This is a genomic window from Oculatella sp. FACHB-28 (assembly GCF_014696015.1).
GTDB lineage: Bacteria > Cyanobacteriota > Cyanobacteriia > Elainellales > Elainellaceae > JAAUTN01.
Window position 1 is genome coordinate 57,672 of the sequence record NZ_JACJPJ010000036.1, and the last position, 57,671, is coordinate 115,342.

47 protein-coding genes and 2 pseudogenes (2 of these 49 cut by a window edge) are annotated in these 57,671 nt (G+C 48.3%); 29 read left to right on the top strand and 20 right to left on the bottom strand.

Going from position 1 to position 57,671, the window contains the following annotated elements; translation table 11 throughout:
• A protein-coding gene (locus tag H6F88_RS04175; RefSeq protein ID WP_190641492.1) for an NAD(P)-dependent oxidoreductase crosses the window boundary here: on the top strand, positions 1 to 149 show its end. It extends 805 nt beyond the left edge of the window; 149 of the gene's 954 nt are visible here — the last part of the coding sequence; its start codon lies off the left edge, out of view; its stop codon occupies positions 147 to 149.
• Between the two features lie 229 nt (positions 150 to 378).
• Here the strand turns inward: H6F88_RS04175 and H6F88_RS04180 are convergent, their stop codons facing one another.
• The gene (locus tag H6F88_RS04180) at positions 379 to 537 is read right to left on the bottom strand and encodes a hypothetical protein (RefSeq protein WP_190641493.1); all 159 of its coding nucleotides are present in this window, start codon (positions 535 to 537) and stop codon (positions 379 to 381) included.
• Positions 538 to 853: 316 nt separating this feature from the next.
• Positions 854 to 1,621, bottom strand: a complete 768-nt coding sequence (locus H6F88_RS04185) for an RNA methyltransferase (protein WP_190641494.1) — start codon at positions 1,619 to 1,621, stop codon at positions 854 to 856.
• A gap of 87 nt (positions 1,622 to 1,708) precedes the next feature.
• On the opposite strand from H6F88_RS04185, the gene H6F88_RS04190 reads away from it, so the two are divergent.
• The 3 genes from H6F88_RS04190 to H6F88_RS04200 all read left to right on the top strand — a co-directional run bounded on the left by H6F88_RS04190 (position 1,709) and on the right by H6F88_RS04200 (position 4,150).
• Positions 1,709 to 1,861 (top strand): DUF2256 domain-containing protein, encoded by a 153-nt coding sequence (locus H6F88_RS04190; protein WP_190641495.1) that lies wholly within the window; start codon positions 1,709 to 1,711, stop codon positions 1,859 to 1,861.
• 104 nt (positions 1,862 to 1,965) lie between these two features.
• A complete protein-coding gene (locus H6F88_RS04195; RefSeq protein WP_190641496.1) occupies positions 1,966 to 2,919 on the top strand; it encodes an isoaspartyl peptidase/L-asparaginase in 954 nt (317 codons plus the stop codon).
• Positions 2,920 to 2,956: 37 nt separating this feature from the next.
• Entirely contained in the window at positions 2,957 to 4,150 is a 1,194-nt protein-coding gene (locus tag H6F88_RS04200; protein ID WP_190641497.1) for an ABC transporter permease, read from the top strand.
• On the opposite strand, the gene H6F88_RS04205 is transcribed toward H6F88_RS04200, so the two are convergent.
• Complete coding sequence (locus H6F88_RS04205) at positions 4,147 to 6,846, bottom strand: EAL domain-containing protein (protein WP_190641498.1); 2,700 nt, start codon at positions 6,844 to 6,846, stop codon at positions 4,147 to 4,149. The genes H6F88_RS04200 and H6F88_RS04205 overlap by 4 nt on opposite strands.
• A gap of 262 nt (positions 6,847 to 7,108) precedes the next feature.
• On the opposite strand from H6F88_RS04205, the gene H6F88_RS04210 reads away from it, so the two are divergent.
• The 4 genes from H6F88_RS04210 (at position 7,109) to H6F88_RS04225 (ending at position 11,717) form a co-directional block, all read left to right on the top strand.
• Positions 7,109 to 8,815 carry an ABC-F family ATP-binding cassette domain-containing protein gene (locus H6F88_RS04210; protein WP_190641499.1) on the top strand — a complete coding sequence of 569 codons (1,707 nt, stop codon included), beginning with the start codon at positions 7,109 to 7,111 and terminating at the stop codon, positions 8,813 to 8,815.
• 131 nt (positions 8,816 to 8,946) lie between these two features.
• Complete coding sequence (gene gpmI / locus H6F88_RS04215) at positions 8,947 to 10,545, top strand: 2,3-bisphosphoglycerate-independent phosphoglycerate mutase (RefSeq protein WP_190641500.1); 1,599 nt, start codon at positions 8,947 to 8,949, stop codon at positions 10,543 to 10,545.
• Positions 10,546 to 10,647: 102 nt separating this feature from the next.
• Positions 10,648 to 10,887, top strand: coding sequence for a preprotein translocase subunit SecG (secG, locus tag H6F88_RS04220; RefSeq protein WP_190641501.1), 240 nt, complete (start codon positions 10,648 to 10,650; stop codon positions 10,885 to 10,887).
• Positions 10,866 to 11,717, top strand: coding sequence for a peptidase (locus H6F88_RS04225; RefSeq protein ID WP_190641502.1), 852 nt, complete (start codon positions 10,866 to 10,868; stop codon positions 11,715 to 11,717). Before secG ends, H6F88_RS04225 begins: the two co-directional genes overlap by 22 nt.
• Here H6F88_RS04225 and H6F88_RS04230 read toward each other — a convergent pair.
• Positions 11,714 to 12,643 carry a prohibitin family protein gene (locus H6F88_RS04230; RefSeq protein ID WP_190641503.1) on the bottom strand — a complete coding sequence of 310 codons (930 nt, stop codon included), beginning with the start codon at positions 12,641 to 12,643 and terminating at the stop codon, positions 11,714 to 11,716. The two genes, H6F88_RS04225 and H6F88_RS04230, sit on opposite strands and share 4 nt — an antisense overlap.
• A 214-nt stretch (positions 12,644 to 12,857) precedes the next feature.
• On the bottom strand, positions 12,858 to 13,493 hold the full coding sequence (locus tag H6F88_RS04235; RefSeq protein WP_190641504.1) for a Uma2 family endonuclease: 636 nt from the start codon (positions 13,491 to 13,493) through the stop codon (positions 12,858 to 12,860).
• 120 nt (positions 13,494 to 13,613) lie between these two features.
• Between H6F88_RS04235 and ilvA the strand changes: the two genes are divergently transcribed.
• Positions 13,614 to 15,122 (top strand): threonine ammonia-lyase, biosynthetic, encoded by a 1,509-nt coding sequence (ilvA, locus tag H6F88_RS04240; RefSeq protein WP_190641505.1) that lies wholly within the window; start codon positions 13,614 to 13,616, stop codon positions 15,120 to 15,122.
• Positions 15,123 to 15,246: 124 nt separating this feature from the next.
• On the opposite strand, the gene H6F88_RS04245 is transcribed toward ilvA, so the two are convergent.
• A complete protein-coding gene (locus H6F88_RS04245) occupies positions 15,247 to 16,857 on the bottom strand; it encodes a WG repeat-containing protein (protein ID WP_190641506.1) in 1,611 nt (536 codons plus the stop codon).
• Between the two features lie 106 nt (positions 16,858 to 16,963).
• Here H6F88_RS04245 and H6F88_RS04250 point away from each other — a divergent pair, with 106 nt between their 5' ends.
• Together H6F88_RS04250 and H6F88_RS04255 are read left to right on the top strand one after the other, a co-directional pair.
• Positions 16,964 to 17,611, top strand: a complete 648-nt coding sequence (locus H6F88_RS04250) for a hypothetical protein (protein WP_206756424.1) — start codon at positions 16,964 to 16,966, stop codon at positions 17,609 to 17,611.
• 276 nt (positions 17,612 to 17,887) lie between these two features.
• Positions 17,888 to 19,984, top strand: coding sequence for a CHASE4 domain-containing protein (locus H6F88_RS04255; RefSeq protein ID WP_190641508.1), 2,097 nt, complete (start codon positions 17,888 to 17,890; stop codon positions 19,982 to 19,984).
• Positions 19,985 to 20,023: 39 nt separating this feature from the next.
• Here the strand turns inward: H6F88_RS04255 and H6F88_RS04260 are convergent, their stop codons facing one another.
• Both H6F88_RS04260 and H6F88_RS04265 read right to left on the bottom strand, forming a co-directional pair.
• Positions 20,024 to 20,287, bottom strand: coding sequence for a hypothetical protein (locus H6F88_RS04260; RefSeq protein ID WP_190641509.1), 264 nt, complete (start codon positions 20,285 to 20,287; stop codon positions 20,024 to 20,026).
• 25 nt (positions 20,288 to 20,312) lie between these two features.
• Entirely contained in the window at positions 20,313 to 20,768 is a 456-nt protein-coding gene (locus tag H6F88_RS04265) for a metallophosphoesterase family protein (protein ID WP_190641510.1), read from the bottom strand.
• A 427-nt stretch (positions 20,769 to 21,195) separates the two neighbouring features.
• Between H6F88_RS04265 and H6F88_RS34295 the strand changes: the two are divergent.
• The 9 genes and pseudogenes from H6F88_RS34295 to H6F88_RS04310 all read left to right on the top strand — a co-directional run bounded on the left by H6F88_RS34295 (position 21,196) and on the right by H6F88_RS04310 (position 31,560).
• Positions 21,196 to 23,512, top strand: a pseudogene (locus H6F88_RS34295) (NACHT domain-containing NTPase).
• Between the two features lies 1 nt (position 23,513).
• On the top strand, positions 23,514 to 24,278 hold the full coding sequence (locus H6F88_RS04275) for a sterol desaturase family protein (protein WP_190641511.1): 765 nt from the start codon (positions 23,514 to 23,516) through the stop codon (positions 24,276 to 24,278).
• Positions 24,279 to 24,459: 181 nt separating this feature from the next.
• Positions 24,460 to 24,945 (top strand): annotated as a pseudogene (locus H6F88_RS04280) (allophycocyanin).
• 500 nt (positions 24,946 to 25,445) lie between these two features.
• Positions 25,446 to 25,937: a response regulator gene (locus H6F88_RS04285; protein WP_190641512.1), complete on the top strand. Its 492-nt coding sequence runs from the start codon at positions 25,446 to 25,448 to the stop codon at positions 25,935 to 25,937.
• A gap of 653 nt (positions 25,938 to 26,590) precedes the next feature.
• Positions 26,591 to 28,165: a B12-binding domain-containing radical SAM protein gene (locus H6F88_RS04295; protein ID WP_190641550.1), complete on the top strand. Its 1,575-nt coding sequence runs from the start codon at positions 26,591 to 26,593 to the stop codon at positions 28,163 to 28,165.
• Positions 28,166 to 28,874: 709 nt separating this feature from the next.
• Positions 28,875 to 29,837 (top strand): orange carotenoid protein N-terminal domain-containing protein, encoded by a 963-nt coding sequence (locus H6F88_RS04300; RefSeq protein ID WP_190641514.1) that lies wholly within the window; start codon positions 28,875 to 28,877, stop codon positions 29,835 to 29,837.
• A 223-nt stretch (positions 29,838 to 30,060) separates the two neighbouring features.
• Positions 30,061 to 30,615, top strand: a complete 555-nt coding sequence (locus tag H6F88_RS04305; protein ID WP_190641515.1) for a pentapeptide repeat-containing protein — start codon at positions 30,061 to 30,063, stop codon at positions 30,613 to 30,615.
• Positions 30,616 to 30,856: 241 nt separating this feature from the next.
• On the top strand, positions 30,857 to 30,988 hold the full coding sequence (locus tag H6F88_RS33860; RefSeq protein WP_277881948.1) for a hypothetical protein: 132 nt from the start codon (positions 30,857 to 30,859) through the stop codon (positions 30,986 to 30,988).
• A 374-nt stretch (positions 30,989 to 31,362) separates the two neighbouring features.
• Positions 31,363 to 31,560 carry an NblA/ycf18 family protein gene (locus H6F88_RS04310; RefSeq protein WP_190641516.1) on the top strand — a complete coding sequence of 66 codons (198 nt, stop codon included), beginning with the start codon at positions 31,363 to 31,365 and terminating at the stop codon, positions 31,558 to 31,560.
• A gap of 60 nt (positions 31,561 to 31,620) precedes the next feature.
• On the opposite strand, the gene H6F88_RS04315 is transcribed toward H6F88_RS04310, so the two are convergent.
• Complete coding sequence (locus H6F88_RS04315) at positions 31,621 to 32,004, bottom strand: hypothetical protein (RefSeq protein ID WP_190641517.1); 384 nt, start codon at positions 32,002 to 32,004, stop codon at positions 31,621 to 31,623.
• A 55-nt stretch (positions 32,005 to 32,059) separates the two neighbouring features.
• A complete protein-coding gene (locus tag H6F88_RS04320; protein ID WP_190641518.1) occupies positions 32,060 to 34,282 on the bottom strand; it encodes a heavy metal translocating P-type ATPase in 2,223 nt (740 codons plus the stop codon).
• Positions 34,283 to 34,711: 429 nt separating this feature from the next.
• Here H6F88_RS04320 and H6F88_RS04325 point away from each other — a divergent pair, with 429 nt between their 5' ends.
• Positions 34,712 to 36,625 (top strand): GTPase family protein, encoded by a 1,914-nt coding sequence (locus H6F88_RS04325; protein ID WP_190641519.1) that lies wholly within the window; start codon positions 34,712 to 34,714, stop codon positions 36,623 to 36,625.
• A gap of 209 nt (positions 36,626 to 36,834) precedes the next feature.
• Positions 36,835 to 37,815, top strand: coding sequence for a hypothetical protein (locus H6F88_RS04330; RefSeq protein WP_190641520.1), 981 nt, complete (start codon positions 36,835 to 36,837; stop codon positions 37,813 to 37,815).
• 273 nt (positions 37,816 to 38,088) lie between these two features.
• On the opposite strand, the gene H6F88_RS04335 is transcribed toward H6F88_RS04330, so the two are convergent.
• Together H6F88_RS04335 and H6F88_RS04340 are read right to left on the bottom strand one after the other, a co-directional pair.
• Positions 38,089 to 38,988 carry a sterol desaturase family protein gene (locus H6F88_RS04335; protein WP_190641521.1) on the bottom strand — a complete coding sequence of 300 codons (900 nt, stop codon included), beginning with the start codon at positions 38,986 to 38,988 and terminating at the stop codon, positions 38,089 to 38,091.
• 117 nt (positions 38,989 to 39,105) lie between these two features.
• A complete protein-coding gene (locus tag H6F88_RS04340) occupies positions 39,106 to 40,464 on the bottom strand; it encodes a 50S ribosome-binding GTPase (protein WP_190641522.1) in 1,359 nt (452 codons plus the stop codon).
• 830 nt (positions 40,465 to 41,294) lie between these two features.
• Here H6F88_RS04340 and H6F88_RS04345 point away from each other — a divergent pair.
• Positions 41,295 to 41,921 (top strand): hypothetical protein, encoded by a 627-nt coding sequence (locus tag H6F88_RS04345; RefSeq protein ID WP_190641523.1) that lies wholly within the window; start codon positions 41,295 to 41,297, stop codon positions 41,919 to 41,921.
• A gap of 279 nt (positions 41,922 to 42,200) precedes the next feature.
• Here H6F88_RS04345 and H6F88_RS04350 read toward each other — a convergent pair whose 3' ends face one another.
• From H6F88_RS04350 to H6F88_RS04365, 4 genes are all read right to left on the bottom strand, one after another.
• Positions 42,201 to 43,727: a pentapeptide repeat-containing protein gene (locus tag H6F88_RS04350; protein ID WP_190641524.1), complete on the bottom strand. Its 1,527-nt coding sequence runs from the start codon at positions 43,725 to 43,727 to the stop codon at positions 42,201 to 42,203.
• Between the two features lie 202 nt (positions 43,728 to 43,929).
• Positions 43,930 to 44,334, bottom strand: coding sequence for a hypothetical protein (locus tag H6F88_RS04355; protein WP_190641525.1), 405 nt, complete (start codon positions 44,332 to 44,334; stop codon positions 43,930 to 43,932).
• A gap of 15 nt (positions 44,335 to 44,349) precedes the next feature.
• Positions 44,350 to 44,862, bottom strand: coding sequence for a hypothetical protein (locus tag H6F88_RS04360; protein WP_190641526.1), 513 nt, complete (start codon positions 44,860 to 44,862; stop codon positions 44,350 to 44,352).
• A gap of 14 nt (positions 44,863 to 44,876) precedes the next feature.
• Positions 44,877 to 46,001: a hypothetical protein gene (locus tag H6F88_RS04365; RefSeq protein WP_190641527.1), complete on the bottom strand. Its 1,125-nt coding sequence runs from the start codon at positions 45,999 to 46,001 to the stop codon at positions 44,877 to 44,879.
• 660 nt (positions 46,002 to 46,661) lie between these two features.
• Here H6F88_RS04365 and H6F88_RS04370 point away from each other — a divergent pair.
• From H6F88_RS04370 to H6F88_RS34300, 3 genes are all read left to right on the top strand, one after another.
• A complete protein-coding gene (locus H6F88_RS04370; protein ID WP_190641528.1) occupies positions 46,662 to 48,002 on the top strand; it encodes a pentapeptide repeat-containing protein in 1,341 nt (446 codons plus the stop codon).
• A 123-nt stretch (positions 48,003 to 48,125) separates the two neighbouring features.
• Positions 48,126 to 49,205, top strand: a complete 1,080-nt coding sequence (gene ald / locus H6F88_RS04375; RefSeq protein WP_190641529.1) for an alanine dehydrogenase — start codon at positions 48,126 to 48,128, stop codon at positions 49,203 to 49,205.
• A 60-nt stretch (positions 49,206 to 49,265) separates the two neighbouring features.
• The gene (locus H6F88_RS34300) at positions 49,266 to 49,430 is read left to right on the top strand and encodes a TetR family transcriptional regulator C-terminal domain-containing protein (RefSeq protein WP_190641551.1); all 165 of its coding nucleotides are present in this window, start codon (positions 49,266 to 49,268) and stop codon (positions 49,428 to 49,430) included.
• On the opposite strand, the gene topA is transcribed toward H6F88_RS34300, so the two are convergent.
• Positions 49,423 to 52,230 (bottom strand): type I DNA topoisomerase, encoded by a 2,808-nt coding sequence (gene topA, locus H6F88_RS04385; RefSeq protein WP_190641530.1) that lies wholly within the window; start codon positions 52,228 to 52,230, stop codon positions 49,423 to 49,425. The genes H6F88_RS34300 and topA overlap by 8 nt on opposite strands.
• A gap of 448 nt (positions 52,231 to 52,678) precedes the next feature.
• Here topA and H6F88_RS04390 point away from each other — a divergent pair, with 448 nt between their 5' ends.
• Both H6F88_RS04390 and H6F88_RS04395 read left to right on the top strand, forming a co-directional pair.
• Positions 52,679 to 54,271: an NAD(P)H-quinone oxidoreductase subunit N gene (locus H6F88_RS04390; protein ID WP_190641531.1), complete on the top strand. Its 1,593-nt coding sequence runs from the start codon at positions 52,679 to 52,681 to the stop codon at positions 54,269 to 54,271.
• 333 nt (positions 54,272 to 54,604) lie between these two features.
• Positions 54,605 to 55,207 carry a Uma2 family endonuclease gene (locus H6F88_RS04395; RefSeq protein ID WP_190641532.1) on the top strand — a complete coding sequence of 201 codons (603 nt, stop codon included), beginning with the start codon at positions 54,605 to 54,607 and terminating at the stop codon, positions 55,205 to 55,207.
• Positions 55,208 to 55,259: 52 nt separating this feature from the next.
• Here H6F88_RS04395 and H6F88_RS04400 read toward each other — a convergent pair whose 3' ends face one another.
• A complete protein-coding gene (locus H6F88_RS04400) occupies positions 55,260 to 55,622 on the bottom strand; it encodes a MerR family DNA-binding protein (protein WP_190641533.1) in 363 nt (120 codons plus the stop codon).
• 99 nt (positions 55,623 to 55,721) lie between these two features.
• Here H6F88_RS04400 and H6F88_RS04405 point away from each other — a divergent pair, with 99 nt between their 5' ends.
• A complete protein-coding gene (locus tag H6F88_RS04405) occupies positions 55,722 to 56,528 on the top strand; it encodes an SDR family oxidoreductase (protein WP_190641534.1) in 807 nt (268 codons plus the stop codon).
• A 42-nt stretch (positions 56,529 to 56,570) separates the two neighbouring features.
• Here H6F88_RS04405 and H6F88_RS04410 read toward each other — a convergent pair whose 3' ends face one another.
• A complete protein-coding gene (locus H6F88_RS04410; RefSeq protein ID WP_190641535.1) occupies positions 56,571 to 57,239 on the bottom strand; it encodes a hypothetical protein in 669 nt (222 codons plus the stop codon).
• A 279-nt stretch (positions 57,240 to 57,518) separates the two neighbouring features.
• Positions 57,519 to 57,671, bottom strand: partial view of a saccharopine dehydrogenase-like oxidoreductase gene (locus H6F88_RS04415; protein WP_190641536.1) — the 3' portion only. 870 nt of this gene lie beyond the right edge of the window; the window shows 153 of its 1,023 coding nt (coding positions 871-1,023); its start codon lies off the right edge, out of view — the gene reads right to left on this strand; the stop codon is at positions 57,519 to 57,521.

Genomic DNA, 57,671 nt, shown 5'->3' on the forward strand with positions numbered 1-57,671 from the left:
TTCGGATTCAGATGGAAGCCTGGGATCGGTTTTGCCTCAGCTATCGCCACTTTACCTATGAGAATCCGGTTAGTCCTGCTAGCTACGGTTTACCGACTTACTGTCCAACCATTGCTGATTTGTTGAAGGTTAGTGGTGTTGCTAGGTAGGGCGATCGCCAATTGTAGGGGTAAAGAACTGCGACTTCTTTAAGAAGTCGCAGTTCTACACGCCAATCAACTCTTGATAAGGCTTGGCATAGTGAGGAATTGCAACAAGGCAAGCTCATCAGAGTGCGCGGCTTTCCTAAAGACAAGAAGGTGAAACTGTTCCGGTTACTTGCCCCTTGCGTAAGTCCTGAACTTTGAAAGTTTTTCAGAGTGCTTCGACGCTCACCACCTAATCCTGCTTGTCAATCCGAACTTTGATCTCTTTGGATAGGAGCGTACTCAGTGCATCCGCCAGTTTCTTTTCTGGAGTCACTTCCTTCGGAGGAAACAAGAATGTACAAACATAAGCAACTAACAACAACAAACCCACTACAGCACCAAAATCCATACGATACACCCGCCTCTTCGGTAAATACTGAATCAACTTGTCTAGCGCCAACTGCACTCTGGAACTGAGGAATACAAATGTACGCTAGGGACTAAATCTAGCAAATATTCGTGAGAGAAATATTAAGTTAAGACAAAGTCAATGTAATTTTATTTACATGAGCATACGCAGGTTGGAACGCTCTAAGACCTCTTCTTCCCTAAAATTAAGGAGCTTAAAATGAGACACTTAAGTGCCTTTTGTCTGGCGATCGCTTGATGCTCGTTCTGCTTGCGTAAGTTCTGACTTTGTTGGGTTTCGCTTTGCTTCACCCAACCTACGAATCTTTTTGCCCTAGTGCCCATTCCATTTGTCTGAGAATTCCCCTGAGCATAGTGACTTCTTCGGTTGAGAGGTCTGCTCGGTTAAACAGGCGGCGGAATTTTTCCATGCGGCTGGGGGCTGTGTGTGGGTAGAGGTAGCCGATTTTGAGCAGCAGGGTTTCGAGCTGTTGGTAGTAGCCTTCGAGCAGGTCGAGGGAAGGGGGGGTAGGGGCTGAGGGCTGGGGGCTAGGGGCTGGATGTTTGGAGAAGGTGAGGGCGGTTTGATGAAGTTCGTAGCAGCAGATGGCGACGGCTTGGGCCAAGTTGAGGGAGGGGTAAGTAGGGCTGGAAGGAATGCGGACGAAGCGTTGGGCATAACTTAATTCGACGTTGCTTAAGCCTCGATCTTCGGGGCCAAAAATTAGCGCCGATTCCATTGGGGTTGCGTTAGGATGGTTGGCTTCTAGCAGCCAGGGTAAGCCTACTTTGGGTGAAACGAGGGAGGCTTCAGGGCTGCGATCGCGTGAAGTAGTGGCGATCGCCCGCTGACATCCTTTCAATGCATCCGGTATGTTATCCACTCGCTGCGCCGTTTCCAACAAGTTCGCCGCATGGACTGCCATTAGCCGCGCTTCTTCCCCCAACCAGTCGCAGTGAGGATTTACCAGAACCATTTGGCTAAGCCCCATATTCTTCATCACCCGGGCAATTCCCCCCACATTCAGCGGCCCGGCTGGCTCCACCAGCACAATCCTCACCCCTGCTAATACTTGCTCAACCATCTAGGATATAAAAGTTAGATTTTCAAAGTCACGTCGCTACTCTCACCCTACACCCTAGCCCCCAGTCCCTAGCCTCCAGCCCCTTCTATGCCCCGCTCCAAATCAGACCTGCCCACCAAAATTTGCCCAGTTTGCGATCGCCCCTTCACTTGGCGCAAAAAATGGGAAGATTGCTGGGATGAAGTGAAATATTGCTCCGAGCGCTGCCGTCGTCGCCGCTCAACCGCCAAAGAGAACTAAATTAAGTTTTGAATTTTGGGAGTTGAATTGTGAGTTCAAGTTCCAACTCAAAGCTCAGAACTTAAAACTTAGAACTCAGAACTCAAAACTTCTAAAGGAATTTTATGTCAATCGCAGTGCAGCCCAAAATCATCATTCACGGTGGAGCCGGAAGCTCTCTCAAAAGCAAGGGAGGCGTTGAGTCGGTGCGCCAGTCGCTCCACAAAATTGTTGAAGAAATTTATCGACTGTTACTAGAGGGCATGAGTGCTCCATGTGCGGTTGTGCGGGGTTGTCAGTTGCTAGAAGACAATCCTCGCTTCAATGCAGGAACAGGCTCTGTGCTGCAATCTGACGGGCAGATTCGTATGAGTGCTGCTCTGATGGACGGCTTTAGCCAGCGGTTTAGTGGCGTAATTAACGTTTCGCGGGTCAAAAATCCAATCGAGCTAGCTTTAGCACTGCAGAGCTCGCCCGATCGCGTTCTATCTGACAATGGTGCGGCAAATCTACTGCGAGAGCTTCAGGTCCCTGACCACGATCCCCTCACTGAACTGCGTCTGCTGGAATGGATTCAGGAACGACGGGGTGACTTTAACAAAGAAATGGCTGGAGTCGTTGCCGAACGTGAATTAGTGACTGAAAGCAGTGCAGGACGGGGCACTATTGGCGTGGTTGTGTTAGATCAGCAGGGGCAGCTTGCAGTTGGCACTTCCACAGGCGGTAAGGGATTTGAGCGAATTGGGCGAGTTAGCGACTCTGCCATGCCTGCAGGCAACTACGGTACTTCCCATGCAGCGGTGAGCTGTACGGGCATTGGCGAAGACATCATTGATGAATGCTTAGCTGCCCGAATTGTAGTGCGTGTCACCGATGGGCTAACGCTGCCAGCCGCGTTTGATCGCTCCTTTACAGAGGCTCAGCAAAATCAGCGAGATTTAGGCGCGATTGGTATTGACCAGAGTGGGGCGATCGCCTGGGGCAAAACTAGCGAAGTTTTGCTAGCGGCTTACCACAATGGCACCGAAATCGGTGACACCCTGGAATGGGACGACGGCTCTCTGACTGGCTGTGTCTAACCTATAATCAACATCAACTGTGGCGGGAAGGCAGCGTATGAACTGGTTGCAAAAACTCAGGAAAAACTCACTAGCCCAATTCGGCGCGATTGTGCTGCTGATTTTTTATGTAGTCGTGATAGCGGCAGAATTTGTTGCACCCTACGACCCTTATGCTTCGCAGGTTGACGGCTCTCTCCTGCCACCGACTCAAGTTTACTGGCGTACTCAAGAAGGACAATTTATTGGTCCACACGTTTACCCCACAACGCAGGGACCAGTAGATCTGGAGACGGGCGATCGCCAGCTATTCGTAGACTTTGAGCGCCCTTCCCCCCTACGCCTGTTTGTACAAGGTTCAGAATATCGGATGCTGCAATTGCGGCTGCCGCTGCCGACCCGCTTCTCACTCACGAATCCCAGGTTCGAGGAAGTGCAGCTTTTCCCTGGCATTCCCGGAAACCTGCACCTGTTTGGCGCAGCGGGGGAAGGCACAATTAACCTGCTGGGTACTGATGAACAGGCGCGGGATCAGTTCAGCCGCCTCGTTCATGGCGGTCGCATTAGCCTCAGCATTGGTTTGGTTGGTATCGTTATCTCTTTCCCCTTGGGAATGTTGGTGGGCGGGATCTCTGGCTACTTTGGCGGAGCCACTGACGGCATACTGATGCGTTTCGTAGAAGTGTTGATGACGATCCCGTCGATCTATTTGCTGGTTGCCTTAGCTGCTGTATTGCCTGCTGGACTGACCAGTTCCCAGCGATTCTTGTTGATTGTGCTGATTACCTCGTTTGTCAGTTGGTCCGGGTTGGCGCGGGTGGTTCGCGGTCAGGTGCTTTCTATTAAGGAGCGAGAATTTGTCCAGGCGGCTAAGGCAATGGGCGGGCGACCGCTCTACATCATCATTCGGCACGTCCTACCGCAAACTGCGACCTACATCATCATTTCTGCAACGCTGGCAATTCCCAGTTTCATTGTGGCGGAGGCCGTTCTTAGCTTGATTGGTCTGGGCATTCAGCAGCCCGATCCGTCATGGGGAAATATGTTGTCCTTGGCTACTAATGCCTCAATTTTGGTGCTGCAACCGTGGCTGGTCTGGTCGCCTGCAATTTTAATTGTATTGACCGTGCTGGCGTTTAACCTGCTAGGGGATGGTTTGCGAGACGCGCTTGATCCCCGCAACTTACACGGCACATCAAATATCACCAGTACTGCCTCTGGAGAACTTGCTTCAGCTCCCGGAGATAGCTAGGCGACGTCCTCGTTTAAGCGTTGGGGATCAGTCTCGATCAGAATGCCAGCTTCTTCACTACTCAAAGGTTTCGCAAAAAAATAGCCTTGCCCATATTCGGCTTTCAGGGTTTTAAGTTGTGAAACTTGTTCAGCGGTTTCAATTCCTTCAGCAACCACATTCATGTTTAGGGTGTGAGCCAGCGTGACGATCGCTCGCACAATTTCAGATCCCTCGTCTTCTATGTCATCGGCTCCCATTCTGCCGACAAAGGACTGGTCAATTTTGACCGTATCAATCGGGAACTGATGCAAATAGCTTAGGGACGAATAGCCTGTGCCAAAGTCGTCAATCATCAGTTGCAGCCCCAGCGCCTTAAGCTGCTCCAGTAGAGCCGTTGCGGACTCAGTATTTTCCATAATGGCGCTTTCGGTAATCTCAATTTTCAGGCAGTGAGGTTCTATCTGATATTGCTGAAGTAACTGGCTGATTTGCTGAATCAGTTGGGGTTGGGCAAACTGCTTAGTCGAAAGATTCACGCTAACGGATAACGCTCTGCTGTGAGGAAACTGAAGCTGCCATTCCCGAAGTTGACGACACGCCTCCGCCAAAATCCACTGTCCTAGCGGGATCACCAAACCCGTATCTTCGGCAACCGGGATAAAATCACCGGGAGAAATCCAGCCACGCTCTGGGTGCTGCCAGCGAACCAACGCCTCAAACCCAATGATTTCGGAAGTTTCTAGCGAGACGATGGGCTGATAGCGCAGTTGAAATTCTTGACTGGTCAAACCTACTTGCAGGGTTGAAACGGCCCGTCTCAGGTCAGTCTCTAGCTGCAATAGAGCAACAGCGCGGGCGTGCATTGCTGCATCAAATATCTCGTGGCGAGCCCGCCCTAAAACTTTGGCGCGGTACATAGCGGTGTCTGCATTTCGCAGCAAGTCTTCAGGGCGATCGCCCCCCGATTCACTTAGAGCAATGCCAATGCTGACGGTAGTAAAGACCTCTTGCCCATTCAAATTGAATGGCAGCAAGAATTCTTGATGGATTCGCTCTGCCAGTTGAGTGCTGTCGGTGTGGCTCCTGATGTCTTCCATCAAAATTGTGAACTCGTCTCCTCCTAGCCGAGCGATTGTATCGCCGATGCGAAGGCAAGTTTGCAGACGTTGGGCGATCGCCACCAAAAGCTGATCCCCAACTACATGACCGAGGCTGTCATTGATCACCTTAAACCGATCGACATCTAGAAACAGCACCGCAAATCGGTAGCTCTGGGGGCGTCTAGTTCGCTCAATTGCTTGAGAGAGGCGATCGATAAACAAAGCGCGATTGGGTAGTCCTGTGAGCACGTCATGCAGGGCATCGTGCAAAAGCTGCTCTTCGGCTTGGCGGCGTTTGGTGATGTCAGTCTGCGATCCCGCCATGCGGCAGGCTTTGCCATTCTCATCTCGCACTGCCAGTCCTCGGTTCAGCAACCAGCGGTAGGAGCCGTCTCGATGCCGCATTCGGTACTCGCTCTCAAAGTGAACCGTTGACCCATCTAGATGAGCATTGAGTTGAGTTTTAACGCGATATAGGTCTTCCGAGTGAACTCGGCTGAACCATTCATCTAGAGTGTTGCCAATCTTTCCCTCCTCGTAGCCCAGCATTTCCCGCCAACGGGGAGAAAAGTAAATTTCGTTGGTTCTCAGATTCCAATCCCACAGCCCGTCGTTGGCACCGCGCACTGCCAGAGCGTAACGTTCCTGGCTTTCCCGCAGCGCTTCTTCAACCTTCATTCGGTCAGTAATGTCCAGCCCAACGAAGACGGCTGCCTGATCCTGAAAATATTTTTGGGCAACGACGATGTAATTGCGGATCGAGTCGCCAACTCGGGATGCAATTTCTACCGAGCTTTCCTTCACTGAACTGGCGATAAACTTCTGCACAAACTCGGCAAATCCGGGGCTGGATTCCATAAAACCCAATTCTCTGCCGACAAAATCTTCTGGGCGAACATTAAAAGTGGCCGCCAGGTAACGATTGATCCCTAAGTATTTGCAGTCTGAGCTAAACCAGGAAACGCAGCCAGGGACAGCATCCAGTACCGCCTGAAGCTGATCTTTTGCCTGTTGCAGGTCTGCCTCAGCTCGCTTGCGATCAGTGATGTTTCTGCCAAAAACGGCTACGCCTGTAATTTCCTCAATATTCGTGATAATGGGGTTAAACGAGACTTCAATATATGCAGGGCTGTCGGGCAAATCAACATGTAGCTCAATAGCAAAGCGATCGCCCCTCAGTGCCCGGTCATAGTAGTCTATCCAGATGGCTTTTGCGGCATCGGGCAGGCAACTGATAATATTCATACCCAGGGCTAACTCGACCCCATAAACGATCTGAAACTGTTGCTTAAAGGTGGAGTTGAGCGTGACAATCTGATACTGGCGATCGACTGACCAGACCGCATCCTGCGTATTTTCGATCAGAGCTAGAAGATTTGCTTCTCGTTCCCTTAGCGCTTTTTCTACGGCCGTTTCCCGGATGCCTGATTCCTGAATGCTTGATTCCTGGATGCCTGATTCTTGCACTGCTTCCGGTGCAGATACTTTTGGCTGAATTGCCTTGGTTTCTAACCGTCTAGATGCTGAACTGGACGTTAGGCTGTTAGACGTTTCGCCATTAAAAGGCTGTGGTGCCAAACTATCCTGTATTTCTGCAGCATCTACTGTAACCATGAGAAAGCAATCTCCGAAGCGGTGATTAAAAAATCCGGCAGATGCCTAGGGTACCCATAGCTCCAGGATAGACGGCGACTTATAGGCAGTAGAGTAAACTTCTGGCAAAGATTGAGAGCCAACCCATGAAAGAATGTTAATGCAGTTAATATTTATGAAGCGGAACTTGTGCAATGCCTGACCTGAGCAACTAAGTTCTTGCGTCTGCTAAATTGACCGATCGCCTTTCCCCTTTTGTCCTTCACAGTCTGGAGACTCTACGATGTTGCGCCTGGAACATGTCAGCAAAATTTATCCGACGGGTGAAGTTCTCAAGGATATCAACTGGGAAGTTAAACCCGGCGATCGCATCGGTTTAGTCGGGGTGAATGGCGCAGGCAAATCAACACAGCTCAAAATCATTGCGGGTGAGATGGAGCCCACTTCTGGTCAAATCATTCGCCCCAACAGCCTGCACATTGCCTACCTGACCCAAGAGTTTGAGGTTGATCCTAGCCGCACCGTGCGGGAAGAATTTTGGACGGTGTTTACTGAAGCCAATGCAGCGCAACAGGCGATCGCCCTGGTTCAGCGGCAGATGGAAACCGCCAGCATGGAAGAATTGGATAAGCTGATTCATAAACTAGACCGAGCACAGCGGCAGTTTGAAGGGCTGGATGGTTATGGCTTGGAGGCGCGAATTGAGAAGATTTTGCCAGAGATGGGGTTTGACCCAGAAGATGGCGATCGCCTGGTGAGTGCTTTCAGCGGCGGCTGGCAGATGCGGATGAGTTTGGGCAAAATTTTGCTCCAGGCACCCGACCTACTGCTGCTGGACGAGCCGACGAACCACCTCGACCTGGAAACGATCGAATGGTTAGAGACTTATCTGAGAGGGCTGACTACACCGATGGTGATTGTCTCTCACGACCGCGAATTTCTCGATCGCCTCTGCACCCAGATCGTTGAAACTGAACGGGGCGTTTCCTCCACCTATCTTGGCAATTACACTGCCTACCTCCAACAAAAAGAAGAGGCACAACTGGCGCAACTCAGCGCCTTTGAACGGCAGCAAAAAGAACTGGAGAAACAGCAGACCTTTGTTGATCGGTTTCGGGCTAGTGCGACCCGCAGTACTCAAGCAAAAAGCCGTGAGAAGCAGTTAGAGAAAATTGAGCGAATCGAAGCTCCTACTGGCAGCGTCAGAACCCTTCACTTCCGCTTTCCGCCTGCGCCCCGTAGCGGCCGCGAGGTGGTGATCATCAAAGATCTGGTGCATACCTATGATGAAAAGATTCTATTTTTGGGAGCGGATTTGCTGATTGAACGGGGCGATCGCGTTGCCTTTGTTGGTCCAAATGGAGCAGGTAAGTCTACCCTGCTTCACCTGATGATGGGCATGGAGCAACCCACAGAAGGTGCCGTTGAGTTAGGGGATCATAACGTAATTCCTGGCTACTTTGAGCAGAACCAGGCAGAAGCGCTGGACTTAGATAAAACCGTCATGGAAACAATTCATGACGAAGTGCCCGACTGGAAAAACGAAGAAGTTCGGACATTATTAGGTCGATTTTTGTTCAGCAGTGATACCGTTTTTAAGAAGGTTTCGGCTTTAAGTGGAGGCGAAAAAGCGCGACTGGCACTGGCAAAAATGCTGCTACGTCCTGCTAACTTATTAATTTTGGATGAGCCGACAAACCATCTAGATATTCCTGCAAAAGAAATGCTAGAAGAGTCCATTCAAAATTATGATGGTACTGTAATCGTTGTTTCTCACGATCGCTACTTTATCTCTCAGGTCGCTAATAAAATCGTTGAAATTCGGGACGGAGAGCTACGGCTTTATCGGGGTGATTATCATTATTACCTGGACAAAATAGCCGAGGAAAAAGAGAAAGCTAGACTAGAAGCGATCGCTGCTGAAAAGGATGCAAAAGCTGCTGTTAAGCGCGAGAAACAAAAACAAAAAGCCAAGGTCAAAAAGGTTTAGGTGCAGCTCTAACCACAGACAGAAATACAGGAAGTACAGACAAATATCAATTTCCCCAGATTGACTTAGTCAGACTTAGGAACTCGAATGATATTATTGCTGAGAAATTATTCAACAAAAGGGCTATCTGCATGACACAAGCGCCGGTTTCTCCTGTGGTGCTAGTCATTTTAGACGGTTGGGGTCATCGGGAAGACTCCAATGGCAATGCGATCGCCGCTGCTAGTACTCCAATCATGGATAGCCTTTGGGCTGCTTATCCCCGAACTCTGATTCACACCTCTGGCAAAAACGTGGGGCTTCCCGATGGGCAAATGGGGAACTCCGAAGTGGGGCATTTGAACATCGGCGCAGGTCGAGTCGTTCCCCAAGAGCTAGTTCGCATCTCAGATGCAGTCGAAGACGGGTCGTTGTTGAGCAATCCAGCCCTGCTTAAAGCCTGTCAAGAAATTAAGCAAAGCGGTGGCAAACTGCACCTAGTTGGGCTTTGCTCATACGGCGGGGTCCATTCTCACCTCAGTCATTTGCTAGGACTGTTAGACCTGGCAAAGACCCAAAATATCTCTGAAGTCTGCGTTCATCTGACCACCGACGGGCGGGATACAAAACCGACCGATGGTGTAGCCGCGATTCAACGCATTCAAGACTACATTGCTCAAATTGGCTTGGGGCGCATCGTGACCCTGAGTGGTCGCTACTACAGCATGGATCGAGACCACCGTTGGGATCGAATTCAGCGCGTTTATGAGGTGATGACTCAAGATGGCGAAGGCGATGGTCGCACTGCATTAGAGGTGCTGAAAGCCTCTTATGCGGAAGAAGTCACCGATGAATTTGTCATTCCCACTCGCATTGCACCCGGAGCGGTACAGCCCGGAGATGGGGTGATTTTCTTCAACTTCCGCCCTGACCGCGCCCGTCAGTTAACCCAGGCTTTTGTTGACCCCAATTTCAAAGGGTTTGAGCGAGAAAGAGTGACGCCGCTAACCTTTGCCACTTTCACCCAGTACGACTCCAATTTGCCCGTATTGGTTGCGTTCGAGCCGCAAAATCTCGATAACATTCTGGGACAGGTGATTGCCCAGCATAGTTTGCGTCAGTTTCGCACCGCAGAAACGGAAAAATATGCCCACGTTACCTACTTCTTCAATGGCGGTATTGAAGAACCGTTTGAAGGAGAAGACCGGGAACTGGTGCAAAGCCCGATGGTGGCAACGTATGATCGCGCTCCTGCAATGTCGGCTAAGCAGGTGACAGATGTGGCGATCGCTGCTGTCGAAAAGCAGATTTATTCGCTCATCGTGATCAACTACGCTAACCCCGATATGGTCGGTCACACTGGCCAGATGGAAGCAACTGTGAAGGCGATCGAGACGGTTGATCGCTGCGTCGGTCGGCTCTTGGAAAGCATTGTTCGGGCTGGCGGCACAACCATTATCATTGCTGATCACGGTAACGCGGAGTACATGTACGATGAGCAGGGCAATCCCTGGACTGCTCACACGACCAATCTAGTACCCTTCATCCTGGTTGAGGGAGAGGGACGCAAGATTCCCGGACACGGCACAGAGGTTAGCTTGCGCTCAGACGGACGGTTAGCAGACATTGCCCCGACAATCCTGGAAATTTTGAAGCTGCCACAGCCTCCAGAGATGACTGGGCTCTCCATTCTGGAGCCAGTTGGATTTGAAGTCAAAGCAAACCGCACACCCGTGCGAGTTTCTCTATAGGGGCTTCACCAGGTTATTGGTGCAAGAGCGACGCTTCTGCACCAAAAAAACTAACTCATCCCTGTTGTCTGTAGAATAGAGTCAGCTATCCAGGTATCCGTTATGACGTTGACCAGTGCAATAGAAATCTTGTGGTTACTGTCCGCCGTTGGTTTGATTGTTCTTGTGCTGTTGCATAGTCCCAAAGGCGACGGTCTAGGCGGCCTGGGCGGACAGGCGCAGCTTTTTACCAGCACCAAGAGCGCTGAGACAACCCTCAACCGCATCACCTGGACGCTCACTATCATCTTTATGGGGTTGACCATTGTACTGAGTGCGGGTTGGCTAAACCCTCCCCAGTAGGATATTGCTCAAGAATGAAAGGCGATCGCCCTTCAGCTTCTTCTTTAAATCGCCATCTGAATTGCAGGTGGCGATTTTTGCCGCAGGCGAGCCTGTTCTGGAGTGGAGTGGCGATCGCCGTTCTCCTATCGATCTTTCTACATTTTCAATTTCCCATTCCTGCTCTGGCTCAGGTAGAGCCGCAACCCTCATCGCCGCTAAGTTTGCCTGCGCCCCAGGTGCATCCACTCCCGCCGACGTTGGCAGAATGGCAGGATTCCAGTAATCAAGGCGATTACTTTCCAGAAATTAGCCCTACCGAGTTGGGCTATCTGGTGTGGTCAAGGCTTCCAGTGAAAGTTTATGTGCAGCCGCCTACGGAAGAATTGGTGGGGGTTAACCGCTCTCCAGCCTGGTTTGAGGCAGTTACGCAAGCGATTCAGGAGTGGAATGCCTATTTGCCGCTAGAGCAGATTGATTCCTTTGAAGCGGCTGATATTTCTATTTGGCGATCGACCCCACCCATTGAAGGCTGGCAGGAAGGGAATCTCCGTGCCCGCTCTGCGGAAACCCGCTATCAGATTTATCGGGTACGTCCAGTAAACGCACCCGCCTATCTCACCCAACGCTTCAACATTTTGCTGCGGCCCAGCCAAACTGACCACTACATTCGCGCAGCGGCAAGACATGAGCTAGGTCATGCCCTGGGCATCTGGGGACATAGCTTGTCAGAAACCGATGCGCTTTATTTTTCGCAAGTTCGTAACCCTCCTCAAATATCAGCCAGGGATGTCAACACGCTCAAACGGATTTATGAACAGCCAACTCGACTAGGTTGGGCATTGGACTAGTTTGGGGCAGTCGAAACTTGTGGGGCTGAAGATTGTCCCGCCAAGTCTGAATTCAGCTGAAACACCAGGGGCGCTCCGCCTTCGCCACCACCAATCACAACTACTTTGGCATTGTCAGACGTAGCTAAACTTTCAGTTGCCTCGATCGCCCTCAACTGCAAGGCTTCAGCCGTCAAACTTTCAGCCACAATTGCCTGAGCATCTGCTACGCCTTGCGCCTCAACTCGTTTGCGTTCTGCCTCTTGGCGTTCGCGCTCCAGGGTAAACGCCATTTGCTGACTTTCCTGTTCCGCGCTTAGCTTTTCTTGAATTGCAGCTTGCAGTGTTTCAGGCAAAATCGCCTCTCGCAGGTAAGCGCCTTCTACGCTAAATCCTAACGGTTCAAGTTGTTCACTCAGTCGTTCTTGCATTTGCTCCGATACTTCCTGCCGTCGGCTAGAGTAAACCGATTCGACTGGATAACTTGCCGTGATTTCTCGAACGATAGAGCGAAACCGAGAGCGAACAATTTCTGTTTCATCATCCCCAATCGACTGGTAGAAATTAACGACCTGCTGGGGTTCCAAGCGATATTGCAAACTAACATGCAGATTGAAGGTCAACCCTTCCTGGGAAGTCACCTCAATCTCTTCGGTCACGTCTCTGAGGCGAGTTGAGAAAACTTCTAAATCAGAGAATGGATTAACCGCATGAATTCCCGGAGTGAGAGGACGCTCTGCAACTTTACCAAAGGACTCTACTACTCCAACATTGCCAGCCGAAATGATCCTTAACGTGCGTGAGAAACAAACCAGAATTGAAATTAGCCCGATGAAAGCGGCGATCGCCTGCACGCCAGAACGATTGCGAGAACTCGTCATCTTTTTGCTAGAGAAATAAACCAGTAGCGCAACTAGAGTCGTCAAGAGAGAAACAACAAAAGCCATAAACCTCTTCTAAGTAAAGATGAAAGGTCTAGCCAAACTCTTCCCACAACCCACACTAGATACAACAATTGCTCCTGAATAAATTTCGGTTTAACCACAAATTTATAAAGCTGATACCGTTTCTACATTAAGGCTGCATATTTTGGAGCGTGCTCCGCGTACGCAGAGCACGCTCCAAAATATGCAGCCTTAAAGAGAATTAGTATGAGATAACTTAAAGCTGAGATAAGAGCCAGGCACTCACTTTGCCATGATTCATCTGGCGGCTGCGACGCAGTGCTTCCTCCAGTAGTCCTATGTCTAACCCTGAAAATACCTGGGATTGGGCAATCCTACGGCTACCTCCGTTTTGCACCTCAAAGGCGATAATTTGTACATTCTGCACATCAATAATCCAGTACTCTCGCACCCCTAGCGCTTCATACAGCAACCGTTTTTCACCTTTGTCATCTGCTAAAGAAGAATAAGCGACTTCAACTACCAGATCAGGCGGCGGGTAGACATCCAGGTCGATAATTGTTGCTTCCCAGGGTACTACTTCTGCATTCGCACCCAGGTAAAAAGAAACGTCGGGTTGAGCCTCTTCACAGCCCATTTTGCGATAGGTGCAGTTGTCATGTCCGTCTAAGTCAATTCCTCGCACACTAGCGAACAGGGCGATCGCACTAATCACAATGAAATGATCGCGTGAATGGGGATTACCAAGAGGAGACATTTCGAGCCTCATGCGTCCGTTGTAGTAATAGCCTTTGGTTTCCGCATGGGCAGGATTATCAATGACCTGAAGGTACTCTTCCCAGGACGCATTCACCCAAGTGTCGGTTGGCATCTTTGCCTGTAGCTGACTCATCGCGGCACTTTAGCGACTGATATTTCTTGCTTCAGTCTAAAGCAGTTTACCTTTGGATAAGGCACCCCTTCTATAGAGTAGAATTGCCTATATTAAGCATTTGCCAACCCTCATCTCCTCATGCCTGACTACCTGGAACGTATCCTGACTGCTCGTGTGTATGATGTGGCTCAGGAAACGCCGCTCGACTATGCGCCAAATCTGTCTGCTCGGTTGAACAATCGGCTTTTGCTGAAGCGGGAAGATATGCAGTCGGTGTTTTCGTTTAAGCTGCGGGGTGCCTATAACAAAATGGCGCAACTGCCGCCAGACGTGCTGGCGCAGGGAGCGATCGCCGCTTCTGCGGGAAACCATGCTCAGGGAGTTGCCCTTGCCGCTCAACACTTGGGTACACGAGCGATTATCGTCATGCCCGTCACCACTCCTCAGGTCAAGGTCGATGCGGTCAGAGCCAGAGGCGGAGAAGTGGTGCTGTACGGCGATACTTTTGACGAAGCCTATGCCCATGCCCGTCAGCTTGAAGCAGAAAAAGGGCTGATTTTCATTCATCCGTTTAATGACCCGGATGTGATTGCAGGACAGGGCACGATTGGAATGGAGCTGTTGCGACAGTGTCAGAAGCCCATTCATGCAATCTTTGTGGCGATTGGCGGTGGCGGTTTGATCTCTGGAATTGCCGCCTACGTAAAACGCTTGCGTCCTGAAATTAAAATTATTGGGGTTGAACCCGTTGATGCAGACGCAATGTATCAATCGCTCAAAGCCGGACATCGGGTGCGATTGCCTCAGGTTGGCTTGTTTGCCGATGGAGTTGCGGTGCGGGAGGTGGGTGAAGAAACCTTTCGCCTGTGCCAGCAATATGTAGATGACATCATCCTGGTAGAAACCGATGATATTTGCGCTGCAATCAAAGATGTGTTTGAAGACACGCGATCGATCGTAGAACCTGCTGGAGCACTGGCGATCGCCGCTGCCAAAGCCTACGTGGAGCGAGAGCAAATTACAGAGCAAACCCTGATCGCGATCGCCTGTGGCGCAAATATGAACTTCGATCGCTTACGGTTTGTGGCAGAACGGGCAGAACTGGGCGAACGCCGCGAAGCTATCTTTGCCGTCACGATTCCTGAAGAGCGGGGCAGCCTGCGTAACTTCTGTGGATGTATTGGCAGACGCAATCTCACCGAATTTAACTATCGGATTGCGGATGAGCAGGAAGCTCACATTTTTGTGGGTGTACAAATTGAGAACCGGGCTGATGCCGTTCGGATGGCTGAAACCTTTGAAGCAAAAGGATTCAAAACCCTTGACCTAACCGACGATGAGTTAACCAAACTGCATCTGCGGCACATGGTAGGCGGGCGATCGCCCTTAGCTCACCACGAGTTACTTTACCGTTTCGAGTTTCCTGAACGTCCTGGTGCCCTGATGAAGTTTGTCGGCTCCATGCACCCCAACTGGAATATCAGCATGTTCCACTACCGCAACAACGGTGCAGACTACGGGCGGATTGTCGTGGGAATGCAGGTGCCACCCCACGAAATGGAGGAGTGGCAAACCTTCCTGGATACCCTGGGTTATCGCTATTGGGATGAGAGCCAAAATCCGGCTTATAAGCTGTTTTTGGGGTAGACGATGTTTGAAAAGCTGAATCGTAACCCAAGATATGTAAGGGCTTGGCATTCGGCGGATAGCTCCGGAATAGACCGAGATTCTTTGCCCGAACGCTAAGCCCTTACAGGGACATTCGCTAATTTTATCGAGGCACCCGAATGTACCCCCACTTGCCTCCCTGCAAATTGATGCTGTAAAAACAGCCGTCACTGTGAGTGCAACCCGTTTGCTCTCTAACCCAGGTGCCGCCGACGTTCACCTTGGCTAAACCTGCCGAAACGCTATGTAAAGCCACTGCATTAGGTATTACGGTCCATCGACCGGAGCGATCGACAAAACCAACTTGATCGCCAATACGAGCCATCGCGATGCCACCCGAGAAAGCAGTCAATACGCTGCCTCGGAATTCGTAATTGGGAAGATAGAACTGGGCTGGAATCACGGTATTGCCGTTGCGATCGATGTAGCCCCAGCGGTTTGGCGCATCAGCTACATTCATTTCAACGGCGGCTAAGCCTTCAGAAAAAGGTTCAGCATTAGCAAATTGGGGCTCAACCACCATTTCACCGCTGCGATTGATGTAACCCCAATAGCCGCTGGTTATCTGCACAGGGGCTAATCCGTCAGCAAAAGTCTTCGCGTCCCTAAATTGAGGTTCAATGGCGATTGCCCCTGTCTTATCCATGTAGCCCCAATTGCCATTAACGCTAAAACTAGCCAACCCTTCTGAAAAAGCAGTGGTGCTATACAGTCGGGGCTGAATCACAAACTGCCCTGTTTTATCAATAAAGCCAACTTCACCATTATTGGTAAAAACTCTCGCTAGTCCGTCTGAGAAGCCTTCTGGAACATAGTTGAACTGCGGCTGAATGACGAGTTGCCCAGTTCGGTCAATGAAGCCCCAACGCTCTCCTACCCGAACAGCCGCCAGTTCTTCTGAGAAGGGCAACGCTTCATCAAACTGCGGTTGAATCACAATGGTTCCTTGCGTGTCCATGTAGCCTAGCTTGCCATTTACGTAAACAGTTGCTAAGCCTGCTGAAAAGTGAGACACACCACCCATCTCGGGTGGAATTGCAAACAGGCTGTGATCGCCCCCCACATATTCCAAAGGAACGGTACGCGGTAAGTTAAGGGTCTGACACAGCAGCGCTGCTACTTCACCTCTTGTTGTAGGCTGATTGGGGCGAAGCTGACGCACATTAGGATAGTTGACCACAATGCGTCCAACGGTTCCCGCAGCGATCGCCCGTCGTGCGTAAGCTGGTACCTGCTGGGCATCGTCAAAATATCGCTGTAGGGTTACTTCTGCTGCTTCAGAGCTACTCATGTTTGCGGCATTGGCGAGGATGGCGATCGCCTGAGTCCGAGGAATTGGCTGTGACGGTTGAAAGCTGCCATCTGGATAGCCAGAGAAAAACTGCCGCGCATAAGCATCTCGAATTGCCCGATAAGCCCAGTGGCTAGACGGCACATCGCTGAAAGCAGGCGCTTGTCGAGTTGGCTCAACCCGCGAGAAGGCATTGAGCATCAGAATCGCAAACTCTGCACGGGTGACTGTCGATTGAGGTCTGAAACTGTTGTCAGGATAGCCACTGACGAGGCGCTGACTCGACAACTGGTTGATGCAGGGATTTGCCCAATGGCTTTGCGTATCAGAAAAAGCAAGGGCGATCGGGCTAACCATACCCCATAGAGTGACAGTCAGGAGTGAAACTTTACTTCTCAGAAGAATCGGTTTCAATAGATTCATAACCATAAATTGAGATGGATGAGGGTGTTCGTCACAAAGCACAGAACTTAATATGCTCTCTTCAAACGTTAAGATCTAAATTTCGCCTGTGAGTGTATAAAAATTAATGGTTAAACCGATAGCTAAAATACTCACTTTTGCAGTTCTGTTGATCTGCTTGACCTGCTTTTTGACCTTCTCCTTGTCCAACCAAGCTGCTTGGGCATTCACATCTACACCGTTACTCACTCTAGAGGACTTGCCGCCTGGGTTTACTTACTATTCGAGTGAGGGGATGCAAAACAGCTCCTCCGGGGCGATCGCCAACTGTGAGGCGGCTGAAGCTCAGGGATATGCCTTTGCCTTGCAGCAAGACGGTGAGATCATTGAACGGGTTTGTGTGACCTCATCGCCAATCAGCAATATCTTTGGGGATAGTGAGTCAAATTCTGCTCTTGGTGAGGCATTTTTGGATGCCATGTTAAGCAATCCAGATGCATTATCTCAACTGTTGGGGCAAGAAAAACCGGCAGATTTAGAATTCCTGGAATTAAAAGGTATTGGTGATTCAGCAGTTGGGTTTAGAGGAACAGTAGAGGCGATCGGTGCAGCAGACATCGGGCTATTTCGCAGAGGTGCAATGCTCAACACCGTGTTTATCATTCACCCAAATCATCCAACGCCGCTTACATCTCTGCAAGAAATTGCGTCCAAGTTAGACGAACAAGTGAAGCTTTCTGTAGGAGAAAGCCCGTTCACACCCGCAACAAGCTAGATTCAAACTAGAAACTAGATCAGTGTGCGACCTACTAGAGAACTAGCTTGATAGATCCCTTCTTGCTTGGTTTCGGTTAGCTAATATATCGGTTATATCAGTAGGTTCTATTTTCATAGCGAAAGAGCAAATATAGGTATCAGTTCAGGTAAAGTACCTCAGTTATGTTCTATATGAAAGCGGGTGCGATAGAACGCTTGATTGAGCAGGGTTTTTCATCTACTTAAGGTTAAGTCAAGCAGAACGAGATTGCCGTAATGGTAAGGAACTAATGCTGTGACGCTTCGCCACAAGACGCTCTTGATCATTGCGGCTACTTTGCTGGGTTTGCTGCTGGTGCTGTCGCTGGTTCTCTCCCGGATTTGGTTGACCGGGTTTGAACGGGTTGAAATACAGCAGACTTACCAGAATGTTCAACGAGTCTCAGATGCGATCGCCAATGATATGGCAGAGTTAGAGGCAATGGTAGGGGATTGGTCGCCTTGGGATGAAACCTATCAGTTCATTGAAGATCGCAACGCAGCATACATTGCAGGAAATTTAGATAACAGTTCCATTGCTAATTTCAAACTAAATCTTGTTGTTTACATCAACCAAGCTGGGAAGATTGTTTTTGCTCAAGGTTTTGATCTTCAAAAGCATGAAGTCACTCCTTTGCCCTCAGGCTTACAAGAACACCTGACTAATCATCCCCGTTTGGCGCGTCACGCTGAACTTGAGAGCAAACTGAGCGGCATTCTGATGCTGCCCGAAGCCCCCTTTCTAGTTGCCTCACAACCGATTCGACGCAGCGATCGCTCTGGCCCCATACGAGGCACTTTAATTTTTGGACGATGCCTGGATGCATCTAAATTTAAGAAGCTGGAAGCATTAACTCACCTATCGATCGCTGCTTTTCCTGCACAACAGCCCTTGCCTGAGGACTTTCGGGCAGCACAGATGGCTCTAGGTGACTCTTCATCCATTTATGTAGAACCCCTAAGCCGCGATCGCATTGCTGGCTATACTCAAATCCGCGACATCTACAACAATCCTGCTCTGCTGATACGGGTAGACAGTGAGCGAGACGTTTATCACAAGGGGCTAAGAAGCTGGAGGTACTTGATTCAAGTCCTATTCTCTACTGGTTTGCTGTTTGGCATCGTCACCCTAGTGCTACTAGAAAAGCTCGTTTTATCCAGACTAACCAGGCTGAGCCGGGAAGTTAGCAATATTCGTGATACCGAAGACTTATCCTTGCGCTTACAGGAGGGTGGTCGCGACGAGCTGTCCCGTTTGATTAGGATGCTCAATCAGTTGTTAGTCACATTAGAACACTCTCAGCAAGCATTGAGTCAATCCAAAGAGGAGTTAGAGCAACGAGTTGAACAGCGTACTATCGACTTAAGACGCACCAATGAAGACCTGTTGGCAGAAATGGCAGAACGTCACCAGGTGGAACTGCAACTGCGTAGCTCAGAAAACTATCTGCGAACATACGCTCAGCAGCTAGAACAAGCTCTATGGCAACTGAAAGAAACCCAAACTCAGCTCATTCACAGTGAGAAGATGTCTTCTCTCGGACAGCTTGTCGCAGGCGTTGCCCATGAAATTAATAATCCCCTAACTTTCATTGCGGGCAATCTCACTTATGCCAACAGTTACATTCATGATTTGCTGGGGTTGCTGGAGCGCTATCAACAACACTATTGCTGCCCTGCACCCGAAATTCAGGCAGAAGCTAACTCAATCGACCTGGATTTCTTGATAGATGACCTGCCCAAGCTGCTGTCCTCTATGGAGGTTGGAGTCGATCGCATCCAAGAGATTGTTTTGGCATTGCGAAACTTCTCTCGCATTGATGGTGCAAATTTCAAACCATCCGACCTGCACGAAGGACTTGAAAGTACGCTGCTCATTCTGCAAAGCCGACTTAGAGCCAAGTCAGGATTTGCTGGCATTACTATCATCAAAGAGTATGGTGATCTGCCTTTAGTGGAGTGTGATGCCGGACAGATTAATCAAGTTTTTATGAATATTCTGAGCAATGCAATTGATGCACTAGAGGAATATCAGCAGCACTTTCAGTTACATCCGGAGCTATCAGCAACAATCTGGATCAGAACTCAGAGGCTCAATTCTCAACGGATTGCTATTCGGATTGCAGACAATGGGTCAGGTATTTCCGAAACCACTCAACGTCAATTGTTTGACCCTTTCTTCACGACTAAATCGGTCGGTAAGGGAACAGGGTTAGGGCTATCCATCAGCTATCGGATTATCACCGAAAGGCATGGAGGAAACTTACAGTGTATTTCCACACCGGGGCAAGGAGCTGAATTTATCATCGAGTTGCCAATTCAACAGGAGGTTTTGAATGAGGAGCACAATTAAGAATTAAGTTGCTGGGGCGCTCCTAAATTTCCAAACAAATCAAAGGGCTGATTGCACTCGTTGAATCAACTCATCTAGATGCTGTTCACAGAATTGTTCTGCTTGCTCTAGGGGAATCCCTCGTTCAACCGCATAGGTTTCGAAGGCATTGTAAATCATCGCTTTGGATATCTCTTTTTCTGCTTCTCCAACTGCCCAACGATGTTCAATGCAGCTTTGAATGATTAGATTCACCAGTTGTTGCTCTTGGCGAAAATCAGCCAGAAGCTGCTCAGCAACGCTTTGGGGAGAGAGGTCGGACATTGAATCAGTCACTCAAAAACTCACTTTATACGGCCAGTTCCACAATTTCTGCGTGGACAGCTTTTCCCTCTACGCGCAGGTGAGCCACTGAGATCGGTAACTTAAATCGTCGTGGCCCAGCACTTCCTGGGTTGAGAAAAAGAATTCCATGGTTTTCTACAATCGACGGCTTGTGGGAATGTCCGCTAATCACAACCTGTACACCGGTGGTTTCAAACAGATTGAACTCTCGTCCGATGTGCAGGATATGAACGGATACATCTTCAATTTTGAGAGTTTGACGTTCAGCGATCGCCTTTGCCCATTCATCCGTATCATTGTTGCCACGCACTGCAACTACAGGGGCGATCGCTTCCAACTCTGCCAAAACTTCCGGGTTACCAATATCCCCCGCATGAAGAATTAGCTCAGAATTTGCCAGAGCCGCTACTGCTTCAGGGCGCAACAGCCCGTGTGTGTCAGAGATTACGCCAACCTGCATGTCTTCCTCAGAGTGTTCAAAATTGCTTCCTGATCGTGATTTATCGGGATTTCCTTTCTCTAGTGTAGTTCTCAGATCTATTTGGCAAAAAAATTAGGGGTATAAGATTGCGATCGCCATGTTTTAATTCGTTACAAAATTGAAATTTGACGTTAGCCTACCTCCTGATGATGTGAAAGCCAAATCAACCGAAAATACTGAAGCGAGGAGCAAAAAAGAACTTTGAGAGAGTTTTCTAGAAAAACAGGGATTATTTTTTGCAGCCGAAAGTTTGATTTGATTTCAACCGGATGAGAATTAACGCAGTGTCTTTAGGATATGTATTATTTCACTACCTTGAAAGGCAGATAACATAAAAGAACCCGTGAAATGCCTATTTTTTATAAAAGTTTAAATTTCTCAGCCTAAGATATGAGCTATTTATTTTATGGTCAAGCGATCGCTCCGAGTATCCCTTTCTGGTATTCAACAGGCTAAACGAGCCTTTGCTCTCAAAGGCTGGACTCAGGAAAATTTAGCAGGGGAGGTAAACCTAAAGACCCGCCAGCCGATCTGGCGATTTTTCACGGGGCAACCTGTTGATCGCCAGGTTTTTCTATCTATCTGCTCGATCCTTGACTTAGATTGGCGAGAAATCTCAGACAGTCCGCCGGTCGATTTTTTAGACCCTGGAGAGATAGGTGGGACTATTCCTCTAGATATTGATCGGTTGACGCAACAGGTGCGATCGCAACATCGAGATACCATTCAAACCCAATGCGGAATCTTCAGTTGCTCGACATCAGCCATCCAGTTAGCCTGGATGACATCTATGTGGATGTAAATATTCTGGAGGAAATTGCCAGCCAACAGTGGTTTGAAATTGCTGATTTGCAAAACTTGAAGCCCACCGAATTCGATCGCGTAGGTTTGGGAGCGGTTGAGCAAAAGCAAATACCAGGAATGCAGGCGGTTGAAACCTACTCAAAGCTGAGGGTATTGGGCAAACCAGGCGTAGGCAAAACCACTTTTTTGCAGCATCTAGCGATTCAGTGCAACCAAGGTGAGTTTGCTGCCCATCAAGTGCCAATCTTCATTGCCCTGAGAGATTTTGCTGAAGAATCCAGAGATACAGGCAAGTTTAGCCTCTTAAGCTATATCCGTCAGACCTTTCTCACCACCGGAATTTCAAACCCGTCGGTGCTGGAAGCTCTGCTGCAAGCGGGGCGAGTTTTGCTATTGTTGGACGGCATGGATGAGGTGCTGAATCAGGACATCACACCAGTTCTGAGAGAGATTCGCAAATTCTCTAACCAGTATCACCGCAACCGATTTGTTGTGTCCTGTCGCACTGCTGCCCAACGGCTGCAGCTGCAAGGGTTCACGGATGTAGAAGTCGCTCCCTTTACTCAAGCTCAAATTATTGTCTTCGCGCAAAAGTGGTTTTTGGCGCTCACCCAAACAACAACTCGATCAGGACAGGAGCAGGCTGCTCAGTTTATTCAGAAGCTAGACTTGCCAGAAAACTGGCAGTTTCGGCAACTGGTGGTCACCCCTTTGTTTTTGCATCTCGCCTGCTGGGTGTTTCATGGTCAAGAAAAGTTTCCAACTAAGCGAAGTGAGTTTTATAAAAAGGGTTAGATCTGCTGCTGGGCCAATGGGATGAAGCGAAAGGAGTTGAACGCGATGATGTGTATCGAGGGTTTTTGTTACCCCAAAAACTGAGGCTGTTGAGTCAGCTAGCAGCAGTAACCTTTGAACAGGGGCAGTATTTCTTTGAGCAGCGCACGATCGAGCAATATATCGGTGACTATTTGCGGAACTTGCCGGGTGTGCCCTTAGAGCCAGAGGAATTGCAACTCGAAAGCGAGGACATGTTAAATGCGATCGAGGCACAGCACGGGTTATTGACCGAGCGGGCAAGAGGAATTTTTTCGTTTTCCTATCTGGCATTTCAAGAATACTTCACGGCGCGCAAAATTGTTGCCAGCCACAACTTGCGGGCACTAGAGCAAACCCTGGGAGGACTGGTCAGCCACATTACCGATCAGCATTGGCGCGAAGTTTTCTTGTTGACAGCTGCCATGTTGCGGAGTGCCGATTCCCTGGTGCAGTTGATGAAGCAACAGATTGATGGATTGGTTGCTCAAGACCCCTATTTGCAGGAATTTTTGATGTGGGCTAGTCAAAAATCCCAAACCCTTTCATCTCAACCCAAAGTTGCAACTTCACGAGCGTTTTACCTTGCTCTTGCCCAAAATCCCCATACAGCGACTCACTTTGCTTTAGCTAGTACCCTTGATCAAGGGATGTTTTTAGATGCGGCATTAGACAATTTACTGCTAGAGTGTGCCATTAATCACAGTCAGGATTTTGCCCATGCGAATGCGTGTGGCGAAGCACTTAACAACATTATGGTAATGGTTTTAGATGCGGGATTTTACAAGTCGCTCCAACAGTTGAGAGACCAGTTACCCTCTCCTAATCAAAATCAAGAACGGTTTCAGGTTTGGTGGCAAACTCACTATTCTGCCTGGATAAAACAATTGCGGGACACAACTGCCGATTACCGAAATATTCACCATTCCTGGCAGTTTAGCCCTGAGCAAAAGCAAGTGCTGCAAAGCTACTACGATGCCAATCAGCTTCTAGTCGATTGCTTGAATAGTAACTGTGAAGTCACAGCAGCAATCCGGCAAGAGATTGAAACTACATTGCTGCTGCCTCAAAAGGAATTAGAGGATCGGGAATGGCAAGGAGATTAAATTGATCAGTCACTCGTTTGGATTTTACGGTATTGCTTCTTTTGGAATTATTTTGTTGCGATATTTTCTGGTGGCAGGAGGAACTTACTTATTGTTCTACTCGCGATTCAGTCAATCCTTTGTTGATCGTAACTTGCAACACCGAACTCCTTCTTGGCGATCGATTCAACGCGATATTCAACTCTCTGTTCTTTCAGCAGGGGTGTTTGCGCTGGCGGCAGCATTTACTCTATCCGCTTACAGTTGGGGCATTACTCGACTGTATAGCCACCCTCAACAGTATGGGCTGTGGTATCTGGGGATGAGTTATGTCGCGGTGTTAGTTCTCCAAGATACCTACTTTTACTTTACCCATCGCTTATTTCACCACCCAAATCTCTTTCCCTGGCTGCACCAGGGACATCATCGCTCGCACCATCCTACCCCGTGGACTTCATTTGCCTTTGACCCCTTAGAGGCAGTTGTTCAGTCCTTTTTCCTGATCGGCATCATTTTTGTTATACCGTTGCATTTCGTCACGCTGATTGCGGTTCTCACAACGATGACAGTATGGGCAGCATTAAACCATCTTGGAATCGATCGCTTACCCGCTTCATTTCCTCACCACTGGTTTGGTCGGTGGTTTATTGGACCTGCCCATCATTCCATTCATCATCTCAAGTACACCACCCATTACGGGCTGTATTTTACTTTTTGGGACATCTTACTCGGCACTGATGATCCTAGCTATAGGAAGAAAATTAGCGATCGCCAGCCTAGTCTTTGATGCATGAATTCAAAAAATTTCTAACCTATTATGTTGGAGTTAATCAACTCATTCACGAAATCAAACGCTGATCTGTCACCTTGGTGATTGACCGAGAGCAGTGAACGAGCCAATCCGTGAGACTAATTGGGGGTTGGCGAACTAGATTCGGCTTTCATTTCAATCTTTAAGGAGCTGACTCATGAGTGTTATCAAAAAATTAATCGTGGATGCTGATGCCGAATGTCGCTATCTCACACCGGGAGAGACGGAGCAAATCAAGCGTTTTGTGGTGAGTGGCGATCGCCGCCTGAAACTGGTCAGAGTTTTAACGGAAAGTCGCGATCGCATTATTAAGCAAGCCGCCAACCAATTATTCCAGCGTCGTCCCAGCCTCGTCTCACCCGGTGGTAACGCTTATGGTGAGGCTATGACTGCAACTTGCCTGTGAGATTTAGACTACTACCTGCGCTTAATTACCTACAGCGTGGCGGCTGGAGAAACAACTCCTCTTGAGGAAATTGGGGTAATTGGAGTCCGCCAAATGTATCATTCTCTCGGCACTCCCATTGATGCTGTAGCTGAAGGCGTGCGGGCAATGAAAGGTGCCACAACCACAATATTGTCGCCAGAAGAGTCTACTGAAGTTGGTTCTTACTTTGACTACTTGATTAACGCACTTCAATAGCTGTATCTAATTTCATTTCCTCAGGGGTTCAGTGCAAGACTTGAAGCGCTGACAAACTTCTCTTATTGCGTTATTCCATCCCGAATCGAGCTGTAGTCAATCAAGTCTTACAGTAAATCAAACAGCACCGCTTCAAAGTACTAGAAAAGCCAGCTAAACCCGCTTTACCCAAGGTTTAGAATGCAAAGTTTCAGAATACGGATGATTCAATGACCCCTCACACAAGGCTACTGAAACAGTTGTCCAAACAAACCTTTCTAAGGGGGGATTGGCAAGCTGATCCTATTAATCTTGATCAGTTTATGAGTAGTAGACGACTATGCCCGTGTTGCTCAAATGTTTTGCTCCGTCATGTTTGTTTTGGTAGGTTTTACTGGCGTTGTAGGCATTGTCACCAGGTAATACCAGTCATAAAAGACAGAATTACATTTGCCACTTAAACAAGCTTGTCGTATCAGTTCATTTGCTCCAATCTTCATCATTACAAGCGAGGAATCAATATGTCGATAACGAATGAACTCTTGCTTAATCCTGGTTTACTTAAAAATGTGGAAATCCTTGTAGTAGACAACGACCGCGACAGCAGGGATCTGTATGCTTGTCTACTAGAAAGCTATGGGGCAAAAGTGACCACAATTAGCTCAATCAAATCTGCATTAGACTTTTTAGACTGGTACATTCCTACCATTCTGATTTGCGACATAAGATTTCTGGGCGAAAGCATTCATCCACTCATTCAACACGTCAGGCATTTTACGCTCAGCACGGGCAGAATGCTCCCAATCATGGTTACTTCGGCTAGTTCTCTCACAAGCTTTGCTCAACAGCGGAGATTGGAGGTTGAAGCATATTTGCTCAAGCCTATTGACCTTAACCGCTTTGTCCAGGAGATCTGGAAACTGACACTCCTATCCAGTGTTGCCTATCCGCTTAACCTTCAAGATTGGAGCACATTGTGTTCGAGTGTTGAAGTCAGTTGTATCGATGCATGAAGTCTTTGTCTCCAGTTGGTTTTCTACTTGCTTCGATCGCTGTAGTCACCTGGATCAACGGACGCAAATAGACCCTTCTTTTATCTCACGGGAATGTTACTGCTATTAGCCCGGCCGTTGTTGACAGACTTTTAGCAGTACCAATTCTGATTGCAAAATTTCAATACGTTCTGATGCAACTCATACAATTCAAACACCTGCATCAACATTATTTCAATCGTTCCTATGCGATGTTGCTTAACAGTATAAAAATGATGCTTCATCTAAATTTAGCTTCAACTCGAAATCATGACTTACTTGCTTTCTCTTTTAACGACTGAATCTTCTCAAGAAGCTGCTCAGATCCTTTGCTATCACATGAATGACACAAACAATATTCAAGTCATTCGGGTGATGGTGGGGTGAAGTGTCATTTTGAGCGGGTCGTTTTCCCCGAAGAGCGTGTTTTGTTTGAAGCATCGTTAGAATCTTACTTAGAAATCTATTCATTCCTAATTAATAAGACAAAATCAAGAAAAATTGACTGCAAATCTTTGCAATTTGATGACGGATTCGGTCTTCAAAAAACTTTTTAATTAAAGTTTTTAGGCTAGATTTCTTAGGCTAAATTCTTATGGATTAGAAACACTATGGCAATTAATAAAAGCAGTACCATGCGAGTTTTGTTACTTTATCCTCTTTTTCCAAAATCATTCTGGTCTTTCGACAAGGCTCTTGAACTGATTGGGCGCAAAGTTTCTCTGCCGCCGTTGAGTTTGACCACTGTTGCAGCTATCCTGCCTCAAACTTGGGAGTTTCGCCTGGTAGACCGAAATGTTGGTTATGAGAGTGAAGCAGATTGGTACTGGGCAGATCTGGTGATCGTCTCCGGCATGATTGTGCAAAAAGAAGACATGCTGCATCTGATTGAAGCAGCAAAGCGACGGGGCAAACGAGTTGCAGTTGGAGGCCCTTACGTTACTTCTGTTCCTGATGCTGCACGAGCGGCTGGAGCCGACTTTTTGGTGTTAGATGAGGGTGAAATTACCTTACCCCTATTAGTCGAAGCTCTGGAACGAGGAGAGACTACAGGAGTTTTTCGCTCCAATGGTGAAAAACCAGATGTCACAACTACCCCTCTTCCGCGATTTGATCTGCTCAACCTAAACGCTTACAGCGATATGTCAGTCCAGTTTTCGCGGGGTTGTCCCTATCAGTGTGAATTCTGCGACATTATTGTGCTGTATGGACGAAAACCTCGCACGAAGACACCCGCGCAACTCTTAGCAGAGTTGCAAAAGCTCTACGACTTGGGATGGCGGCGATCGATCTTCGTTGTAGATGATAACTTCATTGGCAACAAACGAAATGCCAAGCTAATGCTGCGAGAACTAGCTCCCTGGATGGCAGAATGGGGCTATCCCTTCAGTTTTTCAACCGAAGCCTCTGTCGATTTGGCACAAGATCAGGAATTGCTAGATTTAATGATTGCTGCAAATTTCGGTGCTGTCTTTTTGGGAATTGAGACTCCAGATACTGATAGCCTGTCTCTGACTCAAAAGTTTCAAAATACGCGCAACTCGCTAATAGAATCTGTTCAAACTATCAATCGAGCGGGACTGCGAGTGATGGCAGGATTCATTATTGGGTTTGATGGCGAGAAATCAGGGGCAGGCGATCGCATCATTGACTTTGTGGAAGCTACGGCTATTCCCCAGGCTCATTTCAGTATGCTGCAAGCCTTACCCAATACTGCTCTATCGCAGCGCTTGCAAAAAGAAGGAAGATTACTCGAAACGGGGGAGGCTAATATTCATCAAACCACGTTAATTAATTTTGTTCCTACCCGTCCCCTAGTAGAGATTGCTCACGAATATGTCCGCTGCTTTTGGGATTTATATGAACCCGATCGCTACCTGGCACGGGTCTATCGCCATTTCATTGACATGAAACCCAAACCTCATAAGAAAAAATTCAAGCTGCCAGCACTCATAGACCTGCGAGCCCTGTTCATTATTTGCTGGCGACAAGGGTTAAAACGCAACACCCGCTGGCAGTTTTGGCAGCAGTTGTTTTCAATCATTCAGCATAATCCAGGCGTATTCAAACACTACCTGACTAATTGCGCGCATCTAGAACACTTCATCGACTACCGCCAAATTGTGCGAGATGAAATTGAAGCTCAACTAATTGATGATTCGCCCATCGAATCGAAAGCCACTGAGTTGATAGCACCTCGATCAGCCTAGGAAAAGCCTTGCAGATGCTTTGCGATTTCAGCAGCTTCAACTAATGGATTAATTTTGTTTTTAATAACCACAACCTATAGAGTGTATGATTTTGCACAGTTGATGCCGTGGTCGGCACTCTGTTAGCGTAATTCAATCATCATTGAAATAGACTATGATGATGTTGTAAGGTTTGCAAAAAGGACACCCACGAGCTACACCAAAAGCCGAGGGAAAACCTTCAACCTTCCTGAAAAGCATCGCAGCGATGGCAGTGAACAAATTTCGGCTGAAGTCCAAGCTAATATTCGCTCTGATGGCGCTCGACTGATTGCTACTCGTTTTACGGTTGGTTACATCTCAGACGATGAAGGTCTCATCAATAACTACGCAATTGAGCCTATCATTTCTGTTTCAGCATATTCTTTACGACAACAGCGACACTATGCTTCTCTAAGAACGGGAACTGTACTCTCTGTCGCTTCAATAAGGTTCGTTGCATTGGCTACTAGCTAGGAATTTATAGCCTGGTTAGATTGCAGCAAGTTGTTCTACTGAACTTAAACAGCTTGCTGTCATCATTCACTCAATACAATCTAACTGTCAACCTTTAAGCTTTTACGGATATAGCTGTATTCCTTTTCCTGAAACTGTTCTACCTTGCATGGAACAGTTACATCCATCTATCACTTTTGACAGATTCAATGTAGTCCAAATTTTGGAGTTTTCTATGACTTTTACAACCGAATCTGCTCGCTCTATTTTTCCTGATACCAAGGTTTCTGCTGTTGTTCCAAAAACAATTGAGCAATTTGACAAACTCAAAGCAGAAGACCAACTGGCATTAATTTGGTTTGCCTTCACTGAGATGGGTAAAACGATCACGATTGCGGCTCCGGGTGCCGCCAACATGATGTTTGCTCAGAGCACTCTTGACCAGATTAAGCAAATGTCACCTGCTGAGCAAACGCAGGTGATGTGTGATTTAACCAACCATGCGGATACACCCATTTGCCGGACCTATGGTTCTTTCACCATGAATATCAAACTCGGCTTCTGGAATCAGTTGGGAGAATGGATGGAAAAAGGACTTGTCGCTCCGATTCCTCAGGGCTATCAGCTTTCTTCTCAGGCAAATGCGGTGTTGAAGTCGATTAAGAATGCTGATCCGGGACAGCAAATCACTATTCTCCGCAGCACCGTAGTCAATATGGGGTTTGACTCGCAGGATTTAGACAGTCCTAAAAAGGTTGCTGATCCGGTTGTGATACCCACGGAGATGGCAAACCGAACCCAAATCCAAATTGAAGGTGTAACTCATCCAACAGTTTTGAGCTACATCGACAATATGAACGCTAATGACTTTGAGGTCGCTGTTGACCTATTTGCGCCCAATGGTGCCCTACAGCCTCCCTTTCAAAAACCAATCTTGGGTCGCGACTTGATTCTTGCGTATATGCGAGAGGAATGCCAGGGGCTGAAGCTGATGCCCGAGCAGGGCGTTGTGGAAAGTGTGGAAGAGGGGTATACCCCAATCAAAGTGACTGGCAAGGTTCAAACTCCCTGGTTTGGTAGTAGCGTGGGCATGAATATTGCATGGCGGTTTTTGCTTGATCCGGAAGGCAAAATCTTCTTTGTCGCGATTGATCTGCTGGCTTCACCCAGGGAACTGTTGACCTTAGTACGTCGCTAATTTTCTAGTTTTGGGTCAATTGATTGTGGCTGGGTTGTGAGAAGTGCAAGCGCTCTGCTGAAGTTCGGTTCTCACGATCCATGCGTTTCATAGGATTTGTGTGCGATCGCTTCCAACCCAATATTTTTATCTCTACATTTCGTGAAGCGCTTAGATAGCTCGAAGATGCTATTTCAACTCGATATTCACCTTAATAAAACCAACTCGATCGAAGGACAAAATTATGGATGCTCAAGAGATTTTGAGACTCTACTCCACAGGACAACGAGATTTTAGTCATGTAAACCTGGTTCAAGTCTGCCTAACCAATGCAAAGTTAATTGGGGCAACGCTGATTGGAGCCGAGTTGATTGGGGCTGATTTACGTGGAGCAGATCTGACTGAGGCTCATCTCAACCAAGCAAAACTGAATCAAGCCAACCTAGCTAATGCAGAAATGATTCAAGTTTGCTTAACTCACGCTGATTTGAGTGGGGCAGACCTCAGTGGAGCAGATTTGACTCACGCTGATCTGAGTGGGGCAGACCTCAGCGGAGCCAATCTAGGGGGGGCAGATTTGCGGCAAGCCAACCTGGGTAGAGCAGATTTGAGCGGGGGAGATTTGCGGTGTGCAGATTTGACGGGTGCGGATTTACGGCAGACAAATCTTAGCCACACAAATTTAGATGGGGCATATCTGGGTGAAGCAGATTTAACGGGGGCAAATATTCAAGGAGTAAATATGGATAGAGCAAGGTTGAGCAAAACTAAAATGCCGAATGGAACTACACATAACTAACCACTCAGACGGGCGTTTAAGCAAGTCATTGCAAACTAGAATCGAGATATAAACAGCGACAACGCTACACGTTGCGAGGCAGCCAAAATGGATGCCAATGAAGTTTTGAAGGATTATTTAGAATCTGCCAATTGTCTAGGTGATTGAGCAACAATCTGCCGCTGGTTAGAGGCGCAGTTAGCTAAGTAGTACTGCTAATCATTGTCTAAGGTATGTTGAAAATTTTGATTGAGGAGATCTTATGTCAAAGCAAAGAAAAAGCAATAAAGAACCTAAAAAACCAAAAGCCGTTTCTGATGAAACCCGAAAACAGAAGAAAGACCTCAAAAAGCATGATGGAAGAACATCAGGGCTATTTGGCTCTTCAAAATAGACTTTCACTAATGCCTTTTGATTTTGCTCTTATTCTGTAAAGTGCGATCGCTTGATTGCTTTAACTTCCACCGCTTATTCAAGATAAGCAGGTGGATTTTTTTATCAGCTCAATCACCCTAATCCCGTTTTTATGAGGTTGCATCTTTTGATTTAGATTGTGAAACTATGTAAATAATTTGTTATACTAGTTTACATAGCGCAATAAATAAGTCAAAATTTTGTTCCTGATTGGCGAAAACCTAATGCTCACGCTCACATAGATTAATTCACCTCTCTCAAATGCTGAGTGTGATCAGTCAGTTTCGGCTCAAGTTTTAAAACCGTTAGTGCGTTACTAGATTCAAAGCTTTTGTTTTTTATTAGAAGGCAGTTATGAACCAATCAATTGAACTCACTTTAGATCAAGAATTTAGCCTCCGGATCTTTGCAGATCAGGTAAAACAGATGTCTCATGAGCAGGCGCAAGAATTTTTGGTTGAACAACACAGACTTATGATGTCTCAAAAGACGATGTATCAGAATCTTTTGAAGCATGAATGGAAGTTGGATTTGGATAGCGTTTCTTCCTAAACCGGAAGGTGATGTTTGACCTCTACACTTAATCGGAACCTGATGTAAGTCAGTCCTTCTCTACAAAGAAGTCTGCTGCTCTGGAGTTATGCCAAACCAGCGCTGGTCAAATTCGTTGAGTGCTTGAACTTGCGATCGCAGCCATTCTTCAAATCGCTCTTGTAGCAGTCGTTTTTGCATCGGTTCATCTAACTGAGCAGGAAGGCGCTCTTCTAAGCGCATGACCAAACACCAGTTCCCCAGAACTAGGGTTTGGACTTCACCAATCTGGCTGTGATGGAGCAGACCAGCGAGTTTTGTATTCAGGGCACCCAGTTCGACGGTGTAACTCCCTATAGCGTCGAGTCCCGATATTTTGTCGATGTTGCCGTTAGGGGAATAAGTTCCCCTAACGGCAATTTTTCTTCCATCAACCTCACTATCCCGAACCAGATCTTGCGCCACTCGAATATTGACAAAGAGTCAGAGCAAAGGTCAGATAAATGTCGGCTGTGCAAGATTAAGCGTTCTCGTTCAGCTTTAACGCTCGACTGGCATTGAGAATTGCCAGCAGTGCAACACCCACATCAGCAAAAACAGCTTCCCAGAGTGTTGCCACGCCAAATACTCCCAAAATGATAAATAGCCCCTTAATCGCCATTGCCAGCACAATGTTTTGCACTACGATTTTGCGTGTCTTTCTGGCTATCTGAATCGCTTCTACCACTTTGGATGGCGCATCGGTCATAATCACTACGTCTGCTGTCTCTATTGCAGCATCGGAACCTAGCCCACCCATGGCCATTCCAACATCGGCTCTTGCAATCACGGGTGCATCGTTGATGCCATCTCCGACAAAGACAACTTTGTCTTTACCAGATTGACTCAGTAACCTTTCAATTGCCTCAACTTTGCCTTCGGGTAATAACTCAGCAATATAGGAATCTAAACCCAATTGTCTGGCTACAGTTTGAGCAACCTGTTTGTTGTCACCTGTCAGCATCACGGTTTGCTTGATGCCAACTCGCTTGAGATCTCGGATGGCTTGTGCTGCATCTTCTCGAATTTCATCTGCAATGAGAATATAACCCGCGTAGTGATTGTCTACTGCTAGATGAACCACCGTTCCTTCTACCTGGCAGGTATCGTGATCAATGTTTTCTTGGTGGAGGAGGCGATCGCTTCCTGCTAACACGTTCTGATTGTTCACCTTAGCTCGAATACCACAGCCTGCTATTTCCTCGTATTCAGTCACATCTGCATGATTAATTGGTTGACTATGTGCCGCTCGAATTGATTGAGCAATAGGGTGGTTGGAGTGAGATTCGGCTTTTGCTGCTAGGGTGAGCAATTCTGACTCTGAAAACCCATTTTTTGTCACAACTTGGGTGACTTTAAAAACTCCTTGAGTTAACGTTCCAGTTTTATCAAAAACAACAGTTTTAACAGCGGTAAGAGTGTCAAGAAATACCGAACCTTTGACAAGAATTCCGCGTTTCGCGGCTCCTCCTACGCCTCCAAAGTAGCCCAATGGAATGCTGATCACCAGTCCACAAGGACAAGAAATGACGAGCAATACTAGAGCACGATAAATCCACTCTGCATGAGTTGCACCAGGAATTAGCAAGGGAGGAAAGAGGGCGATCGCCAACGACAAAATCACAACTACAGGCGTGTAATATCGGGCAAACCGAGTAATAAACTTCTCAGTTTGTGCTTTTTTAGCAGTCGCATTCTCGACTAGATCTAAAATTTTGGCGATCGAAGATTCTTCAAATGGCTTTGTGACTCGCAGGGTTAATACTCCAGTCTGATTAATCATGCCTGCCAAAACAGATTCTCCAACTTTGACCGTGCGTGGAACAGATTCTCCCGTTAGTGCTGAAGTGTCAATCTGAGAACTGCCCTCAAAAATCTCACCATCCAGCGGAATTTTCTCACCTGGCTTAACTAGAATTAGCTCACCGACATTCACCGTTTCTGGTGAGACAGCTTTGATCAAACCATTTACTTTCACATTGGCAGTGTCAGGGCGAATTTCTAGTAAGGCTTTAATCGAACGGCGCGATCGCCCCACCGAGTATTCCTGAAATAACTCTCCAACCCGATAGAACAGCATCACAGCAACAGCTTCAGGCAATTGGTGAATAGCGATCGCTCCAACCGTGGCGATGGTCATCAAGAAGTTCTCATCAAACACCTGCCCTCTGAGAATGTTGCGTCCAGCAATCTTTAACACCGTCCAACCCGCAATTAGATAAGCAGGAATGAAGACTGCGTATTCTCCAAAGCTGTAGGGGGTGTTGTGCAGAACCTCCTCAAAAATCATGCCTCCGACTAAAAGAGCCACGACTATGAGCACTGGAAGGAGTTCTGTCTTGAGCGCAAACTCGCCGGTTCCATGACCGTGGTGGTGATCGTGGTTGTGATGATGTTCATCGTCATGCCCGTGATGATGGTCGTGGCTATGCTCGTGATCTTTGGAGTAATGAGTTTTAGCGTGAGAGTGTGCTGTAGGAGTGACGATGGTGTAGCCCAAAGCATTGATGCGATCGCGAAGCGTTGACTCATTCACCTGCTGTGAATCGTAAGAGACGATCAAGCGCTCAGTCGTAGAACTGACTGACACCTCAACCACACCTGCTACTTTTTGCAAGGCTGTCTCAATCTTTGCGGCGCAGCTTGCACAGTCCATACCGCCTATCTGCATCTGCTGAGTTTTAAGCGCTGGAGTTTGAGTCATAGCCGTTGCATGAAGTGCTGGAGGAAAAATTTTACGAACTCTAGCACAATTCTAAAACGTATGAACAGTTATTCATATTTTCGGAATGAGAATCATTTCGTAGGGGTTTTGTACTCGTGCTTGACTGCGATCGCTTATTGCTGGGCCTTAATACTCAATGCCTGATTACAACAACCTAGGAGATTTCTGAGGAAGATTGGACTTCCTGTACGGGCGAACGGCCGTTCGCCCGTACCAAGGCATTGCTACTCATACAGTAATTTCTTTCCCAGAAATCGCCTTAATGCTTAGCTGCAATGGCTTAATGCGTTGCTGCGATCGCTCAACACTTTGCTGCATGGAATAACGCATTGCTGCGATTAATTGAATGTTGCATATCAATCGCTCAAAACTTCCATACACTGGAGACAAGTTTCTTGGCATAGGGCAATGGTGCGACTAAAGCGGTGGCAGTGGGCGGTGTTGGCACTTCCGATCGCCATAATTGCAACTTTTTTACTGACAGCAGCGGGATGGCAGATTCACGCCTGGGGCATTAACTGGATTTGGGGCGTGTTTATCTTGCTGTTTGTCGGTTGGCGATGGCTGCTAGTGCGCTGGACGCAGCCTGCTCTAAAACAGGTCGAAGCAGTACTGGCAGAAGTAAGCGAAGAACTGGAATCTGCTCCTGAGCCGTCTCCCGCCCTGTCAGCGAATGAGGCAACCCGCAAGGCAGAAGCAGCACTTCAAAAGATTCTTCAGGAAACGCAGACCGACTTGCCTGTGTGGGAAGATTGGGCAACGTTTTGGCGGCGCTGTCAGGATGTGGTGGTGGCGATCGCCCACATCTACCATCCCGAAGTTCGGTATCCTTTGCTCAACATCTACGTTCCCCAGGCATACGGGCTAATTCGTGGCACGGTGGACGACCTGGACGGGTGGATGCAAAAGCTCTCTCCTGCGCTCAATCAACTCACCGTTGGGCAGGCATACCAGGCCTTTGAGGTGTATCGTAAGCTGGAGCCATCCGCCCGCAAACTGTTGCGAGCCTGGAACTGGGCGCAGTGGTTGCTCAATCCGGTCGCGGCGGCAGCAAGGCAGGCGACGGAGCCTTACAACAATCGCGCCACCCAGCAGCTATTGGTGAATTTGAGCCAGCTTTTACGCGAGGCAGCATTGCGGAATCTGTGTCAGCAGGCGATCGCCCTTTACAGCGGTTCTACAGGCACATTACCAGGAGTGGCACCGGCACCAGAACCTGCGCTTCCTAAAGCAAAAACTCAAACGCTACGAGAAATCCTGACCCAGGCAGAATCGATTGAAACGGTCGAGCAAAAGCCCGTCAGCATTCTGCTAGTTGGGCGCACCGGAGCGGGAAAGAGCAGTTTGATCAACACACTGTTTCAGGCTGACCTGGCTGTGGTGGATATGTTGCCCAGCACCGACCAGATTCAGAACTACCAGTGGAAAACCGAATTCGGGGAAATGCTTTCTCTCTGGGATACCCCAGGCTATGAACAGGCTGATCGAGCGGAGTTTCGCGAGTTGGTGCTGGATTATGCCAACGATGCCGATCTTCTGCTGCTGGTCACGCCTGCCCTTGACCCGGCACTGCAAATGGATGTGGACTTTCTCAAAGATATGCAGGCAGAAGTGAGTGATTTACCCGCGATCGCCATCGTCACTCAAGTCGATCGGCTGCGGCCTTTGCGCGAGTGGGAACCACCCTACGACTGGCAATGGGGCGATCGCCCTAAAGAAAAATCAATTCGAGAAGCAACCGAATATCGCGCTCAGCTTTTAGGTGAGTTTTGCAATCAGGTATTGCCCATCGTCACCGCAGATTCTAAAACGGGTCGAGCCGCCTGGAATGCTGATGCGCTATCCGTTTCACTGGTGGAAGCGATCGCCCCAGCCAAGCAGCTTCGGCTCGCCCGCTTTCTGCAGAACCTGGACGCTCGCACCGTTGCCGCTGCCAAAATCATCGATCGCTACACCTTTCAAATGACGACTACGCAAGGGCTAGCCGCATTCCTCAAAAGTCCAATTCTGCAATTTCTCTCAACCCTGTCTACCGGATCGCCTGCTCTAGCTTTTGCCCTGGCAGAACAAATTCCAGTTGAGCAACTGCCTATTGTCATTGGCAAACTTCAGATGGCCTATGATCTGTTCTCACTACTAAATCCGGGTGGCGCAAAGGCGTTAGAGTTTGACTTGCGATCGCTCTGGCCACTGCTGCTAGAAAATCCGCCTTCCCCCGACCGCAACGCATGGGCATTTGGTCATACATTGATCGAATACTGGACACAAAGCCTATCGATTGAACAAGCCCAACAGCGGTTTGAACACTACCTGGGACAGTAATTAAACCAGTAATTAAAGTTAAGGGAGTGCCCCGTCGGGGCACTCCCTTAACTTTTTCAATCCAGTTCCGTCCGGTAAAGAGAACTCAGAAACTGTAGTAACGGAGCGTGACGGGTGCAGCCATACACATCCTGCCATTAGTGATGGGAACTATGCAGGATGGCGATCGCTTTTCAGATCATCACGTTACACCGTTTTAGGAGTTCTTCATGACAGCAACCGCTGATCTTCCTTTCAAGTTTAAGTTTGTTAAAAACGGACGGACTCAGAGCTTATTCCCCAAAAAAGGAACTGCAACTCAAGACAGCATTGTTTTAGGAAAAGATGTTTTGAGCTATGACGACATCGTGGATACAACCACTCGCGATCAACGCATCGTCCTTGCCCTATCCTCAACTAACAACTTGAGTTCAAGCCTACAAAAGTCCTTAGCTGGAGGCTCCGCAATCGTACTTGAGGTGAGTGGAGTCAAAGCCCAAGATTTAGAAAAACAAGTTGACCGAATTGCTTCCCAAAAAGCAATTGATAAACGCAAACAGCACCTATTAGAAATTGGTCAAGGACATTTGCTGCGAGTCGTTTCCTGCTCGGATTGTGAAGCGACTCTTGATCTAACTGACTATGAGCGAAGTTCTCATATCTACTGCCGTTTTTGCGAAAGTATCTTTAAGGAGAATCAGCCGCCGCTTGCCCAAGGTTCAACCTACCGAGTGTGTGATGAATGTGGTTTATTTGATCGGATCAGGAGCTATACAGAATTCTACTTTTTCTTTTTCGTCATCGCTTACGCTTTCTCCTACAAACGCCGCTATGTGTGTGACCACTGTGCAAACGGTTTGTTCTGGAAAACGTTTCTAACAAACCTAATCTTTATCCTGGGAATACCCGCCTCGATTTACATCAAAATCAAGTCGATGTCGGGTCGCGATCCTGCTCTAAAAGAATTGGCACGGGCTAATGCATTGGCTAAGAAAGGGCAATACGACAAAGCTGCACCCATCTACAGCCAGCTTTCCCAGAACTATTTAGAACATCCAGGCTTGTTGATGAACGAAGGAATTGGTCATTTGGTCGCCAAAGATCCAGTAGGAGCGGTGCAATGTTGGCAGCGATCGCTCCAATCTTGCAGCAATTATCACCCCACACTGGGGCTACTCTACAACCTGCAAAACCCCAGTCAAAAGTCATGATGGACCATTAAAAAAGATGGGAGAAAAGCTTTACCTTTCTTCCATCTTTTTCATAACGAAACACTATTTTTGTGTAGGGACAAAGCATTCGCTAGAGGAATTGTGCTGGTTGACTGACAAAACTCCCAAAACTACGGGTGTATCGTAGGTTGGGTGAAGCGAATGCGTAACCCAACAGAATTTAGGTGTAAGTTGGGTTTTACGTTGTTTCACCCAACTTACACCAGAAGGTTTGCGACCGAATGCCTTGCCCCTATACAAGGATTTGTGGTGTCAGCTACTCGAAACTTTGACAGGTTCCTTTTCTGCAAACTCAACTACAGGTTGATTTGAATTAAACCAGGCTTTGACAATCTTCCAGTTTCGATAAGGGAAAAGTAACTGGTCAAAAAATGTTTCCTTGATCGTTTCACCAATCAGCCCAAAGTTCCTCGGCTGTTCGCCTTGAGGCATATAAAACGTACCGAAAATCAGATCAAAAATTGGGAAAAGTCCAGCAAAATTCTTGCCTGCTCCCTCTTCTTCTGTCGTGTGGTGCCAACGGTGGAAAGCAGGGCTAGAAATCACGTAGCGAAACGGTCCATAGGTCCAGGACACATTCGCATGAATGAAAGCAACATAGCTCGACAGCAGCGGCACATAAGCTTCAACGGCGATCGGGGAAAAGCCCAACAGCAGCACCGGAGTCGCCTGACACACCCGCGAGATAATATCATTTACTGGATGCAGCCGCACTGCTGTGAGCCAGTCCATTACCTCAGCACTGTGGTGGACGGCATGAAAATCCCAAAGCTGGCGGGTATGGTGCCAACGATGCGTCCAGTAGCCGACAAAGTCACCAATGAAGATTGCAATTAGACCTTGCACCCATAGCGGCAGGCGAGAAATCGGCCCGTAGCCCGCTAAAACCTGATTGATATCAAACGACAATCCCCCATTCTGAATCGTAATGCGCCCCAGCAGCAGGTAGAGCGGGATCAGGACAAGGGCGATCGTCGCCATGCTGATGATCTGGATCACCATTGGGGTGAAAAACCAATAAAAAGTATCCAGCCAAACTCCTCTCCGCCACTTGGGCTGGTCAGGAATGCTTGGGAAAAGGCGCTCCAGAACCCCAAAGACCAGGGTAAGAACCAAAAACAAAACCAGCGTTCTAACGAACCGTGCTTCCATGCCTTAAATGTCTGCTTTCTTGAAGTTTTCTTACATTTACCGTGATAGCCCTTAAATGACAACTCCTGCGATCGGGCTAAAACAATGTAAGACGCTCCTTCGAGTACCTGAGTTCCATCAGGTTTTGATGCCCTTAAAGCGTTCCTTTGCGACTTGGAAAGCCTCTTGCATCACTGCCTGAATTTTTTGTGGGTCGGGTTTCTTGCCGCCCATCAGGTCTCCAAAGTAAACGCAGGCTCCTTCGCCCAACGACCAGGTGTAGGCAGCTGCCCAGGATGCGGCGATGACGCTGCCAAAGCCGGGGATGAATTTGATCAATTCTCGTCCGATCGCCTGCGCCAAAAATCCACCCGCGATCGCACTCACCACGCCGCCCGCCTGCGAGGGCGTAAGCGTCTGTCCATAGTGTTTCCCTAACAAGCCCACCATAGACACCTGGAGCGCAGTCAGCACCGGCATAGTGGCAAAGGGAAGCGGAATCGCGGCGATCGCCGCTGCCATGGTTGCAAACGCCAGCATATAACGACGGGCCGTATCTCGATAAAGGTTGCCAATTTGGTCACCCGCGCCTTTGTCGAGCAGTTGGTAAATCGCCCGAGCTTCGGCTTCAGGTAACAGATCGGCTAGCGTGTCGCGGAATGCTTCTAAGCCATAGAAAACCGGGGTGTAGCCATCTTCTTCTAAAGTGAAGTCGATCAGGACGGAGCGATCGCACACATCCTCAAAGATTTGTTGAATAGTCGTGAAGGCACGATTGACTTCCGCAAAATCGGGTGGATAAGGGGGATGGTCAGCGGTGTTAGGAGGATACACCTCATGCAGACAGGTCACAGCTAGCAAACAGGGAATCTCTGGATACTTTTGGCGCAACTGTTGAGCGATCTGTCGCAAAGTGTCAGTGGCAAAGTCATTAATTTTGATGGTAAGGATCAGAACCCTGGCACGGCGATCGCTCTCTTGTAAGTCGCCTACCAGTTCTTGAATAATTGCGTCAGTACTTTGATTGACATCACCCAGCCCTACGGTGTCTGTAAAAATCAATAACGGCAGGTCATTAGAAGGATAAGCGTAGCGTTCTGTGTGTTGAGTGTGGGGACGAAAACCTTGCCCGACGATTTCTGCCGAAACGCCCGTTAGACCACGCACAATAGAGCTTTTGCCAGCCTGGGGTTTACCAATCAACAGTGCTTCAGTGGTGGGGAGTTCTGCCCGGACAGTTTCTAAAATTTCTGCAACCTGGTCTTCGCTGACGCTAAACCACTTCACCACAGTTTGAGCAATCTGGTCTACAGGCAACAGTTTCACGAGGTTTGCAGTAGCACTATTCCACGTAGTCAAAGTACGAGATAAAGGTTGACTGCTGAGTGCCACCTTCAAATCTTCTACTAGCTTGTCTGTAACCTTCACCTTACCAGTGGGTTCAATCCCTTGTTGGGGTTGAACGGAAGATGGGTCAGTGTGATTGAGTTCAGTCATGACTTTACATGCTGTATTACCTGCAAAAACCAGGAGGGCGATCGCTCACTCCTGCCTTACAGATTAAGACAATATCCCCAGCAATGAGTCATTCCTATAGCAGACTTGTAGAAATGTCCCATTCAAGCAAAAAGTCTAGGTTTATCTCCAGCGCACCAATCAATTACATTCCTTTACATAGCAGTCCTAAATCAGTTGTTAAGATGAGTCACTCTGTTTCAAACACCCCATTAAAGCGAATTCAAATTGCCCACTAAAGCCCGTTCCAGTTCACCAAAAGGGTTAACGGAAAGACCATTCTGTCTCCAGATTTTCAGCCTTGAACCTGAAATTTACTTCAAGGCTGGAAATTGAACGGGATGCAATGAAAATAATCTTACAGTTCATTCGCAAAATCAATTTGCCAAACGTGGCTAATTTGGAGCACCTTCGCAGTTCGTAACATGCTTCAAGTCGATTTCTAAATCTCTTTTGGCTACATCAGTTAACAAAACAGCTATATCTTCCTAATCCCTTGTAATAGCCTTGTAGCGATCCCAAATAAATTATAAAAGGCAGTTCTCCTAGGAATGCGTTTCTCACAACTGTTCTCCTGCGAGCCAGGTTAGCTGTGTTGAGGCAGTAATTTTGAGCAGTGTCGTCTTTATCCCAAAACATCTCTCATTTGGGGCTACCCCAACCCTGTTTAAAACTGCGCTGGGTCTTGTAGAAAAACTGTTTCTAATCAGCAGATTGTGAATTATTATTCAAAATACATTCACTTACACCGGAGTATTGCTATTTTTTGCAAAAGCTCCAAAGTTTTCTAAAAAAGAGAGGAACTCCTAACTGTGCCAAGTACTCAAATTGCTCCAGCTTCCGACCCCACCTTAACTAAGTTGCTAGAAGTTGACTCTGATCTGGCAACTCAAGAAACAGAATTAGCTGCTCAACTGGAAGCACTTCAACAAAAGCGTAAAGGTCTTCAGACCGTGATTGGAATCTTTGCTCCAGGCCGTGAAGGAGGTTCTAATGAAGCTCTTCCTAAAATTGATAGTCTGAATGGTTCTGCAGCAGCTAAGCCTGTTGAAGCAACCGAAGCGCCAGAGACAAAGCCTAAAAGAGGTAGGAAAGCCTCTTCTTCTAATAACACCCAAAAGAAAACAACCCCAACTCGCACTAAAGGTTCTCGAAAAACGGAGAACTGGCAGCAATACATGAAGAAAGAGTTTGGGCAAGCGTCTTTACCCGATGCGGTCTCTACGGTCTTACAAACCTACTCGAATGAAGCGCTGGAAACTCCGGCCATTGTGAGTGCCATCTTTACAGATAAGATGCCTTCAGAACTTCGCAATCAGGCTCGCGATCGCGTTTCTAACGTACTCTCGGTTGGCTTGAAAGATAATAAGTGGTATCGCGGTAAGAAGGGTTGTTACAGTGCTTCTAAAGCAGCAGCGGCAGCTAGCATTTCCTCTTAGAGGCAGCTCTCAAGGTCGCTTTGATAAGAAGTCGCGACTATATGAACAAAACCTGCCTACGCAGGTGAAAAAGTCTAAATGAGCTGAAGTCCGTTCGCACGGGCTCTGTTCTTGTAGTCGCGGTTTTACTTGTAGTTGCAGTTTTAACTACTAAATCTCACAAACTTGTTTGAGGGTAACTGTTGAGTCTAACTGTTGTTGATGTAGGCAACGGTCAATTTGTTTTACCCGTTGCCATAATCACCATCACAACCAGGCACACACTACCAGGTACACATCTCAAGGTTCTGAGTTGTTGTCAAACCGCGGAGATTCAAAGGCATCTAGTTCAAACACAGGTTGCTTAAGCGCTGGAGGGGCATAAGCGTCCAGTCCTTTAACGATCGCCTTTTTAACTTCAGGTGTGATTTTGATACGTCTAGACAGATCTTGAGAAGTTCCATCCGATGAACTGTGTTCTTCCTCAAACTGTGTTTCCGTTTGGGTAGCTCGGATGGCTTGTAATTTCACTACTTCTAGCAAATCGGCACTCTGTCGTCGATAGGTCGCAATTTGCTCATCTGTTGCCTGCAACTCAGTCTGATAGCTTAGTTCTAGCGCCTTTAACTGCACTTTGTATAGGTTTCTAGCTTGGCCCTCAAGTTCTGCTTTGCTTGCTCCTAGAGGGAGGCTGAGTTGAATGGTGCAGGTGAGTTCGTTGGGATTAGCGATCGCCTGAATCGTCAAGTTTTGCTCACCATACTTCACCTGCAGATCTTGAAATGCCAGGAGAAAAGCCTGCCAGTCAATCCCGTCATCAAACACCAACTCAACCGTCTCTGGTGCAATATCAGCTGAGTGAGTTGTGTCTACTGAGGCAGAGTCAATGTCCTGGTTTGACTGAGGGGTAGACTGGAAACTAACTGCCCGTGAAGATTGGGGAGGCAGGGATATCGATTGACTGCTATCCAACCCCACTGCAGCAAAAATTGCGCCACTGAAATTCGTTTCGCGATCAATACTCCAATCCTCTACACAAGTTTCTTCAAGAATCGCTTGTGTAAAATTGGTTCCCAAAGCCTGAGCCTTAAATAGATTTGCGCCAGTCAGGTTTGCTCCCGTTAGGTTTGCCCCATTCAAGTTAGCTCTAATCAGGGTTGCTTCACGCAGATCAGTTCCATGCAGGTCTGTGCCGCTCAGGTCTGCTCCGGTTAAATTAGCGCGTCTCAAATCTGTACCGCTGAGATTGGTTCCACGCAGGTCAGTTTTGCTCAAATCTACGCGACTTAAATTGGCTCGGCTGAGGTCAGTATTACTCAGGTCTGCCTCGCTCAAATTTACCCGACTCAAGTCGGCTCTGGTCAAATCGGCACCGCTCAGATTGGCTCCACTTAGGTTGGCATCCTTTAAGTCTGCCCCTACCAAAATTACGCCGCTGCGATCCTGTCCGCTCAGATCTGCTTTGCTTAAATCTGCGCGACTTAGATTTGCCGAGGTTAGGTTTGCATCTCGCAGATTGGCACCTGCCAGGTTCGCTGCACTGAGATTGGTTTGGCTGAGGTTTGCTGCACTAAGATTTGCTTCGGTGAGATTAGCTTCACTGAGATTGGCTTGGGTTAGGTCTGCCCAGCGAAAAGTGGCTTGAGTTAGGTCAGCCTGGTTGAGATTGGCCTGAGTTAAGTCTGCCCAACGAAAGTTTGCCTCACTAAGAGTTGCCTGATGCAGTCCGGCCCGCGTTAGGTCAGGAATTATCGGATTCTTTCGCCTCCACTCATTCCAAGCTTCTACGCCTTCTTTGAGCAGCGCTAGATATTCCTCGTTGATCATTGCTTTAGCCTGTCAGCGTTATTCTTTTTCATAGAAACTGAACTTCTTGCAAACTGCTGTGTCGGATTGGAGTGATGACAGCGAAGCGGGGCTTAAACCGATATAGGAGTCTAATGCAAGAGGTTTACTTTTGGTCTTGCTGAGGATGCACTTCTCCATTCAGGCATTAACTCGCGCTAACCTTGGCTCGATTGTGAAAGGTTTACGAAAGTTTCATGCTGGACTGGTGGTCATACTGATCTACAGAGGAGTTGCACCCTGAGCCGCGCCGTCGGTCTTTCAGCAGTTGATGCATCACCTGAATCACCGTACCTCTGGCATACTGGCTCATGGCCAGAACGGGTACTTGTCTGACGTGGACTTGATACTGCACATAAGGACCTTGATGCAGCATGTTGACTGTTGTTTTGGGAGTGATGCCAGCTTTGAGAGCAGCCATTACAACTGCTTCATCGAGCTTGATGGCTGCCCAGTCGTTCTCAGCAAAGCGCTGATAAAGCGTGGAATAGTCTAAGTCGGGTTGTCCGATGATTTGTCTGGATTGCAATAGGTACTGTTGTCGTGCCTGTTGTCCCAACTCTTTAGCTGGCTCCTTGGGTTGAAGCATGATCGTGGCACACGGCTAGGCTGCTGCTTCAGCGTTGCTACACAAATCGCCCAGCAGGTTTTCTTCGTCAAAGTCAAACCCTTCATCTGTGATTGGGTTTGCAAACAGAGAGTCAGGAATGGCGATCGCTGATTCTAGTTCTGGATGCACTCTGAGCAATTCGGCTGTGAGTGATTCGCTCAGCATTTGCCTTAGCTCAACTTTGAGGTCGTTCCAGGAAAAAGGTTGGGTCAATGTGCCGGGACGTTCGATGTTAAAGCTGCTGCAAAGTAGCTCAATCTGTCGGGAGAGGAGTTCTACTGCATCTCGGGCGATCGCCTGAAGTTCCCCTTCACTCATTGCGGTGCCCTGGTAGGCAAAGGGTTTGTAAAAGGCGACGATTGCGTCTACTCCTTTGCGTTTCCCCTCCCGACTGCTGAAGCGATGGTTTTTGATCAGATATTGGAAGACGGCTCCCACCACCGAGTCTGTATCAGCATTGAAGGCAAACTGAACTCGCTGGCGAACGGTCTTTGTTTTGGTAGCCATTGCACCCGCCCAAGCTAAGCTAGAACCTCACTATACTTGCTCACCAACCCCTGGAACAAGCCATAGCAATCAGACATCCGCGTCACCATTGAGGGCATATCAGTTGCTTCGGGCAGTTCATTCACCAGTTCGTCTAGCTTTTCTTGTTTGCCGTCTGCAAAGATCACCTGGTCTGCCATCCGTAGCCCATCAAAGTAGGTTTTAATGGTTTGACGCATGACGAAGGCGGCACCACCACTGATGATGATGTCGGCTGTACCATCAGAAAGCTGTCCTAATAGGTTGTCTTGCAAATAAATCCGAGCGGCTTTCCAGTAGGCTTGTCTGACGGCCTCAACAGCAGCAGCGAAATCATAGAGTTCGCCCTTTGCCTGAGAAACCTGAGTGGTTTTTCCGGTTGAGAGGGCAGCCATCAGGGCGGGATAGTCAGCGGGAGTCACACCACAGCTACGGGCAACCCGCTCAAACACAGGCCAGAATCCAGGACCATCAGAATTAGATTTGGCGCTCTTGAGACTGCCTTGCTCAAAGCAGAGAACCGACAGATTTCTGTGGCCCATCATCAAGATGAAGGTGCGTCGCTGATCAATTGGAATGCCTGTCGCGTCAAGCTGTGCTTTGCGGTTGAGGTAAAGCCCAAACCCTTCTGGGCAGAACTTTAGGCTAACGCGAACCTGCTGAGCCATACCCCGGAAGCGGAAGTTTTGGGCGGTCTGGGTGAGCTTGGCAGCAATTTCGTCTTTGGTATTCATCTCGGTTAGGGGCAGCGGCAGCCAGATGATGGCTTCGTATTGGCTGGGCATCCGCTCCTTTTCAGCAATTACGCCGAGCGCCGCAATAATTTTGTAAACGGCCTGGTTTGCCTTATTTTCAACCAAGCTGTTGCCTTCAACGAAGGTTTTTGCGGCATCGCCAACCAGGATGACCTCATTGCCGACTTGTAACCACGCATGGTCTTGAGGACGTCCGCCCGCATTCAAAATTGAGAGCGCCAGAGTGGTCAAGCCATCAGCTACGCCTGCCCCCATCCAGAGGGCTTCTTTTTGATCATCGCGAACCCGGTAAAAAAACTTGGAACCAGACGTGCCAATGTCACCTGCTAAGTAAATGGTGGAACTGCTTGAGCTTGCCTGAGTCATGGGTACTGAAGAAAACGCTACAGCCACATCTTATGCACTTTGGTTAGAAATGGTTAGTATTTTCTTCTAACTTTTTGAAATCTTTAAATACGTTGTTTCTTCGGTTGAAAATGGTTAGATCTTAAGAGGATTTTTGATGTAATTAGGTTTTATTTCTGCGGCAAAAATATGAAGGGCGATCGCCCTTCATATCTCGCTTTTTTGAAAGTTTATTTCTTTACTTTTTCCCGAAAAATAACTCTTTTAAAAAGGGCTTTTGCTATCTCCTCAATGCGCTAAATGCTTGAAGAGATAGAAATAGGTAGTCTATCTGTATAGGACTTTCAGGCTTTTCCTGGCGAATCAGGAATAATCGCCAAATAAAAATAATTTCTCGCAAAAGATATTTTTATTCACCCTGAATTAGCAAAAATTCCTAGAAAATAGCTTGTGTAAACTAGCAAAATCAATCTTTTTCTAAAGAAAAATAGGAAAGCCTAAGAGAATGTTTAAGAAGTAGCAAATGTCTCTTGTAAGGACGTAGCATTTGGCACACAGATTTCAAAATAAACTGTGAACTTTTGCTTAAACGTCTACACCGAATGACGCAACAAACGCAACAAATTAGACTTCTCAAACTTCTTCTGAGAAACAGAGCTTGGTCAAGCAAGATGGGACGGTATGAGTGAATTGAGTAATCTTGAGCGATCGCCTGCAAACTTGTTTTGGTTAGGTTTGCCTGTTGGATTAACAGTCCTTTCTTTAGGCATGGCGTTTTTGCCTGAGCAGCTACTAGAAGAAAAACTGCGAGAAGCAAAAACGGTTAGACAAATTTCGCTCTTTTGCGCTGGGGTCGGTACCTTTGCGGCAATCTCAATGGGTTACAGGCTGATCCGCCATGAACCGTCCGTAGAGTCGGATCATCGGGTAGATTTTGCTGATACCGGAGAAACGGATGCTATAGAAACCACCCACGCCGAATTCAGTACCCCTGATGGAGTAGAACAGGTGGTTAGCAGTATCGCCGCAGATGATGTCACCAGAGATGATGTCAGCACAAGTAGTATCACTACAGATGATGTCGCTACAGATGCAGAGATAGATGCAGATGTAGAGGTTTCTGAAGAGGTAGATATTTCTCAAGATCCTGATGTGCAGTCTATTTTGCTGCGACTGGTAAGCCAGGACGAATTGACGCGATTAGAGGCAGCGATCGCCTTACGGCAGTTGAGTCGTACCAAAGATCTGAATGGATTGACTTTAAGTGGGCTATGTTTGAGAGGCGCTAACCTAACCCAAGCAAACCTGAGTCATTGTGATTTGAATAGTGCAGACTTGAGCGGCGCGAACTTGAGTGGTGCAAACCTCAACCATGCGAACCTCAGCCAAGCAAACTTGAATTGCGCAAACTTGAGCAATGCCAACCTGGACACTGCCAATCTCAGCTATGCCAATCTCAGCGCCGCGAACTTAAATCAGGCAAACTTAAACCGAACCAATTTGAGCCAAGCAAATCTCAGCCGAGTTGATTTGAGTCAAGCAATCCTAACAAATAGCCTGTTAATTAATGCGGTGTTTGAGGGGGCAAACCTCAATCAAGTTAACTTAAGTGGCTCAACTCTAGATGGTGCAATTCTCAATCGCGTTGATTTTAGTCAGGGCAATCTTTCTGAAACAAGCCTGAGAGCCACACGCTTGATCGGGGCAAATCTCCGTCGAACCAGGCTACACCGCGCCAAGCTTAACCAGGCTGTTCTAACGGGGGCAATCTTGGACGGCGCAACGTTGGATGGAGCTGATTTGTATGGGGTGGAGCTAAACGGTGCCGATCTAAACGAGGTAAATCTGATTGGTGCCGTTTTAATCGATGCCAACTTTAGCCGAACTAATCTGAGTCAGGCAAACCTCTGGAAAACTGTCGTTGACCCCAACAACCTCAAAGCTGCATTTCTGTGCGGCACCACTTTCCCCGATGGTTCTTTAGAAAATAGAGACTGTCCCGATCAAAAACCTCCTGCATAAATCACTTGAAGCGTGAATGGTAGTGCTGCTCAGTCCCGCTACCATTCACGCAGAAGATCTAATAAACCCCAACCCCTTCAAATCCCACCTAAGCTAGAAAGATGGGTTATCAACGAGGTAGCAATGGAAATTGGTGTGCCCAAGGAAACGAAGGATCTAGAGTTTCGGGTGGGGTTGAGTCCAAACAGTGTGAGAGTTTTGTGTGATAGCGGTCATACGGTTTTTGTCGAAACCGAGGCAGGAATTGGGGCAGGCTTTACCGATGAGGATTATGTTCAGGCAGGAGCAAAGATTGTGTTGCAGCCTGAAGATGCCTGGAACCATGAACTGGTAGTTAAGGTGAAAGAACCACTGGCTCCTGAGTATCCGCTGATTCAGCAGGGGCAACTTTTGTTTACCTATCTGCATTTGGCAGCAGGTCGGCCTCTGACCGAGCGACTGATTGAGTCGGGGGTGACGGCGATCGCCTATGAAACGGTCGAGGTTAATCGGACGCTGCCTCTGCTAACCCCAATGAGCATCATTGCCGGACGACTCTCAGTGCAGTTTGGAGCACGCTTTCTCGAAAAGCAGCAGGGTGGACGAGGTGTTCTTTTGGGCGGCGTACCGGGTGTGCGTCCTGGAAAAGTTGTGATTTTGGGCGGTGGTGTCGTTGGAACTGAAGCCGCTAAGATGGCGATCGGGCTGGGCGCTCAGGTGCAAATTCTCGATATCAGCGTAGAACGCCTGGCTTATTTAGAAACGCTCTTTAGCTCCAGGGTCGAGCTACTTTACAGCACTGCTCCTCAAGTTGAAGCCGTCGTTCCTGATGCCGATCTGTTGGTGGGGGCGGTGTTGGTGCCAGGTCGCAAAGCACCTGTGTTAGTAACTCGCGCCATCGTTGAAAAGATGCGTCCCGGTTCAGTCATTGTAGACGTTGCGGTTGACCAGGGTGGCTGCATCGAAACGCTGCACCCCACTTCTCATAGCCATCCCACCTATGTTGAGTCAGGAGTTGTGCATTATGGTGTGCCTAATATGCCAGGAGCCGTTCCCTGGACTGCAACTCAGGCACTTAACAACAGCACTTTCCCCTACGTGCTAAAGCTAGCTAACTATGGCATCAAAGCATTGGATGTCGATCCGGCATTGAGCAAAGGGCTAAACGTCCACAATCATCAACTGGTGCATCCGGCGGTGAAGGAAGTTTTTCCCGATCTGTAAAAACAGCACCCTCAGGGATTAAGATCTTCGACCTCTTTAAAGAAGTCGAAGATCTAGACGCTGCATTCAAATACCCAACAGAATCTTCAAGAAGCAAATGCCCTGATTGCGCTTGTTGACGGTAGCGGAACAGAGTTAGTAATTAACCCTGAAAAATTTACCGCTGAGCAACAGCAGTACCTCGTGCGACGCTACCTCAACGCTGTCCTAGCGAGGACTAGCTAGATTTACTCGATTTACTAGTCTTGCGGGTAGAACCCGTTTTGGTTGTGCGCGATCGCGTCGACTTCGATGAGGTTGAACTGGTTTTTGTCGTTTTGCGGCTAGCAGCGGACTTAGTCGTTTTGCTTTTACCGTTGGCTGACTCTTCTACCTCATTGACCTCGTCTGTCTCAAGGTCATCTGTGTCGATATCGTCTACCTCGATCTCAGCCGCTTTGGGTGCCTTACGTCCGCGAGTAGACTTTGCCTTGGTCTTGGTGCCAGCCTTTTCAGCCAAGAGCTTTACTGCTACTTCTAGCGTTACAGACTCAACGGTTGCGCCTTCTGGCAGTGAAGCATTCACCTTGCCATGCTTAATGTAAGGACCATAAGGCCCGTCGTAAATGTTAACTGGCTCATTATCGGCGGGATGGGCACCCAGTTCACGCAGCGGCTTAGCTGCTGCTTTGCGCTTACCGCGTCCGCTCTTTGGTTCTGCAAGTAGCTCTAATGCCCGCTCTAGCGTGACCGTCAGCACATCATCGTCTTTCTTTAAAGATCGATAGTCTTTGCCTTCCTTACCCTGGTCGTGAACCACATACGGACCAAACCGCCCCAGGTTTGCCTGAACTTTAGCGCCCGTTTCGGGGTGAGCGCCTAGTAGACGAGGCAAAGCCAGCAGCCCTATCGCCATTTCCAGCGTGACATCTTCCATCTTCACGCCTTTGGGCAAAGAGGCACGTTTGGGTTTGAGGTTCTCCTCCGTGACATCGCCTAACTGCACGTAAGGACCATAGGCACCAATCAGCATGTAAATCGGTTCGCCTATTTCAGGGTGGAATCCGACCTTGTCTGGCCCTTCAGTTTTTTGGCGCAGCAGTACTTCTACCTGATCTGGGTCAAGGTCAGCTGGGGTCAGGTCTTGTGGAATTGAGGCTTTAACTGGTCCACCGCCGTTTTCGACCTCGATGTATGGACCATAGCGCCCAATTCGCACTTTTGCCGCTAGCCCTTCTAGCTCGACTGCCCGTGCTTCGTTCGGGTCAATCTGGCTTTCTCTCTCTTTGACCTGCGTTTCAAGCCCAGCCTCGCCCAGGTAAAACTCTTTCAGGTAGGGCAACCAGTCCGCCTCGCCTGTAGAAATTTCGTCCAGAGTTTGCTCCATGCGAGCCGTGAAGCTGGTATCGACCAGGTCAGGGAAGTGTTTTTCTAAGAGCGCTGTGACTGCAAAGGCTGTAAAGGTAGGAACCAGGCTGTTATTGACCATTTGGGCATAGCCCCGATCAATAATCGTGCCAATAATGCTGGCATAGGTGCTGGGGCGACCGATGCCTTCACTTTCCAGCATTTTCACTAGAGAAGCTTCCGTGTAACGGGCAGGCGGTTGGGTTTCATGTCCGATCGCCTCCAATTCCGTGCAACCCGGATGATCCCCAACTTGCAGCGTCGGCAAAATCACTTCCTGGTCTTCGATCGCCGCATTGGGATCGTCGGAACCTTCTACATATGCCCGAAAGAAGCCCGGAAAATCAATTCGCTTGCCCGTGGCGCGGAAGCTAGCATCTGCGACTTGAATTTGAGCAGTGATGTGGGTCTGACGCACCTCTGCCATCTGAGTCGCGACAGTGCGCTTCCAGATCAGGTCATAGAGCCGCAGTTCCCGACCATCTAACCCCGTTTCTTGAGGCGTGCGAAAGGTGCTACCTGCCGGACGAATGGCTTCGTGGGCTTCCTGTGCGCCTTTGCTTTTGGTGGAATAGCGGCGAGGTTCGGGGCTGAGATAGTTGGTGCCGTACATCTGCTCGACGCAACTGCGGGCAGCGGCGATCGCCTGCTGTGACAGATTCACGGAGTCCGTCCGCATGTAGGTGATGTAGCCCTGCTCATACAGGTTTTGTGCCGTTCGCATGGTTTCCCGTGCGCTCAGCCGCAGTTTGCGGTTTGCTTCCTGCTGAAGTGTCGAGGTGGTAAAGGGGGCAGAGGGTTTGCGGGTAGAAGACCGCTCTTCCAGGTTAGAAACCGTCCATTCGCTTTCCTGGAGCCGTTCCTGAAGTGCTCTTGCCTCTGCCTCATTCAGCAGCAGTACCTCTCGACCCGAGACGATTTGTCCAGTCGATTCGTCAAAGTCGCTGCCCGTTGCCAACCGAGTGCCACCCAGCGTTACCAGACGAGCTTCAAACGGCGTTTCGTCCTTCGTCAGCATCGCCTTCAGATCCCAGTAGGAACCTTTGCGGAAGGCGCGTCGCTGGCGTTCACGGCTGACTAACAGTCTCACGGATACCGACTGAACCCGACCGGCCGACAATCCAAAGGCGATTTTCTTCCATAGCAGCGGCGACAGCGTGTAGCCTACCAGTCGATCCAAAATTCGTCGGGTCTCCTGGGCATGAACTAACTGCTCATCGACATCGCGGCAATTTGTTAAAGCTTCTTGAATTGCGTCTTCGGTGATTTCGTGAAACACCATCCGCTTGACCGGAATTTTCGGCTTCAACACTTGCAGCAGGTGCCAGCTAATGCTCTCGCCCTCACGGTCTTCGTCGGTTGCCAGCACTAGCTCTTGAGCGTTTTTAAGTGCGTCCTTGAGCGCTTTGACAACCTTCTTTTTGTCTTTCGGAATGACATACAGCGGCTCAAAATTAGCGTCAACGTTGACTCCAATTTTTGCCCACTCTTCTCCCTTCACCTGGGGCGGGATTTCGCTGGCGGATTGCGGCAGGTCGCGGACATGCCCCATCGACGCTTCTACCTGATAGCCCGAAGGCAGGTAGTTGCGAATAGTCCGAGCTTTGGTGGGAGATTCGACGATGACGAGAGTTGACATAAGGCTCAATCGCGCTTCAAAAGGAAACCAAGAGTTGACCTGTAGACTGCAACGATGACGAGCAGCAGGTGATGGTCACGAGATTATTCAGATTCTGAACTTCACTCTAGCCTTCACTGTACTGGCGTAACGAGATGCAAATGCAAAAGATTAACTTTCAACCTAACCAGGGTTAAGGGTTTGATGCAACAGTGTGAGTCGATACTCTGATCTCTACTTATAGCGGATATCAGTAGAAATCAAGGGTGAGATTGTGGCGATCGCCCCAGATTAACCAGATTTGCAAGGTATGATCCACTATGGAAGGACCACGATCAGACTGCGCCAAAGGTCACTAACGGTTGGAATCACGGGTAAATCTTGACCAATTGCTGCTTTGCCCTGTTCCAAATTATTTAATCTCGTTCATCCTTTAACCTGCCGATCTCGTTTAACCCAGTCAAAATTTATGGATTTTGCCAACCTCGTAGCCCAACTCAACGCCGGAACCATCTTGCCAGAGGGGATCATCATTGCCACTCTGCTTCTGGTTTTGGTCGGTGATCTGATTGTGGGACGAACGTCTTCACGCTGGACACCCTATGTGGCGATCGCCGGATTGCTAGCCGCAGTCGTCGCCCTCTACTTCCAGTGGAATAACCCCAACTCCATTTCCTTTTTAGGAGGGTTTAACAGCGATTCTCTTAGCGTCATCTTCCGAGTGATCATTGCCCTCTCGGCGGCACTGACCATCCTCATGTCCGTTCGCTATGTTGAGCAGTCAGGCACCTCCCTGGCAGAATTTCTCGTAATTCTGCTGACTGCGACCTTGGGCGGCATGTTCATGGCGGGGGCAGACGAGCTAGTCATGACCTACGTGTCCTTTGAAACGCTGGGCATCTCCTCCTACCTGCTGACCGGCTACATGAAGCGCGATCCCCGCTCCAACGAAGCAGCACTCAAATATCTGCTGATCGGCGCTTCCAGTTCGGCAATTTTCCTTTACGGAATTTCTTTACTCTACGGTCTGTCCGGTGGTGAAACTCGCCTCACCGCCATCACCGCTAACATTCTTGCCAACAACGTTGACCAATCCATCGGACTGCTGATTGCCCTGGTCTTTGTGATCGCTGGAATCGCCTTCAAAATCGCCGCCGTCCCCTTCCACCAGTGGACCCCCGACGTGTACGAAGGCTCCCCAACTCCCGTTGTCGCATTCCTTTCCGTTGGCTCTAAGTCTGCCGGATTTGCCCTGGCAATTCGCCTGCTAGTCAGCGCTTTCCCTGCCGTCTCCGAGCAGTGGCACTTTGTCCTGGCGGCTTTGGCAATTCTCAGTATGCTCTTGGGAAATGTGGTTGCTCTGGCTCAAACCAGTATGAAGCGACTGCTGGCTTATTCCTCCATTGGTCAAGCAGGCTTCGTCATGATCGGGTTAGTCCTGGGCACCGAGGCAGGTTACGCCAGCATGATCTTTTACCTGCTGATCTACCTGTTCATGAACCTGGGCGGCTTTGCCTGCATCATCCTGTTCACCCTGCGAACGGGCACCGACGAAATCAGCGAGTACAGTGGACTGTACCAAAAAGACCCACTGCTCACCCTCTGCCTCAGCGTTTGCTTGCTCTCCTTGGGGGGAATTCCGCCACTGGCAGGCTTCTTTGGCAAGCTCTATCTGTTCTGGGCAGGTTGGCAAGCTGGAGCTTACTGGCTAGTGCTGCTAGGACTAATTACCAGCGTGATCTCGATTTACTACTACATCCGCGTCGTCAAGATGATGGTGGTGAAAGAGCCAGAAGAAATGTCCGAAGCAGTGAAGAACTACCCTGCTGTAAATTGGAATTTGCCAGGGATGCGTCCTCTTCAAGTTGGCGTGGTATTTGCCTTGGTGACCACTTCACTCGCAGGCATTCTCTCGAATCCGCTGTTTACCCTAGCGAATAATGCGGTGTTGTTGACTCCCATGCTTCAGCCAACCATCACCACGATTCAGCCAGCACCCAATCCCGCAACTCCCGGTTATGCTGATTTGGAATCGGAGACTAAGGAGGCGATCGAGGGTTAGAAAAACTATCAAGTTAGTTTAGGAGGGAACGCAACACTGTTGCGTTCCCTCTTCTTTTTTGTCTAGTTTCCAAGCCTCAACTTTTTTAACTGGGAGGAAGCTGGAGCTCAGTAGTGAGAAAAATTTTGTATGTTTAACAGCGTAGGTTGGGTTGAAGCATGAAACCCAACGAACTTAGACTCTACGGTTGCTGGGTTCCGCCCTGCTTCACCCAACCTACAATGAGGCAGTGGTTTACAGTCATTTTGTTTCGCTGCTGTGTCTATCAGCAGCGAAGCTCTCGAACGTGATCTGGGGTAAATCTATGACATCCGTCAATCAGGAAGATCGGCTATGACAACATTACTCATCCAAACCGAAAGCATTCCCCTGACGGTGAATCTCCCCTCGATCGCCACCATGAACCATGAACAGTTCTACGAATTTTGTCAGGCTAATCAAGATCTTCGGATTGAGCGAACTGCGACCGGGGAAGTGATTATCATGCCACCTGCCTTTTCTGACACGGGCAACCGCAATTTCAACCTTGCTGTTCAGCTTGGAAGTTGGGCAGAGCAGGATGGTACAGGAGTTGGCTTTGATTCCAGCACTGGCTTTACTCTCCCGAATGGAGCAACGCGATCGCCCGATGCTTCATGGATTAAGTGCGATCGCTGGAATGCACTAACGGAAGAACAAAAAGCTTCATTTGCGCCCATCTGTCCAGATTTTGTCATAGAGCTACGGTCTTCTAGTGACACGCTCACCGGACTCCAAGCCAAAATGCAGGAGTACATTGACAATGGCACGTTGCTAGGTTTCCTGATTGACCGCAAGAACCGCACCGTTCATCTCTATCGACCCAACCAAAGACCCGAAATCTTAAACGACCCTGCATCGGTTAGCGCTGACCCAGAACTACCTGGATTCGTTTTGCAGATGGCAAAGATTTGGTAGTGTGGCTAGCGTTGTCGTCGCTGTTCTCGCCAAGTCAAACCTGTCACCCAACCTACGGTATTACTTCTTCGTTTAGCTTGTTCAGTTTGTTGACGAGGTAAGTTTCGATTGTGTTTAACTGTTGTGTTTTTTCAGTGATTTCTTCAATTTTGCGTTCAATGATTTTGATTTGCTCTTGCTTGGGCATCGTGCCGCCGCTCCACTCATCGAGCAATTGTTTCATTTCGTTCAGCGTAAATCCCAGTCTTTTGCCTTGATTAATCATTAGCAGGCGCTCTATCGTTTCTGAGCTGTATTCCTTGTAGAGTCTTGTTCCTGCACAGCGATCGCTTGCCACAATTAGTCCTATCTTTTCATAAAACCGAATTGTATCTTTCGATAATCCTGTTTTCTTAGACAGCTCACCAATTAGCATTGCAGCAACTTAAACCTTACAAGATTGACTTGACTGTGGAGCATACTCCATAGTTTACGCTGCCTGATATCAGCTAGTACTTTGGAAGCGATATCAAGCATGAGTAAAACAGTTTTGATTACAGGTGCTTCAGGTGGAATTGGTGAAGCAACTGCCAAGTATTTTCTTCAAAAGGGCTGGAATGTGGCAGCAACAATGCGATCACCCACCCCAAAAAGCTGGACAAAATCAGAAAAAATCATCTGTCCCCGTCTTGATCTCACATCTCCTGAAACGATTGAGAGTGCGGTGCATGAGACAGTAGAGTCTTTTGGGCAAATTGATGTACTGGTGAATAATGCTGGATATGCGCTCATGGGTCCACTCGAAGGGGTTACACCTGAGCAATTAGAGCGACAGTTTCAAACCAACGTGTTTGGGTTGATGTCTACGATGCAAATCGTTCTGCCAATTCTGAAACGGCAAGGAGGCGGCACTATTGTCAATGTTGCTTCCATCGGAGGTCGCCTTGCTTTTCCACTGACTTCCTGTTACCACGCGACGAAATGGGCTGTGGAGGGGCTTTCTGAGGCTTTACGATATGAACTGCGGCGTTTCAACATTCAGGTCAAGATCATTGAACCAGGTGGAATTAAAACAAACTTCATCAATCAGGGTTCAATTTGGGTAAAACATCCCGACTATGTTGATTTAATTGAGCGCATGAAGCAGTTCAGCGAAGGGATAAATGACTCGTTGCCTGGACCAGAAGGGGTTGCTAAAGCGATTTATCGGGCTGCAAGCGATCGCTCACCAAGGTTGCGCTATTCTCCACATGGCGAAGCCTTCCTGTTGATGCACGCTATTCTGCCTGATTGGCTATGGCGTTCTTTAGTCACCCGAATGATGCTCGGAGGCAAGCAATAGATTTTGAAGCAATATAACGTCACTCAAACGTTGCTCAAGGGTCTAAGGCGACGGCAATAGAGTGACGCTGAGAGCATAGGAGCCAGCACCAGAAACTTGGATGAAGTAGTGATCATCGGCGGGTAATTGACCGCTCCAAGTGGCAGTTTGGCTAGTGTTAGTAGCAACGGGTTGCTGGTTTGCTTGCAGTACCTGCATTTCTACATTTTCCCCTTGTAGCCTCACAGTCAAAATTTGCCCCTGCTTGGCTTGCAGCATATAGGGCTGGGTGCTGGCTTCTAGGTCTCCTTGAATGGAGACAGTTTCCCCAATCTTCAAGTCAATCTCTCGGGGAAAAACCTTAGAGATGGCTGAGTCTGGCTTGGATTTGGTCTGATTAACCGCGAGGGGAATCGGGCTGGACAATGAGTTGAGGGTCGGACGCGGCGACGAAATGATTTTTGATGCCTCTGATTGAGACACTTCTATGCCAGAAATCCAAACGCTGGGAGGCTTTTGGGATTGGGCAAAGCGCCAGAATAGTCCTGCTGCTCCTAGAAGGGCGATCGCCCCACAGCCAAGTCCAACCTTGATCCAGGGACGGGCTAGCCGATCTGGTAGCTTCCTAATATTTTTGCTAGGGAATGAATGTTTCCACGAGTCCTGAGTTTCAGGGGTGTTCTGGTCTTCAATCAACAGCGGTGAGAGGTTGCTTTTGGATAAATCGAACATTTTTGGCTTAGAAGAAAGTACGCTTACAGCAGCTCAACCCGAACGTTAGGGAATGTAAACTTCATCATTCTTACCCGTCTTGGCCCAAGTTCAAATGGTGGTCGACCCTTAAGGTGTTAAACCCCACAACACCAAAAGGATGTCAACAGCCAAATGCACTAGATTTAGTGCAGTTCTATAGATACGCAGAACCGTATCACCCACATTGCAGGTGATACGGCTCTGCACCATTTAGCCGCACGACGTGCGTTTAGAATGGCGCAATCGGATTCATGCTATTTAGCGGACAAACTGGGGCATGACCTCAGCGGCAGTAAATAGCCCGTGGATGCCCCGCCGATGCAAGCTGATTCCGGCTTTGAGGTAGCCAAAGGCAGGGCCGCAGACGTTCGCTGCCATACTGGTTTCGTCACCCAGCGTGAACGTGTGGGT

What these genes read in the sequence shown, in the direction of transcription:
- H6F88_RS04180 (WP_190641493.1), bottom strand. Translation starts at nt 537, where the DNA reads ATGGATTTTGGTGCTGTAGTGGGTTTGTTGTTGTTAGTTGCTTATGTT.
- H6F88_RS04185 (WP_190641494.1), bottom strand. Translation starts at nt 1,621, where the DNA reads ATGGTTGAGCAAGTATTAGCAGGGGTGAGGATTGTGCTGGTGGAGCCA.
- H6F88_RS04190 (WP_190641495.1), top strand. Translation starts at nt 1,709, where the DNA reads ATGCCCCGCTCCAAATCAGACCTGCCCACCAAAATTTGCCCAGTTTGC.
- H6F88_RS04195 (WP_190641496.1), top strand. Translation starts at nt 1,966, where the DNA reads ATGTCAATCGCAGTGCAGCCCAAAATCATCATTCACGGTGGAGCCGGA.
- H6F88_RS04200 (WP_190641497.1), top strand. Translation starts at nt 2,957, where the DNA reads ATGAACTGGTTGCAAAAACTCAGGAAAAACTCACTAGCCCAATTCGGC.
- H6F88_RS04205 (WP_190641498.1), bottom strand. Translation starts at nt 6,846, where the DNA reads ATGGTTACAGTAGATGCTGCAGAAATACAGGATAGTTTGGCACCACAG.
- H6F88_RS04210 (WP_190641499.1), top strand. Translation starts at nt 7,109, where the DNA reads ATGTTGCGCCTGGAACATGTCAGCAAAATTTATCCGACGGGTGAAGTT.
- gpmI (WP_190641500.1), top strand. Translation starts at nt 8,947, where the DNA reads ATGACACAAGCGCCGGTTTCTCCTGTGGTGCTAGTCATTTTAGACGGT.
- secG (WP_190641501.1), top strand. Translation starts at nt 10,648, where the DNA reads ATGACGTTGACCAGTGCAATAGAAATCTTGTGGTTACTGTCCGCCGTT.
- H6F88_RS04230 (WP_190641503.1), bottom strand. Translation starts at nt 12,643, where the DNA reads ATGGCTTTTGTTGTTTCTCTCTTGACGACTCTAGTTGCGCTACTGGTT.
- H6F88_RS04235 (WP_190641504.1), bottom strand. Translation starts at nt 13,493, where the DNA reads ATGAGTCAGCTACAGGCAAAGATGCCAACCGACACTTGGGTGAATGCG.
- ilvA (WP_190641505.1), top strand. Translation starts at nt 13,614, where the DNA reads ATGCCTGACTACCTGGAACGTATCCTGACTGCTCGTGTGTATGATGTG.
- H6F88_RS04245 (WP_190641506.1), bottom strand. Translation starts at nt 16,857, where the DNA reads ATGAATCTATTGAAACCGATTCTTCTGAGAAGTAAAGTTTCACTCCTG.
- H6F88_RS04250 (WP_206756424.1), top strand. Translation starts at nt 16,964, where the DNA reads ATGGTTAAACCGATAGCTAAAATACTCACTTTTGCAGTTCTGTTGATC.
- H6F88_RS04260 (WP_190641509.1), bottom strand. Translation starts at nt 20,287, where the DNA reads ATGTCCGACCTCTCTCCCCAAAGCGTTGCTGAGCAGCTTCTGGCTGAT.
- H6F88_RS04265 (WP_190641510.1), bottom strand. Translation starts at nt 20,768, where the DNA reads ATGCAGGTTGGCGTAATCTCTGACACACACGGGCTGTTGCGCCCTGAA.
- H6F88_RS04285 (WP_190641512.1), top strand. Translation starts at nt 25,446, where the DNA reads ATGTCGATAACGAATGAACTCTTGCTTAATCCTGGTTTACTTAAAAAT.
- H6F88_RS04295 (WP_190641550.1), top strand. Translation starts at nt 26,591, where the DNA reads ATGCGAGTTTTGTTACTTTATCCTCTTTTTCCAAAATCATTCTGGTCT.
- H6F88_RS04300 (WP_190641514.1), top strand. Translation starts at nt 28,875, where the DNA reads ATGACTTTTACAACCGAATCTGCTCGCTCTATTTTTCCTGATACCAAG.
- H6F88_RS04305 (WP_190641515.1), top strand. Translation starts at nt 30,061, where the DNA reads ATGGATGCTCAAGAGATTTTGAGACTCTACTCCACAGGACAACGAGAT.
- H6F88_RS33860 (WP_277881948.1), top strand. Translation starts at nt 30,857, where the DNA reads ATGTCAAAGCAAAGAAAAAGCAATAAAGAACCTAAAAAACCAAAAGCC.
- H6F88_RS04310 (WP_190641516.1), top strand. Translation starts at nt 31,363, where the DNA reads ATGAACCAATCAATTGAACTCACTTTAGATCAAGAATTTAGCCTCCGG.
- H6F88_RS04320 (WP_190641518.1), bottom strand. Translation starts at nt 34,282, where the DNA reads ATGACTCAAACTCCAGCGCTTAAAACTCAGCAGATGCAGATAGGCGGT.
- H6F88_RS04325 (WP_190641519.1), top strand. Translation starts at nt 34,712, where the DNA reads ATGGTGCGACTAAAGCGGTGGCAGTGGGCGGTGTTGGCACTTCCGATC.
- H6F88_RS04330 (WP_190641520.1), top strand. Translation starts at nt 36,835, where the DNA reads ATGACAGCAACCGCTGATCTTCCTTTCAAGTTTAAGTTTGTTAAAAAC.
- H6F88_RS04335 (WP_190641521.1), bottom strand. Translation starts at nt 38,988, where the DNA reads ATGGAAGCACGGTTCGTTAGAACGCTGGTTTTGTTTTTGGTTCTTACC.
- H6F88_RS04340 (WP_190641522.1), bottom strand. Translation starts at nt 40,464, where the DNA reads ATGACTGAACTCAATCACACTGACCCATCTTCCGTTCAACCCCAACAA.
- H6F88_RS04350 (WP_190641524.1), bottom strand. Translation starts at nt 43,727, where the DNA reads ATGATCAACGAGGAATATCTAGCGCTGCTCAAAGAAGGCGTAGAAGCT.
- H6F88_RS04355 (WP_190641525.1), bottom strand. Translation starts at nt 44,334, where the DNA reads ATGCTTCAACCCAAGGAGCCAGCTAAAGAGTTGGGACAACAGGCACGA.
- H6F88_RS04360 (WP_190641526.1), bottom strand. Translation starts at nt 44,862, where the DNA reads ATGGCTACCAAAACAAAGACCGTTCGCCAGCGAGTTCAGTTTGCCTTC.
- H6F88_RS04365 (WP_190641527.1), bottom strand. Translation starts at nt 46,001, where the DNA reads ATGACTCAGGCAAGCTCAAGCAGTTCCACCATTTACTTAGCAGGTGAC.
- H6F88_RS04370 (WP_190641528.1), top strand. Translation starts at nt 46,662, where the DNA reads ATGAGTGAATTGAGTAATCTTGAGCGATCGCCTGCAAACTTGTTTTGG.
- ald (WP_190641529.1), top strand. Translation starts at nt 48,126, where the DNA reads ATGGAAATTGGTGTGCCCAAGGAAACGAAGGATCTAGAGTTTCGGGTG.
- topA (WP_190641530.1), bottom strand. Translation starts at nt 52,230, where the DNA reads ATGTCAACTCTCGTCATCGTCGAATCTCCCACCAAAGCTCGGACTATT.
- H6F88_RS04390 (WP_190641531.1), top strand. Translation starts at nt 52,679, where the DNA reads ATGGATTTTGCCAACCTCGTAGCCCAACTCAACGCCGGAACCATCTTG.
- H6F88_RS04395 (WP_190641532.1), top strand. Translation starts at nt 54,605, where the DNA reads ATGACAACATTACTCATCCAAACCGAAAGCATTCCCCTGACGGTGAAT.
- H6F88_RS04400 (WP_190641533.1), bottom strand. Translation starts at nt 55,622, where the DNA reads ATGCTAATTGGTGAGCTGTCTAAGAAAACAGGATTATCGAAAGATACA.
- H6F88_RS04405 (WP_190641534.1), top strand. Translation starts at nt 55,722, where the DNA reads ATGAGTAAAACAGTTTTGATTACAGGTGCTTCAGGTGGAATTGGTGAA.
- H6F88_RS04410 (WP_190641535.1), bottom strand. Translation starts at nt 57,239, where the DNA reads ATGTTCGATTTATCCAAAAGCAACCTCTCACCGCTGTTGATTGAAGAC.